The sequence below is a fragment of the Ruegeria sp. ANG-R genome, from assembly GCF_000813985.1.
Lineage (GTDB): Bacteria > Pseudomonadota > Alphaproteobacteria > Rhodobacterales > Rhodobacteraceae > Ruegeria.
In genome coordinates, this window is record NZ_JWLJ01000006.1 from 111964 (window position 1) to 168381 (window position 56418).

Consider the following 56418-nt stretch of genomic DNA (forward strand, 5'->3'; position numbering starts at 1 on the left):
CGCACTCGCTTGTGTGCAAGGTGGCCAGCAGTGCAGGCAGACCCAGAACCAGAAGTATGTTGGCCGTGTTCGACCCGACCACGTTGCCCAGCGCAATACCGGGCGCGTTTTCCTTGATGGCGCTGATCGCGATCAGCAACTCGGGCGCCGAGGTGCCGAATGCCACGATGGTCAGACTTACGATCAGAGCGGGAACACCCAGTCGCAGACTGAGATTGACCGCCCCGCGGACCAACGCGTCCCCGGCAAGCAGCAGGATCAGCAACCCTAGGCCGGAAAACAGCCACGCCGTCATCCACGGCCTCCTTTTTCACACGGACACGAGCCTTTGCCGATCCGGAAACGCCCACATCGAGGACACTTGGCGGAACTCAACCGTTTCTGGCCCGGAAAGCGCAACTTGCCGAACATCGCCAGAACGCCCATGGCGATCAGGAACAGGGTGACAGCCTTGATGATCACGTTACAACCCGAAACGCGCGTAGGCGGCGCGCTCCTCAAGCCCGGCGATGGCATCCTGCGCCATCGTTGCCCCGAAGCGTGACCAGATCGGCTTGCGCAGCCCGTAGCGGCGGAACCTGACCTTGTCGCCGAACTTTTCCTGCATCTTGGGTTTCAGATGCGCGATGCCGTCGATCAGGCCCAGCTCTTGCGCGCGGCGCGCCAGCCAGACCTCGCCATTGAACAGGTCAGCATCGGTATTCAGCTTGCCGTCCCGGCGGGTTTTGACATGGGTGACGAAATTCTCATGGATATCGCCCAGCAGCACTTTGAGCCGCGCGACGTCCTCTTTCTTTTCCGGGGCAAACGGATCGAGCATCGATTTCGACTGACCCGCTGTGTGCACGCGCCTCTCAAAGCCTTGCCGCGCCAGAAAGACATGCGCGCCGAACCCCGACGAGATTACGCCGATCGATCCCAGAACCGAACTGTCGTCAGCCCAGATTTCATCTGCCGACGCCGCCAGCCAGTATCCGCCCGAGGCGGCCACATCTTCGACGAAAGCGTAGACCGGAATATCAAGCTCGTCCGCCAGCCGCCGGATACGCGCGCCGATCAACGAGCTTTGGACAGGTGATCCTCCGGGCGAGTTGACCTCAAGCGCTACCGCGGCAGGCTTGCCCTTGCGAAAGGCTTTTTCCAGAACCGGCGCCAGAGCGGTGGCATTCATCGACCCGCGCCCGGCCATTCCGATGGCACCGGACAAGCGGACAACGGCCACCAGGGGCTGCTTTTTCACGAAGGACAGGCTGAGTTTCATGGAAGCCGATGTAGAGCGCGCCGAGGCCGTAAACAAGAGACCCGAAGCGCCATAAACGCGACGTGAACCAATTTCACACACCTGATGGGCAAAAATGCAACGCCCTAGCTACGGATGCGCCAACCAGTTTTGAAGATCCAGCCGATGATCGCAAGGCAGATTCCGGTAAATGCCAGTATCGCAAGAAGGCTCCAGAATATCGGGACATCGGCGATACCGTAGAATGACCAGCGGAACCCGGAAATCAGATAAACCACGGGGTTGAACAAGGTGATTGTTTGCCAGAGAGGTGGTAGCATCGAGATTGAATAGAACGTCCCGCCCAGAAAAATCAGTGGTGTCACAACAAGCTGGGGAACAAGCGACATCTGTTCAAAGTTACCCGCCCAGATGCCCACGATGAAACCCAGCAAAGAAAAGCTGAGGCAGGACAGGATCAGGAATGCGGCCATCGCGAACGGATGTTCTATTCGTATGTCCACAAAGAAGGTGGCGGTAACCAGAATGACCAGACCCACGAACAACGCCTTGGTTGCCGCGGCGCCGACATAGCCAATGACAATTTCGATGAAATTGATCGGGGCCGACAACAGCTCGTAAATCGTGCCCAGAAACTTGGGGAAGTAGATACCGAAGGATGCGTTTGAGATCGACAGCATCACCACGGAAAGCATGATAAGGCCCGGCACGATGAACGCGCCGTAGGATACGCCCTCGATTTCCTGGATACGGCTGCCGATGGCGGTGCCGAACACCACGAAATAGAGTGAGGTCGACAGGACCGGTGAGAGAAAACTCTGCGCAAGGGTGCGGAAGAACCGGGCCATTTCAAACCGGTAGATGGCGGCAATGGCGGACCAGTTCATGCGGGCTCTCCGGACACGAGGTTAACGAATATCTCTTCAAGGCTCGACTGGCGGGTCTGGACGTCGCGTAACACCAGACCGGCCTGCGCCACGTCATTGAGAAGGGTGGTGATCCCGGTGCGCTCCGCATGGGTATCGTAGGTATAGATCAGCGCGTCCCCTGCCCCATTCAAAGCCAGATTATGCTCGGACAGGCTTTCGGGTATGGTCGACACAGGCTCCGTCAGCATCACCTCGATCTGTTTCTTGCCCATCTGCGCCATCAATGTGTCTTTATCCTGCACCAGCAGAAGCTCGCCCTTGTCGATGACACCGACGCGATCGGCAATCGCCTCGGCCTCTTCGATGTAGTGAGTGGTCAGGATGATGGTGACGCCCGCTTGCTTCAGCTCGGCGACGATCTCCCACATGTCCTTGCGCAGTTCGACGTCCACACCGGCGGTCGGCTCATCCAGAAACAGCACGCGCGGCTCGTGGGCCAGCGCCTTGGCAATCAGCACCCGGCGTTTCATGCCGCCGGACAGTTCCTTGATCGCATTGCGGCGCTTATCCCAAAGAGACAGCTTTCGAAGGATTTCCTCGATCCGTGCATTGTCGCTGCCATGACCGAACAGACCGCGTGAGAACCGAACGGTGTTCCAGACCTTCTCGAACGGCTCAAGCGCGATCTCCTGCGGCACCAGTCCGATCATCTTGCGCGCTGCACGAAACTCGGTCTGGATGTCATACCCGCCAACGGTGACCGAACCCGATGTCGGCGTCGTAATACCGCAAACGGTCGAAATCAATGTTGTTTTGCCCGCACCATTGGGGCCCAACAGCGCCAGAATCTCACCTTCTTCAATGTCCAGAGACACGCCTTTCAGCGCCTCAAAACCATTGGCATAGGACTTTCGCAAATCCAGGATGGACAAAATGGTCGTCATGCGTTCCCTCGTTTGACCGCAACCTATCGCGCCGAACCATCTTGCGACAGTCCTGTTACGCACATTGTCCTGCGCGTATGCGCAGGGCCTAGTCCCGTCCGGTCAGGCGGCCAAGCCAACCCGATTTGGATTCTTCCTCGGTGTCGTCGTCCTGCGGCGGCGGCCCTTCGAAATGCTCTTGCAGATTGGCAAAGAACTGATCCGCCATCTTCTTGGCGAATCCGTCGATCAGACGGCTGCCCAACTGCGCCAGCTTGCCCCCCACCTTGGCCTCCACCTCGTAGCTCAGAGCGGTGCCGCCAGCCTCGCCGGGCTCCAACGTCACGTTTGCGCTGCCCTTGGCAAAGCCTGCCGCGCCGCCCTTACCCTCTCCTGCGATGGTCAAACGCTCAGGTTCAATCATGTCAGACATGGTAACCGTGCCTTTGAACGTCGCCTTCACAGGCCCGACCTTTTGCACCACGGTCGCGTGATACCCCTCAGCCGGATTGCCCGTGATCTCCTGCGCGCCGCCGATGCAGGCTTTCAACACTTCGGGGTCCAACAGGGCAGCATAAACGGCGGAGGGAGGTGCCTGAATCTCGCGGGTGTCGCTTAACTGCATCTGAAAACCTCTTTCAATCCTGTTGCAGACCAACAAAGACCTAGCCTCGAAATATCGATGCAGGCAACCCAATTGCGCCGACCACAGTGCCAGGGCCACAATTCTTCGCTTGCATTCGCAACCCCATGTAGAATCCCTGCGCCGTAGGACCTTGGCATTGCCGAAAGCCTGATCACGACCGCCGACGCCTTGATTGAGGGATTTCGCCCCGGCGTGATGGAAAGCTGGGTCTCGGTCCAGAGAACTGCTGGCGCATCAACCCCAAACTGGTCTATGGCCGGATGACAGGTTGAGGACAACACAGCCCGCTGTCTGATACAGCGGACAACGACCTCAACTATATCGCGCTTTACCGGCAGCTTGTTTAGCTTGGTTTTTTAAGTTCGTTGATGAGCAACCGGGGCTCAAAAACGTGGAGCCACTCAATCTCTGGGCTGACAGGCGCTCACCGTCCGGCAACTTCGACGAAGGGTGTCAGGTTGCCGATTAATTGATCTTCAAGGCGATGTGCGTTGGAGGTACAGCAACCTTGGCTAGTATTTTGCAATCTGGCTTAAGTCGCATACACATAAGTACCGTTAGCTTCTGCTGGAGCTAGGGCTGAAGCTTCCAAAAACCGACGTATAACCCCCCATTCGGCAATGCACCAGTACGGGGCGTCCCAAATGTATCCCAGACAAACCGGACTTTCTGGCCCAAGCTTCCGGAAACCCGATGCTCACCATCACTGTAAATCACCATTCTATCGGAGACGTTATTGCCATCTATGACGACGGGTTTATCCGTTTCGACTCGGTACCGCCCTGGGAACGGTAGAGTAATATCTTCGGGCTCACTTCCAAGGATGGTCTCTTGGCCAGCGAGCCATATCGTACCCGAATAGTGAATATAGCTTTGCCGAAGGGCTTCGGCATCTTCGGGGAAAAGAAGATGCGGACCATCAGGGACTGTCTCGTCATTCATCGCGACATGCAGCGCCCAACGATTGGCTAAAAGCAAAGGTGGCCGTTTTGTTTCTATAAGATGTGCCATTACAGGTTGCCCTGCGGCGCGATAGTGTTTGAGACCCATGCTTGACATGAAAAACAGGTTCCTCGGAAACGTTGCAACCATGGCGTTGTGGTCGATGTAAGGTACTGGCTCTGGAAACAACCGATGTACCTCCGCCAGTGTAGCACGCTGAAGCGCCGCGTTTTCCGAAAGCGCTTTCACCGCCTGCCCGGCACCCGTACACAGCATAAGTACTATCAAGGTTCCAAGTACTGGGCCGCGCCCGAGCCGTGCGGCGCCCATCGCTGTAATGATCATGAGGGGTGGAGTGATGAACGGGAAGAAATACGGGAAGGCATTCCGATAGAATAGGATGGAAAGCAAGCACGGAAGGGCAAAAGCCAACGCTGCGCAGATCTTTCTGTTATTCTGACCTGCACCTATACCGACGGCGACAAGCGTTATCGCGCCCAAACTTAACAACGCCCACAGAAGTGCCTCGCGCGCGCGCGGAAAAAGCCCAGAGTCCAAGAGCGTGGTTTCAAAAGCGCGTTGTGCGTTGTTTGCGGTTTCGTTACTCAAAGAGCTTGCAATGCCAGACGCGTGCCAGATGTAGATAATCGAGGCGAGACCTACGCCGATCAGGCCCGAAACAAAAATACGCAGAACTTGCCCGCGCTCCGGCCATCGCCAAAGTAGCACACCCAAAAAAGCGGGCAGGTAGAGAACAGCCTTGACAGTTACCAAGAGTGACGCAGCGATGAGCAGTGCTGTGACCGCGGTCTGTACTGAACCCATTCGCTTGGTCATCATAATGGCCATGGCTGCCATAAGCCCCGCCGCAGCAATCGGGTCGGCCCGAAAACTCGCGCCATAGACAATAACGAAGCCTGAGGTCAAAAACGCAAGGACTGCAAGACCCGCAACGTCGCGCCCAGCTACTGTCTTGGAAATACGGTAGATCGATAGACAAGTGATCCCAAGGAACAAAGTCATAGTCAGTCGGGCGACAAAAACCTGAGCCATTTCCTTACCGGGTATCCAAGCTAACCAGCCAAACGCGTGGACGTAAGCTGTTTGCATCGGTCGGTCCAGGCGCCCTTCCAGATTCGCATGGATATGGCTCAGGAAAAAGAACTCGTCCCAGTTTACATTGCGAATCCAAGCTGCTGCGACGAGCACAGCAAAAGCTAGGTAGGCGATATGGCGCTGCACATCTCTATCGCATAACCGCTCTAGAAGACTTTCTCTTCGGTGCATTGGAGCAGCCAAAGATTGCTCAGGCTGCATTGGATAGTTTTACCGTATCAGCCTTAGTGTTTCCGCTTCTCGATGTTGGCGCGCGCAGAAGTTCCCTGGCGCGGATGTCTTCGAGTAAACTGCGGTTCGCGGCAATCATGTCGGCCAATACGCCGACAGCGACGAGTACGGTTGCCATGGCCATGAGCGTTGCCGCCAGAACCAAGGATTGAATATGACCTGAACCGCCGTCCATAGCGTAAAATGTCAGAAACCGGCCAATCACCAATAATGCCGGCAGAGCGAAGATTGCGGCTAGCGTAAAGAAAAACCGGATCGGCGCATAAAGGACAAAGACGCGTATGATGGTTGTCGCAGAGCGGATGACATATTCTCGGATGCCCTTGAACAGCCGAGAGGGTCGCGTCACCGTGTTCACGCCAACGGGCACGGATGTCATTGGAATGCGTTTTCGTCCCGCCTGGATAACAGTCTCAAGTGTATAAGTATATGTATTGATAACACAAAGCCGCGCGGCGGCGTCACGAGCATAGGCCCGAAAGCCCGAAGGTGCATCGGGGATATCTGTTCCGCTGGCTTGCCTCACCACCCAACTTCCCAAATGCTGCAGCGCCTTCTTAATGCGCGAGAAGGATTCGATCCCGCTGATTGGGCGGGCCCCCACGACGATTTGCGCACGACGTTCAAGGATGGGCGCGATGAGGGCCGGAATGGCTTTTGCGTCATACTGATTGTCTGCGTCAGTATTGACGATGATATCCGCGCCAAGCGCAAGCGCTTCTTCGATCCCGGCAGAGAACGCACGCGCGAGTCCCACATTTGAAGGCATAACCAAAATATGGTCGGCACCAGCTTCACGCGCCACTTCAATTGTGCGGTCCGTTGACCCATCATCAATTACGAGAATTTCAACAGAAGAAATCCCGGCGATTTCTCGCGGGATTTCCGCAATGGCCGAGGAGAGGGTTTCCTCCTCGTTCAGTGCAGGAATCTGCACAATCAGTTTCATTGCCCCACTCCGCTTCCACCATTTCAACAATGCGACTTTGCCAGTAGTTTCGGGCAAAAGTGTGACTGAGGACGAAAGGTTCTTCGCTTGATCTGATTGTGCTTGGACCAACGCCCTTAGCTGTTGCTGTCTCCTCGGTCACTTATGGCGGTCGTTTTGGCGCGGTTGAATAGCCAGTTAGCCAATGCAGCGCTAAGATCCAAGTTCCGCCTCGAACAGTTCCGGAACGTCCATCCAGTATTCTTCTTTATAACTGCGACCTCTCAGGAAGCGTGGAATTTGCAACGCATTCCTACCAGTTAGCAATTGCCGGTAAGTTTCGTTGGAGATGTTAAATGTCGTAGCGGATGTCCTATCATTACTTCTAACCAGTGTTGGCATCGTATCTGATTGCATAACTTCAAGCACGCTACGGGAATCGTTTCTACATTGGTAGAAACGCTGCCGGAGATAGCGTCGGCGCCTTGGGTATACGATCAAACCAGAGACGCCACCTTGCTTGACCCATTAAGTGGACGGGGTAAGAAAAACGTGGTGATCCCGTATACGAAGCCCGCACCACCGGACTTACCGGAGAGATTGGACCTTCATGGCCGGGGCTTCCGGGAAAGTTTGAACAACTTGCAGTCGCGTGATCGCTAAAGTTAAGAAAAAATATTTTAAGGTCCCTCGCCCCTTGGCAGATGGTTGCCGTCAAACACGCGACCACGTCTCTGTTGGCCGGTACGCCGTTGCCTGTCATCCAGGTATCAATCCGGCTTTCCGCATAAAAAATATTCTTCTGAAAGACCGATGAGTAAAACCAACGGAACGCAACAGCCGGGCATTAGAAAAGAGTGTTTCGATCTGTCCGGAACACAGGCAATTATTCGAAAGCTTGCCAAATCCACCTGTTTTGACGCATATTTGGTTAGTTTTAATGGCTTGTATAACTAATCATATTTAGCTTTTTGAGGCGACAGATATCGGGCGAGGGGTATTTTGACACTCCGATAGGTACCTTTTTGGGGAAGGGGACTTGGGTTTGGCCTGGTTGAGATTGCTTATTGTTTTCGTGGTTCTGTCTGCGCTGCCCGTATCGGCCGTCGCATCAATCGGAAAGGTGCTGAGCGTCAAACCGGGCGCGGATGTTATCCGGGCTGGCAAAAAGATACGGCTGCGGCAAGGGATGGAGGTGGCCTCGGGCGACACCATTTCAACCGACAGGTCAGGTGTGGTTCAATTGCTTTTTGTTGACGAGACCAAGATTGCAGTTGGCCCGAACGCGCGGATGATACTGGATGTATCGATGTTGCGCGGAAACCGTAAGGCAAAGAGTTTCACCGTGCAGGCACTGGGTGGCAGTTTCCGCTTTATTTCTGGCAAAAGCAGAAAGCGGGCCTATTCGATCAAAACACCGAATGCCACGATGGCCGTTCGGGGCACGATATTTGACATGTGGATCACATCCGAGAATCAAAGCGCGATGCTGGTGATCGAGGGCACCGTTCAGATGTGCGGGCTAAGAGGGTCGTGCCGATCTGCAAGCCGCAGATGCAGTCTGTTTGCCACCAGTTCAAATGGTCGGGTGGGACGACCCGCGGATCAGGATCAATATGACAAAGCCCTACAGGGCGGTTTCCCCTTCATACGATCGCAAAACAATCTGCTACCTCCGTTCCGGGTGACTGCCGAAGGCTGTTCGGGTGCGCAGGCGAAGGCGCCTAAGGTGGAATCCGAACAGCCTGAGCGGCGCGCAGCCCAACGTCAGGCAGAACAGAGACAGGCTGAGTCGCCAGCCCGTGAAAGAGGGCGATCTGAATCACCTGGACGGGCCTCGGCCAGCGCCGAGGGGCGTTCAGGGACCTCAGCGAGTGCCGGAGTCAGTTCCTCCGGTGAAGCCAGCACATCGGTGAGCGCATCCAGTGGAAATCGTGGCGGTTCGGGCCCCAGGGCGACCGCAACCGCCGGCAATGCCTCAGCGACGGCTGGTTGGTAGCTACGGACAGCACGCATTTTCATTTTCCCCTTCGCGTGGGAGGCAGATGTGGTGGGTAAGATCAAAGACAGATTTGGGCGTCGATTGATATTTCGGCTTGTGGGGTTGGGGTTGATCCTGATGGGCTGCTTTATTCGGGTTGTGGACCCATACCCCCTGCAGATGTCCAGATTGATCTATTTTGATATTCTGCAACGCGTATCTCCACGCGCCTATGATCCCGGGCTGCCGGTCCGTGTGGTGGACATCGATGAGAGGTCCCTGTCGGAATGGGGGCAATGGCCCTGGCCGCGCACATTGCTGGGACAGATGGTCGAGCGGTTGGGCAATTACGGCGCCGCCGCAATCGCTTTCGACATGCTGTTTGCCGAACCGGACCGGTATTCTCCGGTTCGATTGTTGCAAGACCCTTCCTTGTCGGGGCTGTTGCAGGTGGATCAGACCGCGTCCGGCTTGGACAATGATGTCAGATTCGGAGCTGAGATTGCGAATTGGCCGGTCGTGCTGGGCGTCGCGGCCCGGCAATCAGACAGTGGATCGGCAATACTTCCAAAAGCGGGGCTTGTTGAAATTGGTGAAAATCCGGCAGCGGGCCTTGTCAGTGTCGCCCATTGGACGTCTCTGGCCCCACCCTTGGGCGACGATGCCGCTGGGATTGGCGGCGTCAACGTTTCCCCTCTGGGCGGGCTGGGCGTGGTGCGGCGGGTCCCGGTGCTGTGGTCCGGTCCAAACGGTGTCTTGCCGGGCCTCGGGGTCGAAGCTCTGCGGGTTGCAATGGGCGAACCGGTTTATTTCGCCGAAGGGTCGCAGGACGAAGCCGGGATTATGCTCGAGGTCGGTATTGGCGAATTTCTTCTGCCAACCACCGAGAATGGCGAGATCTGGGTACGATACCGGCGGGACAATCCCGGTCTCTACCTGTCGGCCGATGACGTCATGCGCAGCGGTGATGATCCTGCGCTTCGGGCAGAAATCGAAGGGCGGATTATCTTGGTCGGCACCTCCGCAGCAGGTCTTTTCGACATGCGTGAAACCGCGTTGGGTGAATCCGTACCCGGTGTGTCGATCCATGCCCAGATTATCGAACAGATCATTCTGGGTGATGTGCTCAGCAGATCGGATGTGACCGCGGCGCTTGAGTTGCTGGCGTTTGTGATCCTTGGTGTCGTTGTCACCGTGGTGATGTCCAACTATGGGGCGGTCGCGTCGTTTATTGCAGGTGGCGTGGCGGCAATGGTCGTCATCGTCATCAGCTGGCTGGCGTTTCAGAACCATTCGGTTCTGTTTGACGCGACCTTCCCTCTGGCTGGGGGGATGGCCAATTTCGGGTTGCTGGCGGGATACCTTTTTGTCTCGACCGAGCGGGAAAAACGGGTGATCCGTCAGACATTCTCACATTATGTGGCGCCCGAGATTCTCGATGAGATGGAGGCGAACGGGCATCAACTGAAACTGGGCGGGGAATCTCAGGAGATCACGGTGATGTTTTCTGATATTCGCGGCTTCACACCGTTGTCGGAGGCGGTGTCGGCCACCGATCTGGTGGCTTTGCTGAACGCGTTGTTTTCCGAGATTGGGGATCAGATTCTGATCGAGCGGGGAACGATCGACAAGTTTATCGGCGATGCGGTCATGGCATTCTGGAATGCGCCGCTGCCGGTCGAGGATCATCCATGCCGCGCTGCGTTGGCAGCGTTGAAGATGCGCGTTGCGTTGGACGCGTTCAATGCCTCACCCATCATGCGCGGCCGCCCTCCGATCGCCCTGGCGACCGGATGCGCCACCGGAGCCGCCTGCGTCGGCAATATCGGCTCGCGGCGACGGTTCAATTACACGGTAATTGGTGATGTTGTGAATGTGGCAGCCAGGATCGAGCAGAATTGCCGACATGTGGATTATGACATTCTGGTTTCGCAATCGGTGCAGCAGGCCACCAGTTCCGATCTTGCGCTGCTTGAAGCAGGGTTTGTTGACCTGAAGGGTAAAAGCGAGCCTGAACCGGTTTACGTGCTGGTTGGTGATCGAGATCTGGCGGACGGGGCAGTGTTCCAGGCGTTGGAGGGTGCCCACATGCGCTTGCTAACCGCCATCCGCGCACGCGCCTCACACTCTGTGGTGTCTGGGCTGTGCAGCGAATGCGCTACGCTGGCAGAGGCGGTCGAGCCGGGTCTTACACCGTTCTACCGCGCGTTGCCGGGGCGCACGGCCGATTTCCGATCCGAGGCAGGCATAGGACGCGCGGTATTCAGTCATCACAATGGCCAGCGCAAAGCTGCTGAATAGAAACACGGCGCCATGACTTTGGACAGAGAACGGGGCGCGGTTGAAAATCAACTGCGCCCCGCCAGAAGGATCAATCTCGCCCCCTCGAATACTATCTAAAATAAAACGGGATAAAACTTTCGATATATTCGAGACTGACCTTCTATCCTCATCGGAATACAGACATATTGCACCTTCGCCGTTGCGGCGACAGTGAAGCAGTTCACATTAACTTGAATTATTTAAAATTAGTGGTTTAGCGCCAATCGAAGAAACCCGGGCCTGCTTGTTTCAGCAGGGATTCCGCCATGGATTGGCCCAGTTCGGCCCCATCGCCGAGCGGTCCGGCAGCATCTTCGCTGATCGCCTCGGACCCGTCCGGGCGCAGGACTTCTCCGCGCAAATGCAACTGGCCGTCGCGAACCTGCGCCAATCCTGCAATCGGTGTTTCGCATGAACCGTCCAGCCCGGCCAACAAGCTGCGTTCGGCCGCGAGGCGCTGGCCGGTTTCGACATGGTGAATGGCCGTGAGCATTTCGGCGGCACGGCTATCGTCACTGCGCCGCTCAATGCCAATTGTGCCCTGGGCAATAGCGGGGAGCATGTCTTCGGGCGAAATTGCGGTCGCGGGGACATCCTTCATGTCCAGTCGGCGCAAACCGGCCATGGCGAGAAAGGTACAGTCGGCCACGCCGTCGGCCAGCTTCTTTAGGCGGGTTTGAACGTTGCCGCGAAATTCAACCACTTTCAAGTCGGGCCGGCGGTTCAGCAATTGCGCCCGGCGACGCAACGATGAAGTCCCAACAACTGCGCCCTCTGGCAATTCGTGGATCGAACTCAGGGTCGGCGAGATGAATGCATCGCGGACATCTTCGCGCGGCAGAAAAGTATCCAGCACCAGCCCTTCGGGCTGTTCCACCGGCATGTCCTTGGTCGAATGCACGGCGATATCGATCCCGCCTTTCAGCATCGCCTCTTCGATTTCCTTGGTGAACAGGCCCTTATTGCCGATCTCTTTCAGCGGGCGATCCGCATCGATCATGGCGCGGTTGTCGCCTGTGGTCTTGATCACCACGATTTCGAACGCATCCTCGGGCAGGTCGAATGCGGCGCCCAGTCTCTGACGGGTTTCATAGGCTTGTGCCAGCGCCAGCGGTGATCCACGGGTGCCGATTTTCAGAGGCGATGCGGGGGTGGGCAGTGTAAGACTCATGTGCACAGCTTTAGTCGCGTCACATTGCCCTGACAATGGGGGCAGAGCTTGACAAATTGCCACTGAGGCCCGACCCGTTGCGCAGACCGGAAGATTGGGGGCATGTATGGCCGAGACAAAGAAATTGCTGCGAGCGCTGGCGGGAGAGACACAGGACGTCCCGCCGATCTGGATGATGCGTCAGGCCGGACGGTATCTGCCAGAGTATCGGGCGACGCGGGCGCAGGCCGGGGATTTCCTGTCGTTGTGCTACAACCCCGAGCTTGCCGCCGAGGTCACCCTGCAACCGATCCGCCGCTACGGTTTTGATGCCGCGATCCTGTTTGCCGACATCTTGCTGGTGCCGCAGGCGCTGGGTGCGGAGCTGTGGTTCGTTACCGGCGAGGGGCCGCGCCTGTCCACGATCACGCAGCAATCGGATTTTGATGCGCTGAAGCCGGTTGAGGATATCCACGAGACGCTGTCGCCCGTCTATGAGACCGTGCGTATCCTGTCGCGGGAGCTTCCGTCCGAGACGACTCTGATCGGCTTCGCAGGCGCCCCCTGGACCGTGGCGACCTATATGATCGCCGGGCGGGGAACCCCCGATCAGGGACCAGCCCACGCGCTGCGCGAGGAAAACACCGCGCTGTTCGAGGCGCTGCTGGACCGGATCACTGCTGCGACGATCGAATATCTGTCGGCGCAGATCGAGGCTGGCGCCGAGGTCGTCAAAATCTTCGACAGCTGGGCAGGATCGTTGAAGGGCGAGGCGTTTCAGAAATACGCCGTCGAACCCTGCCGTGTGATCACCAAGGCCATCAAAGCCCGCCATCCGGGCATTCCCGTCATCGGTTTCCCCCGAGAAGCAGGTAACGGATATGTCGGGTTCGCCAAGGCCACCAGTGTGGATTGTGTCGCGCTGGACAATTCGGTGTCGCCGGAATGGGCGGCAGAAAACGTGCAAACGGATGGGTGTGTGCAGGGCAATCTGGCCTCATCCCACATGGTCACGGGTGGGCAGGCACTGGTGGATGAGACACGACGGATTGTCGATGCGTTTTCGAAAGGGCCGCATATCTTCAATCTGGGGCACGGCATCACGCCAGATGCGGACCCGGAGAATGTTCAACTCATGATCGATACCGTGCGCGGGCGGTAGGCTGGATGAGGGGGCCAGCCCCCTCTTGGCCTGCGGCCAATTCACCCCCGGAGTATTTTTAGCCAGATGAAGCGGGCGGGAGACCTTTTCCGAAACCTGTCGATTAAGGGGCAACCGTTGGTTTTGGACAGCTTCATTTGCGCCAATCGGGATCAACTTTGGGTTTTTAGCGCTACTTAACCGATTAGACACGGGAGACCCGGTTGGGATAGGCTACGACACCATTTTCAGTTCAAGGATCAGGGCCTGCTTGTTTCCATCAGTCCGGTTTTGACATGATCAATAACCCACGAATCGCAGGGGGCTCCACATAATTGAACCCCGGGTACTTCTTCATCAGAAAGCGCTTGATTGATTGTTCGCCTTCACGCTTGGCATCGTCAAATAGGATTGAGCCACCGGGATTGAGGCGTTCGGCCATCAGGTCGCCTGCTGGCAATCTTATCTCTTTTCCAATGGCATCGGAGGCCCGTCCACGACAACGAGATCAGCATTCTTCGGCAATTCGTCCAGATCGACATCATACCAACGATGGTCGTATTCGAGGAACTTGGTCGGTGTGATACCTCTGACACGAAGATCGACGAACCCAGCTAGCCCCCTTTCGGTCAGGCCATGACGTACATTCTCTGCATATTCTGCATCATGTTCGTAGGAAATGAGCTTTCCGCCCACATCCCGAAGCTTAGAAGCAATTACAATGGTCGAGATACCTGAGCCAAACTCGACGATCAGTTTCGGCTTACGAGTTTCAATTATCTCTAGGATCTGAACTAGTGTGTCTGGTGGCATGCTCCAGACATTCCAATTGGGCAGACTGCGGCCGATTTCCAGCCGCTGGTTCAGCGACGCAGTTGCCCAGACAAAGGGGGCCAGTTCGCTGACAGTCTCATTTAGGGAGGATATCCTTCGGTTGATCCAGCGGGCTGAGCGAAAAGTTAAAGCAACACCCGCTAGCAATACGAGCAGGAGGACTACGATGACAATTTGCAATATCTCATACATATCGTGAGCTTTCTGAAGTGATCATCTGCACAGTGCGTAAAAGCTATTTGATCTTGACGGTAAAGGAATTGATCCAAAAGCGATTTGAAGTCCTAACAGCTGTCAAAAGAGTATAAGTAAATGTCGCGCCAAGGCTACAGTATCTGCGGAAGCGTACATGAAAAGACGCGAAACTTAGGGGCATCCCTACCTGCCTTTACCTTCTTTAGTACTTCCGTGAAGTGCTCATGCACCTTTTTTGCGTAGTTCGCCGTAGTTCATGCCCGAATGTTCTATGTGCACTGTTACGGTGTCGCCACACATTGCAAGACGCCGCGCCAGAGTACCAGTCTGTTTAGGGCACCTCGTACGCAAAGACATCCGAAGGGTCCTACGTGTGATGCTTGGTCTAGTGTGGGGTTTTGGTCTTGTGTCGGGCAGGGGCCAACGGAAGTAGTAGATGCCATGTCGGGACAGTGAAAGATATGCATGCAGCTTCATTTTGTGTCACACCTGTGTGTCACACCGCTCAAATGCTTGCTATCTAGTTGTATTGTTAGGTTTTGGTGGAGCCTAGGTCCACATAAAGCGTGTCCCAACTTGTCCCATGCTATATCTTGTTGTATCGCGGGAAGTAGTTTGGGTAGTTTGTGCCTATGAATTCATTGGTTTTTTAAGCGCGATCTGAAAGGTGGAACAAAGGGTGGACAATCAATAATGGGAAAGCTCACCCACAAGGGCGTCAAGGGAATGTCCCAGCCAGGCATGTACGGCGATGGGGAAGGACTTTGGCTGCGCGTCGCTGACAGTGGTTCGAAGTCTTGGGTGTTGCGCGTTGCGGTGCACGGGAAAAGACGAGAATTCGGACTGGGTTCTGTCAAGTGGGTTACTCTCGCAGAAGCCCGAGAAATGGCCCGCGACATGCGCAAAGAGGCGAGAATGGGAGGGGTGCCTGAATCTGTTCGCACACGCCAAACTCTGACCCTCGAAGAAGCCACGCGAAAAGTATACGAGGCACAAAGACCGACTTGGAAGAACGCAAAACATGCCGAAACGTGGATTCGATCACTTGAAATTCACGTTCTGCCAAGAATTGGGTCCAGAGCGATCGAGACGATTGGATCGTCAGAAGTACTGGAGGTGTTGGGCCCGATCTGGACAAAGAAACCGGAAACAGCGCGGCGTATCCTGCAGCGACTGACTGTGATATTCGATTGGGCAAAGACAGCCGGCCACTATGGCGCCGAAAACCCTGCCAATGGGGTGACACGTGCATTGCCAAAGGTGGATCGAAGACCGGAACACATGGCCGCTTTGCCATGGCAAGAAGTTCCAAAGCTGATTGGCGAGCTGAAAGAAAGGGAAGGTACCGCAGCGAGGCTGGTCGAGTGGGTAATATATACCGCAGCTAGATCCGCAGAGGCTCGACTTGCCACATGGGATGAGATTGAGGGCAATGTGTGGACTGTCCCGGCTGACCGCATGAAACGGGGCAAGGAACATCGTGTGCCGCTCTGTAAGCCAGCGCTGGGCGTACTCGAACGTGTCAAGCTGCTAAATCCCGATCTAGTGTTTCCTTCACGACAGAGGCGCGCTGGCGCTACAGAAGATCAGCCGCTTTCGATTAACGCGGGAACTTCACTTTTGAAAAGGATGGGTTACGGCCATATCACGCTGCACGGGTTCAGAAGTAGTTTCCGCGATTGGTGCAACGAGGCTGCTCGCGCCAATCGAGAAGTCGCAGAAGCGGCTTTGTCTCATGCGATCGGGAACTCGGTCGAACAGGCATACAGTCGATCCGATCTTTTTGAGCGACGTCGTTCACTTATGGATGCGTGGGGGCGTTTTTGTAGTGGCGATTCCGGTGAAGTTGTGGAACTCGTTCGCGGGGCTTAGTGTTTGCCATGTCAGATGGTTTTCGTAGGTTCGCTTAGCCGTACACCAGGCCCACCACCATTCTCTGAAATAAATTCTACGCCAGCATTCTCAAGGGTATTGCGGATGCTCTCAATTGTGCTTTGTTTTAGTTCCTCGCCACGCTCAAGGCGCGAGATTGTGCCCTGCGATACCCCTGAAAGCTTGGCTAGGTCTCGGACTCCCAGTCCCAAAGCTACGCGGGCCATCCTGCATTGAACATCTTTCATTTATAACCCTGTTATCATTTCTGTTGACGATTGAGCGCGGCAGTTTTATAACACCGTTACCATTATATCAATTTGGAGAATACGACAATGCAAATCGAACGCGTCAGCGCGAATGAGACCGGCTTGGCTCAAGAAAATCCGTTTGAGCAAGTTAATTGTGCCAGAAGAAGCGAAGAAAAAATCCTCGATTTCTACGACAAGCTCGGCATAGAGGAACAGGCATGTTTTTTTCTGTTCCTCACCGCGCTGGCGGATCGACACGGTAAGCTGGCCGCTGCATTGGAAGTGTACTTCAGAAGTATCGGCAAAGAGAAACCAGAGTGTGCAGAGCCACCCAACGCTGACGTCCGATTGCTCCAACGGATCAAAACTTGTGTGACAGATCCAGAGGAATTCAAGGCGTGGGGAAGGTTATTTGCACATTCAATTATACGCAATGATCACTTCTGTTTTGAGGCTGCAGAGACTGCCGCTCGAATTAGGGTTTCACACTAGAAGCGATAAAAAAGAATAAATATAATTATACAAATCAGGCACTTATACCTCCGCTTTTTCGAAAGTGGGGGAACCGCCAGAGGAAAGCATGGGACGATTTGGGAATCATTGGGACACTCTGAGAACAGGAGAGACCAAATGATTAAACAAAAAAAACCACAACTCCACTTTCGCGATCGCCCTGATAGACTCCTGAGAGATACGGAAGCCGCAACGATGCTGCGAATATCTCGATCTACCTTTCATCGATGGGTAGCTCGGGGCATCGTTCCAAAGCCGCTTAGAATGGGCGGTAGTACGCGCTGGTGGCAGTCCGAACTGGAAGCCCATTTGGCGACGCTCTCCGAGGTCCGTGACGCAATATGCTCATAAAATAAAAGCGCCCCGGTCGGCACAACCGAGGCGCTAAAACAAACTTCATCGAGGCAATCGACGAATGGCGAATGCATACCAAATTCAATGTGATGAGCCAAGCCGCAGTACGCGATCTTTCGACGATCGTAGCAGCGGGGCGAGACAGTCCGGAATAAAGTGGTTGAACTGGGCGTGGACCAGGCCTCTTAACAACGGCCCCGAGCGTTTGGTTCTGGTGGCGCTGGCCAATCATGCGAATGCTCGTGGTGAATGCTGGCCTTCTGTAAACCGGTTGGTCGCAATGACCTGTCTTGGAGAGCGCACGGTTCGGTCCAAGCTGAAATCTTTGAAAGCTAAGGGTGAAATCTCCATTTTTCAGAGGGACGGGACGTCGAGTTTGTACACGTTGACCCCTGCAGGAGATGCACCCCTGCAGGAGATGCATACTGCAGGAGATGCAGCACCCCCTATCTGTACGCGCACCCCTCCCCTGCAAGAGGCGCACCCGACCCCTGCAGGAGCTGCACCTAAACTACCAATAACTCCAAATGAACATTCTAAAGAACCATGTGTGAGGCCGGAGGCCACACACACAGAGGATTCTGATTTCGATGAATTGCTAAGTCAGTTTGAAGCGGTATACCCACGTTTAGGTGATCGGTCTGCGACAGCGAAGGCTCTGAGAATCGCTGTCGTTGATGGCGCAGATCCAGCCACCATACTTGCTGGCGCCCTTGGCTATGCAGCCGAGCAGAAAGGAAACGGACGTCAGTTCGTCAAACTATCGGAGAACTGGCTAAGAGAAAAGCGATGGGATCGGCATACGGAGACCGGCACACAACAACCAGATCGCCAAAAACTGTTGGAAGCTCACGCAAAGACGATCAAAGAGGGGAAGGCCCATCTTTGCACACCGATTTCCAACGAGACTGCCTGGGAGTGTGTACGAGCTGAGTTAGTTTCGATCAGTCAATGCCACGCAGTAGGAAAGCTGTTGTGAGCCTGTATGGCAGGGTCAGCATTCCGCGAATACCTGCAATTTTAAAACCAATCCAAATCTGCGTTCTCAAAAGGATTTGGGTGAATGGTTCGAGCTACAAAGATACCCGTGATGCGGGCATTTGGAAAGCGAGCAGACAAAAGATTGTGCATTGCTCGATAATGCCGACCAATCGTGAGAACATCGTCAAATATCCCGATGCTGACAGGCTCGGGTTGCGTCAAGTTTTCATCGATCGCATAAACATTCATCAATTGCTCAACGGTCAAGCGTTCACCTGAGTCCGCATTGTGTGAATACTCTGTGGATTCTGTTTGGTAGATCAATGGCCGAACATCCAAGCCTTCACGGATGCCGCGACAAATTTGTTCCATTCGATTGTCGTAGTCGGGATGATCCTTAGACTTCGAACCCGGTATGGGTATCAGCGTAGAAATGTTTAACCAGTCTGGATTTAGGTGGCTGGCAAACTCGCGCGACACCTGAGCGATGGCACGTGCCTTGTGATGGTATCCACCTTTGGTCAAACGTTCACTGGGCTTCTTTTTTAGATTCCAAATAAGACTGTTGGTCTCACCCTTAAACCCATCGCCAGCTCGATACTCGCGGAGGAAAATACATCTATCGTCTTCGGTTAATTCGCTGTGATCTAGTCGAGTAAGATCATCAATTAGTGTGAAACTCATTCGATATTCAGTGCTTTCCAAATGTCATTAGATGTTTTCACACGAATTGCACCTTCCCGCTCGAACCGGGCGGGCCAAGTGATATTTGGGTTTTGAAAACAGCTATCCAGTATGAATAGCTTTCTCCCCTGATACAACGCTGCTCTCGCCTGTGTTAATGTGCCTGACGTTTCGCCAGCTTCGACAATAATTGTTCCTTCTGTTAACGCGCTCATTGTTGCGTTCCGCTCTGGAAAATAGTGCCTTTTGTACTGAAAGGGTTGAACTTCGTATCTAAGAACTGGGACCTGAGAAATAAGCAGGTGGTCACTAGCGATGTGCTCTTGAAGAGTGCGGTTCTCTTTCGGGTAGCATTCGCCTATGGGTGTGCCGATTACAGCAATTGTTCTTCCTTTAGCCTCAAGAGCCGCGCGATGCGCTGTTGCATCGATTCCTGAGGCAAGCCCGGACACCACAGCAAAACCGCGCTCCACTAATTCTCTGGATAGGCGAGCAGCTCTTTTCTTCCCGTCCTCGCTAGGTTTACGACTGCCAACCACGGCCAGGCCGCGCATTTCGGAAAGCTCCCAAGTTCCCTGATAATACAATAGTTCAACGGGGTGCTTCGCGTCTCGCAGCTTCTTTGGATAATCCCCCGCTTTGTTGATGCGAACACCAAATTGGCGAATACCAGATGTGAACAGCTTTTTTATCACCTTAGTTGCAGCGGCATCGGCAATCTGAGGCTCGATAAAATCTGACGGCAGAGCAGAAGGATCGGACGCGAACCTTTCGGCAAGACGTTTGAAGGTGGCACCTTGCTCCAAAAACAAAGCCTCGTATGCACCCATTTCACGTCGCGGAGATATTACGCCCAGCGCGGCATCGTCACGATTTGAGAACGCAAATTTATTCACTGCAGTACACGCAGATACACCACTCCATGTGCGTCTCCCTGACACGCCATTTTCAGCGTTTGTTAGTCGTCATCATGCCTTAAAATTCACCCGAAAGGCAACACTACTTAGCTTAAGCGTTTATTAACTTCTGAGATTTTTCTGTTGTTCGGACCGATCCAGTAACGAGATTTCATCCAAATTTCAGTGGTTCACGGCGCTTATTCCGGCGAACGGGGAACCGCCAGAGGAAATCCTAGTTTCGGGGCGTATCCTAGGCGTATCCAAACGGAGCGCTGATATGCACAAACACAGATTTCCGAAAGCTGGTGATACCCGAGTATCTGGCCCGATTGAAGCTGCCAACAGTGCATCTAGCAAGACAGTACAAGGAGCTTCCGACCAAATGACTAAAACCCGAACGTCGTCCGGAAATGATCGAAGAAACCGTCGCCCCGCGCCGAATACAGCCAATGCGCGAATGTTGACCATGTTGGGCAATGCAAAAAATGCCCAACCCGCGAACATGATCATCAGACCAGGCGGCCCGGGTGGCGAAGACAGGGTCATTTTCTCCAAGACGATTTCCGCTCTGGCTAAAATGCAAGATTTTCTGTCGTTCGGAGATGATCTCGCCGGCATGGTCGACGAGGATGGCCACATTACGCTTGACCCGCCGTACAAAGAGGCTGGGGCGTCGATCACGGTTGAAGCTGCTATGTCCCAGAGTTCTCGCGTTCTGTCTGCTGGAGCGACACTCATCCAAGGTGCTGAGTTGTGGCAAACTTTTTCTAGCAGACAGGGGCCCGTCACTGGCCGATCCGCAATCAACTTTTCGACCTTTGAGCCGATGAGGTTCAATTATGTAGACTTTGAAGCTGACCCAAACGCGGAATTGCCTATCTCGCCTGCACCCTACAAGACGGCTGAAGTCGACCTAGACGCGTTCGATCAATACGGGGTTTCTTTGCGCTTGAGCCGTCGCGAGTTTAGAGACGTGACTCCGGAGCGCCTTGCCGTTCAGTTACTTTGGCCGCTGGTTCAAGGTCTCGGTCGCGCGGTTGATGCGGCTTTCTTTAAAGCGCTGGGCGCCGCTGGGGTGGTGCCGTGGGCGCTGGGCGGTGCCGCAGCGCAAGGGGTGCCATTTGAAAGCCTGCAAGCTGTTGTTGGGACAAATGGTTCCGGTGCTGTCGCAGATCGGGGGGAACTCTATGTCGACGGTATTCCTGCGACACTCACGCCAGATACCGCAGGTTCCTTCATAGGCGCGTTTAGCCGCGCAGCTATGGTGACCAACGAGGAAATCCAGATTATCGCGTCGCGTACAGATGTGAGTGGTGGACTTGAGGTTACCTGTTGGTTGGGTTTGCAAGCGCTGATCCCAGATCCAGCAAAGTTCTGGAGTGTCGCCTAATGGCGAGGTTCGCAAGATCGGTTTTGAGTCTGTTCACAAACCCGGGCGATTTCCTTGCCTCCAGAAATAGCGGTCAACGGGACGATCGAGTTCCGAAACAATTATTGGCCGCTGTCTCGTATAACGAGTTGCTTATAGCGATCGATGCGTGTCGCGTGATATGGCGCCCGTCACGCGCTGGAGATGAGACCGCTGGACCTATTGTCCGCGTCCCGACAATAGGTAGTTGGACGTGGAGCACCCGTAAAGACGCGAAAGCCCGAGTGGCAGCTAAGTATCCTGATCTCGATGAAAAGGCATGTGCACGGGCTGCGAAATTAATCGAATGGCAGATCGGAAAGCACAACTTGCGCGAGTTCAGGCGTGGTGCTGCTGAGGATCAGGATTATCGCGAACACGAAAGGTTTTGGAGGGGGCACAATGTCTGATTTGAGGATTTATGACCGAAATGGCAGCGCTCGAAAGTGCCTGCTAGCCGCACAAAAACGGATCAAGATTGAGGAAGGGGCAGAGCTTTCTCTGTCGCAGGTTGCGCATCGTTTGATCCACCTCGGCAGACGGGCGCTAGATCACCCGGTTTGTTTGGATGGGGTGAGTAAATGAAGGCGCGTCGATGGAGGCATCTAAAACGGCCTCGCAAGCGAAAGCCGCGTGGCACAATTCGACTTAGTTGGAACGCGCGTTGGTTCGGGTTCTAACAATGCATTGCCGGGTGGTTTGGTGCCTGTTTGGCCACGTGGCATATGTTGGCTGAAAGGCCAAGCAGCGCTCTCGGGGTATCCGATCCTTCCCCCCGAGAGCGCTTTTTGTTCTCAATGTAATCGAATCAGAAGCGCGGGTCCTTCCCACGGGGGTAGGGCCTGAGGGTGGGAAACTGCGCAGAAAACTATTTGTGCGAGCGCTCTGGAAACGTGGCCTACTACTATTACCGAGCCAGTGCCGAAAGGGTGAAAAAAGGGTGGATCATCAAGGGATGCCCCTTGAAATACACTTTAATATCAGCATGTTGTGAGAGTTGTTTGGTGGAGCCTAGGGGAGTCGAACCCCTGACCTCTTGCATGCCATGCAAGCGCTCTCCCAACTGAGCTAAGGCCCCATGCAGGTGCCGCCGTAGCGGTGGACGGACGTTTATGAGACGTCGCCGCTGAGTGCAAGTCCAAAAAACGGAATCAGCGAAAAACTTCAGGCTGACCCGGCGGATGGACGAGGCGGAACAAGCCGCCTCGGGTCCGATCAGTTTTCGTCTTCTGACGACATGTCCTTGATATCGTCCAGCGAAACGTTGTCGCCGTCGTCATCGTCGTCCAGCAGATCGTCGTCCAGTTCGACATCGACGTTATCGTCGTCGTCCAGCACGATATCTTCGTCGGACGAAGCTTCGCGTGCCTTCACCGATGCTGCGTCTTCGGCATCGGCAGCAATCATCCGGCTTTTGCCGGTATCCAGTTCCACGATCTCGCCGGTATAGGGGCTGACGATCGGGTCCTTGTTCAGGTCATAAAAGCGCTTGCCGGTTGTCGGGCAAACACGCTTTACGCCCCATTCTTCCTTGGGCATATCAAATCCCCTTGATATCAGGTGAATCTCATCGATGATTCAGGTCACCTGCCACATGCGGCAGGCACTGTCAAAGCCTTTGCGCGAAGGAGATCGGCCCATGGGGCGACATGCATTGCCTGGAACGCCTCCGGTGCCTCTGACTTTGCGCAAATCGGCACGCGCGCGACGGATCAGCTTGCGGATTTCCCAATTAGATGGGCGGGTTACGCTGACATACCCGACTGGCGTAGCCGAGAACGAAGCTTTGAATTTCGCACAACAGAAAGAAGACTGGATACGCGGGCACCTGCAGGACCGCCCTATCGTCGAAGCAGTGGGGGTTGGGCAGTCCATACCGATTGAGGGAACCGTGCGGCGAATCGTTTCTGCGACGGGTCGACGGGTTCTGCTGCGCAGTGATGAAATCGGTGTCCCGCCTGGTGCTGAAGCACGGCGGCTTGCCCGGTTTCTTAAAGAGCTTGCCCGCGATCGGTTGACCGGCGCGTGTGATGACTATGCTGCCATTCTGGGCCGTCCGTACAGTAGCCTCACGTTGCGCGATACGCGCTCGCGTTGGGGGTCGTGCAGTTCCACAGGTGGGCTTATGTTCTCGTGGCGGCTGATCCTCGCGCCATCAGATGTGTTGCATTATGTTGCCGCGCATGAAGTGGCGCATCTGGCCGAGATGAACCACTCGCCGGCGTTCTGGGCTCAGGTTGAGCGCATATATGGCCCATACAAGGAATCGCGCCGCTGGTTGCGCGAAAACGGGGCTGATCTGCATCGATATCGCTTTGATGCTCCCGGTTGACCTCATGAGAATTTGTGATCACATAAACCCATGCTGACCACACGTCCTGCCGAGTCTCACACCGCCACCCATGACCGCGTCTACCGTGCTCTCCGGTCCCGCATCATGCATGGCGAAATAGCCCCCGGGCAGGCGCTGACCTTACGTGGCATCGGTAAAGAATTTGGCGTATCAATGACCCCGGCGCGCGAAGCGGTTCGGCGGCTGGCGGCTGAAGGGGCGCTGTTCCTGTCCACCTCGGGGCGCGTTTCCACACCCGAACTGAGCCGGGACCGGATCGAGGAATTGGCCGCACTGCGCGCCTTGCTTGAGGTTGAATTGTCCAGCCGGGCCCTGCCTCGGGCACATATGGCGCTGATCGATCGACTGCAGAGCATCAACATGGCCGTGGCCGAGATGGTAACGAAACGGGATGCTGTCGGGTATATCCGCGCAAATCTCGAATTTCACCGCACGCTCTATCTGCGCGCACAGGCCCCTGCGATGCTTGCCATGGCCGAAACTGTCTGGTTGCAGTTGGGCCCTACGATGCGTGCGCTTTATGGGCGGTTGCGGCGCACAGAGCCGCCGCATTACCACCGCCTGATCATCGCGGCCCTCAAGGCGGGGGATGAGCCAGGGCTGCGGCTTGCGGTGCGCTCGGACGTAACGCAAGGGCTGCGCTTGCTGGTCACATAAGCAGCATCTCGCCCACATTGATTCAACCTTTTGGGTTTCGGCAGGTTCAGCGCCACGGCGTTCTGGTCTGATCGGTTGGGCTGGGCTATCCTGACCGCAAATCACAACAAGAGCAGATTTCAACATGATCAATCGAAGAACATTTTCTGCCGGGCTTGGGGCAACCCTGCTCGCGGCCTGTTCCACCGGCAGTGCACCCACCAGCGCTCCGGCCTCGCGGATGCGTGCCGTTCCGAACGCCGGATGGGATGCTTGGGTGGCCGGTTTCAAGGGCCGGGCTGCGTCTCAGGGCATTTCACAAACCACCTTGAACCGCGCCTTTCAAGGGGCGGGATACCTGCCCGAGGTGATCGAACGCGACCGCAATCAGGTCGAATTCAAACGCTCGCTCGAGGATTATCTGGCCATTGCCGCGTCGGATGAACGGATCAGTACGGGCAAGCAGATGCTTGCGCGGTACGCGGGCACCCTGTCACAGATTGAGGCTAAATACGGGGTCGATAAAGAGGTCGTCGTGGCCGTCTGGGGGCTGGAAAGCCGGTACGGCGCGCGGCGGGGCGACGTGCCGGTGATCTCGGCGACTTCGACGCTGGCTTATGACGGACGGCGCGGGGCGTTCTTTGAAAAGCAATTGGTGGCGGCGTTGAAGATCATTCAGGAGGGTGACACGACCCCTGGCAATATGACCGGCAGTTGGGCCGGGGCCATGGGGCATACGCAGTTCATTCCAACGTCGTATTTGGCCTATGCGGTTGATTTTACCGGTGACGGGCGGCGCGATATATGGTCTGACGATCCGACGGATTCACTGGCTTCCACGGCCGCCTATCTGGCACGCGCCGGTTGGGTGCGCGGCCAGCCGTGGGGTGGAGAGGTCGGCACCGTGTCGGGTACGCCGGTCGCGGTGCTGCAACCGCAGACACCGGGGCCCCGGATCGCGGTGTTTCGGAACTTTGAGGTGATCAAACGCTATAACAACTCAGACAGCTATGCGATCGGAGTCGGCCACCTTGCCGACCGGATTGCCGGTGGCCCGCCGTTTCAAGCCTCGTTCGGGCCGGACGCGACCGGGTTGACGCTGGAGGGCCGCAAGGATCTGCAGCGCCGTCTGACCGCCGCTGGCTATGATACACAGGGCGCGGACGGCGTGATCGGAAAGAACACCGAGGCCGCGATCAGCGCTTATCAGCGCGCGAACGGATTGCCCGTGACCGGGCAGCCCTCGCTGGCATTGTTGCAACGGTTGGGTGGCTGACGGGTTAAGCCGCCAGCCCTTTCGAGCCGATATCCAGGAATTTCTGACGGCGGTCCTTGATCAGGGCCGCCGCGTCTTTTCCATCAAGCTCGTCAAGCATCGCGGCAATCGCAGACCGCACGGCTTCAACCGCCGCCGAGCGATCCCGATGCGCGCCGCCTTTGGGTTCAGAAATGATGTGGTCGCAGACGCCCAGCTTTTGCAGGTCTTGAGCCGTCAAGCGCAGCGCTTCGGCAGCTTCGCGCATCTTCTCGGAATCTTTCCACAGGATCGAGGCGCAGCCTTCGGGCGAAATCACTGAATAGACCGAGTGTTCCAGCATGGCGACGCGGTTTGCCGTTGCAAATGCCACAGCACCGCCCGAGCCACCTTCACCAATGATGACCGAGACCAAAGGCACGCCGATCTTAAGGCACATTTCCGTGGATCGCGCGATCGCCTCGGACTGGCCGCGCTCTTCGGCGCCCTTGCCGGGATAAGCGCCCGCCGTATCAATCAGAGTGATTACCGGCAGGCCAAAGCGCCCCGCCATCTCCATCAGCCGAACGGCCTTGCGATACCCTTCGGGGCGGGCCATTCCGAAATTGCGTTCGATCCGCGATTTGGTATCACTGCCCTTTTCGTGACCGATCACCATAACCGGCTGATCGTTGAACCGTGCCAGCCCCCCGATTACCGCCAGATCGTCGGCAAAGTTCCGGTCGCCCGCCAGAGGCGTGAACTCGGTAAACAGCGCGTCCACATAATCATTGCAATGAGGTCGTTCAGGATGGCGCGCAACCTGACACTTCCGCCAGGGGGTGAGATCAGCATAGAGCTCATCCAGCAGCTTGGCGGCCTTGGCATCCAGCGCAGCGGCTTCTTCGGCAATGTCCATCTCTTCATTGGCACGGGCCAGAGCTCGTAGCTCCTCGGCCTTGCCTTCGATCTCTGCCAGCGGTTTTTCGAAATCCAGATACTGGGTCATGACGCCTCTCAACGCGGAAGTTCCCTGCTATATGACCAAAGGTCGTCCCGGATGCAACTCAGCAAGATTTGTGGTCGTCGAATATGCGATCACCGATGGGCAAGGAGAAGGAAGGATACCAATGGCTGCCAGCTATGAAGATCGCGTGCTGCGCGTGTTGGCTTATATGCACGATCACCCTGCCGGGGATTTGTCGCTGGATGCCTTGGCCGAGGTCGCCGCCATGTCGCGGTTTCATTGGCATCGCGTGTTTCGCGCCATCACCGGTGAGACCTGCGCACAGGCAGCCCGCCGGATACGCCTGCATCGCGCCGCCTGCTGGCTGGTGCAATCGGACAGGCCGGTTGCGCAGATCGCGACCGATATCGGCTATCCGAACCTGAAATCCTTTGCGCGGGCCTTTTCCGAGGCCTACGGCAGCAGCCCCACTGCGTTTCGCAAAGCGGGGCAGATTCTGCCAGCCCATCCCAAATTCAAAACCGGAGAATACCCCATGCATCCCGTTACAACCCGAACCGAACCGTCCCGCCGTGTCGTAGCACTTCCGCACACAGGAGCTTACGCCGAGATTGGTCGCAGCTTTGAGGCTTTTGGTGCCTTGTGCGAATCCCGCACGCTATGGCCAAAGGTCGGTCCGATGATTGCTCTGTATTTCGACAGTCCCGAGGATGTGCCTGAAGACGAACTGCGCAGCTTTGCCGGAGCTCAATATTGCGGCGATGACACCCCCAAGGGGATGGAGGACCTCAGTATCCCGGGCGGCAAAACAGCGGTTCTGACGTATCAGGGTCCCTATTCCGGTATTCACGCCGCCTATCAGACACTGTTCGGGAACTGGTTACCGGACTCCGGCGAAGAACCCGCCGATCAACCTTGTTATGAGATCTATCTCAACGATCCGCGCGACACCGCACCCGAGAACCTGCTGACAGAAATCTGCCTGCCGCTCAAATGACGGTGGTTTTTTCAGAGAGCACGCAGTTGCCGCTGAAGGTTGAGAATGTCCCGGGATGGAACATTCTCGCCTGGCGGTACGTCGGACCCTACGCCGGTAAGATGGCTGGATTTACCGAGATGCTATCTCGGTTGCCTCGCGATTTCGTGCAGCGCGGGTGGGGGCCTGTTATCGGCGTCTACCAATCTGATCCGGCCATCACGCCAGCTCGGCAGCAGGTCTACCTTGCGGGATGCGCGGTGCCCGAGAAGATTGGTGTCAGCGGGTTGCAACCGGTGCGTATTCTGCCGCAGCGATGCGCGATTCACCGGCATGTGGGGCCTTACGAAGCTATCCCAGAGAAATTCGAGCGGCTCTTCAAAACCGAACTCCGCAGCAAGAAACTGTGGCCTGCAGCGGCCCCGCCCTTCGAGATTTATCATGACGATCCAGGCGAGGTAGCGCCCAATGACCTGCGTACCGACCTATGTGTTCCCCTGAAAGCTTAGAGTCGTACCGTCAGGTCGGCCAAAGCACAGGGTAGAGAGAGGCCACCAGCAACAAAGCCATGGTCCAGTTGAACACGACCAGTCTGCGCGGATTCGTCAGAACACGCGCCATCTGTTGCCCAAGAACCGTCCAGGTGCTGACCGAGGGCAGGTTGATTGCTCCGAACACCAGCGCGACGAAAAATATGGCGTCCAAAGTTTGTCCGGGCGCGTAGGCCGCTATTGCAGTCAACGCCATCGCCCAGGCCTTGGGGTTTACCCATTGGAAAGCCGCCGCCTGCAAGAAGGTCATAGGTGTGCCTGTCGTCTGTTGCCCCTGCACAGGTGCGGCATGGGCGATCTTCCACGCCAGATACATCAGGTAGATCACCGACGCGATTTTCAGCACCGTATAGCTGACCGGATACCGGTCAAATACCTGAACGAGGCCGGCCCCCACCAACAGTACCATAAAGGTAAAACCCAGCCCGATTCCAAGCATATGCGGGATCGTCCGCCGAAAGCCGAAGTTGGCTCCTGACGCCATGAGCATAAGGTTGTTCGGCCCCGGAGTGATCGAGGAGACAAAGGCAAAAACGATCAGGGCCATCAGTATGTCGTAGGTCATGGCCGTATATTCTCGCCGAAGCCGGCAAATGAAATTGCGTTTTCGTGCGCATTTCGGGTAGTTTCACAATAAATGGCGAAGATTGATCAGATAAATCGGCATATATTGCGCGAACTTTCGCGTGACGGACGCATCAGCAACCTTGATCTTGCGGATCGGGTGGGCCTGTCACCTTCCGCCTGCCTGCGCCGGGTGCAGGAGCTTGAGCGTGCGGGCGTCATTGCCGGTTATCGCGCGGTCCTGAACCCGGCGGCGCTGGGCGTCGGCTTTGTGGCCTATATCGGTGTTGGTCTGGGCGAGCATACCAAGGCCGCTCAGGAGGGGTTCGAACGGGCGCTGCAGCAAGTGCCCGAGGTGGTCGAATGCCACAATATCACCGGTACTATCGAGTACCTGTTGCGGGTCGAATGCGCCGATCTGCCATCCTACAAGACCTTCCATACCGAGGTGCTGGGAACGTTGCCGCATGTGACTTCGATTACCTCATATGTTGTTATGGGGTCGCCCAAGGATATGCGGGCGTGACAGTTGAAATGTGAACCTTAACCACCTTGCGGGTCAAAAATTCACGGCCTAGTGTCATCTCAACAATATCGTCGGCAGGGATCAGTCCCGAAGCGGGCGCAAACTCAGGGAGAAGACCTATGACATTTTTCCGGACCGGAGCGCTTGTGGCTGCCCTAGCGATAATTGCGGGCGCGACCACAGCTGCGCCTTTGAAACTACAGCCGGCCAGCCCTCAGCCCAGCCCAACAGCCGGGTTGAATGTGAAATACAGTAGTACAGGCACCCAGATAAAGAAGATCCGGGATCTGAGCCAGGCAAAGAGTATGCTTTCAAAAGCGCAGCCCGGGCAACCGTTGCGGGGATTGGATTACCGGGACACCAACAAGGGTGAGAATGTGCTGACATTTACCGAGGCGTATAACGTTGCCGCCGAGGTCACAGGGTATATGCGTTTTGATTCACCCGGAACCTATGAGCTCGAAACCTGGTCCAATGACGGGATTGAGGCTTGGGTCGGCGGCCAACAGATCGGCCGCGTTACGGGTATCCAAGGATGTGAAGCCAATCAACGTACCGAAGTAGAGGTGCCCAAGGCAGGCTGGTACCCGTTGAAGATTGTCTATTTCCAGAAACTGGGAACCTCGTGCCTGATGATGAAGTCAGGAAAGCAGGGCGAACGGTTTACATGGACACCCAACGAGGTTTTTGGTCGTTGATGAAAGCTGAAAAAAGGCGCTCCTCCGAGCGCCTTTCTTCCGAGTCTTAGCCACCCGCCGCGATCAGTTCGGCTTGCGCGACAATGACTTCGGCCTGTTTGATCGAGGCTATGTCGACCAAGCGACCTTTGTACACAGTAGCGCCTTCGCCGTTGGCCTTTGCCTGCTCCATCGCAGCCAAAATCTCACGCGCCTCGGCCACCGCCTCATCCGACGGGGTGAAAACCTGATTGGCCAATGCGATTTGCTTGGGGTGGATGGCCCATTTTCCCACCATCCCCAGCGTGGCCGAGCGTCTGGCTTGCGCGATATAGCCTTCGTCGTCCGAGAAGTCCCCGAATGGCCCGTCCACCGGCAGCACGCCATGGGTGCGGCAGGCGGCAACGATGGCGGCCTGCGCCCAGTGCCACGGGTCGGACCAATGCTTCTCACCTTCACGAAGCATATAATAGTTTTCCTGCGTGCCTCCGATGCCGGTTGTCTGCATCCCCATCGACGCGGCGAAATCCGCAGCGCCAAGGCTCATGGCCTGCATACGCGGGGATGAGGCCGCGATCTCTTCAACATGTGCCAGACCGGCGGCGGATTCGATGATGACTTCGAAAGAGATGGGTTTGGCCCGGTCTTTGGCGCGCTCAATGGCGGTCACCAGCGCGTCTACCGCGTAGACATCAGCCGCGCAGCCCACCTTGGGAATCATGATCTGATCCAGCCGATCGCCCGCCTGTTCCAGCACATCGACCACGTCGCGATACCAATAGGGGGTATCCAGCCCGTTGATCCGAACCGACATGTATTTGTTGCCCCAATCGACCGTGTTCAGCGCCTCGATCACGTTGGCGCGGGCGGTATCCTTGTCGGACGGGGCTACCGAATCTTCCAGGTCCAGATTTATGACATCCGCGGCTGACGCCGCCATCTTGGGAAACAGCTTGGTGTTCGAGCCCGGGCCAAACAATTGGCAACGATTGGGGCGCGCCGGAGCGGCGGGTTGGATGCGGAAACTCATCTGAACCTCGTCTGAGTAATGAAATTGCGTTCTTTCCTGATGTTGGGATATTAAATTGCGCGACACTGTGCAAGCGCGATTGTGCAGATGCGGCAATGCGTGTGCAGAATGACCTGTTCTAACTGCAAGGTGGGGGTGCTTAAAGTTTGATCAGTTTAAAAACTTCGAATAATTTCGCGCAAGAAAGTCCTTATGTGCAATTTCATCCCGCCAAAGGGCGAGGGACACGGACAATTCGAGAAACCCTCGTCAAATCGGTTCTCTAGCTTAAGCCGGAATCAAAGGAGTGCACCGCAATGATCGAGACACCGTATCTGTTGTTTTTGGGTGATGCGCCCGACCTGTTGGCGGCCAAAGTTGCTATTGGCATCCGGGACTGGCGCCCTGAAAATGCCGTAGGTCAAATCAGGCTGGAAGGTTGCAAGGCCGATCTGGGCCTGACGGAAATGACACTGGCCGAAGGTAAAGCCGCTGGTGCCAAGACACTGGTCATTGGTGTTGCAAACCGGGGTGGGATCATCAGCGAAGCCTGGAAAGAAGTTTTGATCGAAGCGCTGGAGATGGGCTATGACTTGGCGTCGGGCCTGCACAATCTGCTGCGCGACGAAGGTGATCTGGTGGCGGCAGCGCAAACCCATGGCTGCACCCTGCATGACGTCCGTGTACCGACCGTTGGCTACCCGATTGCCAATGGCAAGAAGCGCACCGGCAAACGGTGCCTCGCGGTTGGCACCGATTGTTCTGCCGGTAAAATGTATACCGCAATGTCGATGGACGCCGAAATGCGCAAGCGCGGGATGAAATCGTCCTTCCGGGCCACCGGTCAGACAGGCATTCTGGTCACGGGTCAGGGCGTGCCGCTGGACGCGGTTATCGCGGATTTCATGGCAGGATCGGTCGAGTATCTGACCCCGGACAATGATCCCGATCACTGGGACCACATCGAAGGACAGGGCTCTTTGTTCCACGTATCCTATTCCGGGGTGACCATGGCGTTGATCCATGGCGGCCAGCCCGACGCGCTGGTCCTGTGCCATGAGCCGACGCGGACCCATATGCGCGGCCTGCCCGAATACTCGCTGCCGACGCTGGAACAGCTGCGTGACACCGCGCTTCCGCTGGCGCGCGTGGCGAACCCCGAGTGTCAGGTTGCAGGTGTGTCGATCAACACCCAGCACCTGAGCGAAGACGAGGCGCGCGAATACATCGCCAAGGTCGAGGCCGAAATGGGTATCCCGGCGACCGACCCCTACCGGTTTGGCGCCGGTAAACTGGTGGATGCGCTGGCCGCACTATGATTTAAGCACTTTGCCGGCGGCGGGGCGATCCGCCCCCGGCAGAAGTAATTGTCAAAAGATGAAGGAGCGGGCGCGTGCAGATTGAAGTTTCTCGCGATGTGTTTCGGCTTGCGCAGGTGTTCACCATCTCACGCGGCTCACGAACCGAGGCCAATGTGTTGACGGCTCGGATTTCGGACGGGGCACATCACGGTTGGGGCGAATGCGTACCATATGCCCGCTACGATGAGACACTGGCATCTGTCGAGGCCGAGATTGCCGGACTGCCCGACGTGTTATCGCGCTATTCCCTTATGGATCTCCTGCCCGCTGGCGCGGCGCGGAATGCGGTGGATTGTGCACTGTGGGATCTGGAAGCGAAACGCGCAGGCAAACGGGCGTGGGAGTTGGCCGAACTCGCCGCGCCTGGGCCCGAAATTACCGCTTATACCCTGTCGCTGGATACGCCCGAAGCGATGCGGGCTCAGGCGGCCGAGAACGCATTTCGCCCCCTGTTGAAGATCAAACTGGGAACGCCGGACGATATGCCCCGGCTTGAGGCTGTGCGGGCTGGTGCGCCAAAGTCAAAAATCATCATCGATGCCAATGAGGGCTGGTCGGCCGAGGTTTATGCCGAACTTGCCCCGCACCTTGTGCGTCTGGGCGTCGCTCTGGTCGAGCAACCTTTGCCCGCGGGCGAGGATGACGCGTTGATCGGACTGGAGCGCCCGGTGCCCGTTTGCGCTGATGAAAGCTGTCACGACCGGGCCAGCCTGCCTGCGCTCAAAGGTAAATATGATGTGGTGAACATCAAACTGGACAAGACCGGAGGTCTGACCGAGGCGCTGGAGCTGCGCAAGGCCGCGCTGGCCGAGGGCTATGGCATCATGGTCGGCTGCATGGTCGGAAGTTCGCTGGCGATGGCGCCCGCGACGCTGGTGGCGCAGGGGGCGATGGTCACGGACCTTGACGGGCCGCTTCTGTTGGCAGAAGACCGCGATACACCCCTGATTTTTGATGAAACCGGAGTACATCCGCCCAAAGCGGCACTCTGGGGCTGAGGAGAAGAACATGACCCGCACCGTCTATGTGAATGGCGAATACCTGCCCGAAACCGAAGCACGCGTTTCAATTTTTGACCGGGGTTTCCTGTTTGCGGATGCCGTATACGAGGTGACCAGCGTTCTGGATGGCAAGCTGATCGACTTTGACGGCCATGCAGTGCGTCTGAAGCGTTCGCTGGACGAACTCGATATCGTCCAGCCTTGCAGCATGGACGAATTGCTGGAGATCCACCGAAAACTGGTAGAGTTGAACGACATCGACGAAGGTCTGGTCTATCTGCAGGTCACGCGCGGCTCGGACGGGGATCGGGATTTTGTTTTCCCGTCCGCGGATACCAAGCCCAGCCTCGTGCTCTTTACCCAGAATAAACCGGGCCTTGCCGACAGTCCGGCATCGAAGAAGGGTGCCAAGATCATCTCGATTGATGATATCCGCTGGGGCCGTCGTGACATCAAGACGGTTCAGCTGCTTTATCCGTCAATGGGTAAGATGATGGCCAAGAAGGTAGGCTGTGATGACGCGTGGCTGGTTGAAGACGGCTATGTGACCGAAGGCACCAGCAACAACGCCTATTTTGTCAAGAACGGCAAGATCGTCACCCGTCCGTTGTCCAACGACATTCTGCACGGAATCACCCGCAAGGCGGTTCTGCGCATGGCGGCCGAGGCTCAGATGGAGATCGAGGAACGCCTGTTCACCATCGACGAGGCGAAAGAGGCGGACGAGGCCTTCACGACCTCGGCCAGCGCTTTCGTCATGCCTGTGGTCGAGATCGACGGCGTCGCGCTGGGTGATGGCACGCCGGGCCCGATCGCCAAGCGACTGCGCGAGATCTATCTGGACGAAAGCCGCAAGGCTGCAATCTGAAAAGGGCTACCGCATCCGGGTGCATCGCCCGAAGGATGTGAACTCAAATGCAACGCACGGGACAACTTGTCGATATTCGTGGCACCCTCGCTAAATATGGTGAGGGTGTTGTCGTTTCACAGCGCGGCTAGCATCAGAGAACTCCCCCTATCCGACCGAACCGGCCAAGATCAGGGCGTCAGGCGTCAACAAAGCATCGGCGGTATCCAGGTTTCCATCAGCGGGGACCCATCTGGCTTAACAAATATCACCCGGAAGCTTGTTACATTTTGTTGGTATGCCAACAGAGCCGCGCCATATTCTGACTTACACAGTGGCTGCCTTAGCCAGTTTGCGGCTTTCAGAACTGCGGAGTTGCCTGTCCAAGTTCTGTATTCCTCGGGGTGTCGAACCTCTATCGTCAGTATGATCAATTGATCTGAGAGGGTGCCTTTGACAAAGCGAAAATCGCGCGAGGGGCGAAGTTCTGAAGCTGCATCTATAATGCCGGGACCCGATACTTTCAGTGCTTGTGCGCGACCATTATCGTTTTTGACCCAATCCTGAATTTGGCGGTAGGTTTGCAGGTTTTTGGATTCGCGTTGCTTTGTTGGCTTTAGCCGCCAACGCTGAGACGCGCCCGAACCATTCGTCGATAGGGCAGAAATGTAGTCGGATGACAGTTCGTACGCATAGATATCAACAACACCCTCGGCAGAATCAACGACCATAACGCAGAGCACGAACCTGTCATCTGGCCGCGCAATCGTGGCTGCCCATATGCGTGCCTCTGCCGCGCAACGGTCCTCGGACATAGAAACTGGCTGATGATTTGGCGTGCCCCAAAGCAACCCGATCACAGCCTTAGGATAAGCATCTTCGTTGTAGGTGCCCTCGAATCCATCGGGTTTGTCGGCGACGACACGGCAGACCACATACTCTGAATAACTCAGCGCAAACTTCCGGTTTCCCGTCAGCGCTTCGCCGTTATGCGGTTCCAGGCACGAATTTCCTATGATGGGTGAAATGTCAGGGTGTTGGGGCCAGTCAGGCCGCATCGTCGCGAGCCAGAGATTCCAAGGACGCCCACCTGCAAATTTGAAATCCTCAAGAAGACGCAAGTGATACGAATATTCCTGACCAGCTTCACCATCCTCCTGAAATTGAACAGACACGTCGAGATATGGGTCGATTTTTCCGGCGACCGGTCGCGGACCGACTTCGGCAATAGTTCGCACTGAAATCGCGGGACCAGGGCCCACTCGGACCAAACGAATTGGATCGAAGAACAGACCAAAGCCAATAATAAGCGCCGCACCGCAAATCAAAGTTATGGTCCAAGCCCGATATCGAACAAACATACATGTCACCAAAAGTATAAGTTTTCATGCATGAGTAAGCTAGTATCGCAGGGCAATCACCTCCTGTTTGCCTCACTTGACTCATTTCATTTCGGAACGGTCATTGCGCCTCGAACAAACCGTCAAGCTGGGTTTTTGCGGATCACTGAAATGTCACTAATTGTAAATCCATATTCGAAAGATCAGCAACGTCCCAAGCAGTAGGTTCATACGAAATAGGCGTCTTTTCTGGCGTCGCGCGTCAGCTCTTCTTCGTCACATTCTCTTCGAATGCAACCTTGAAGGCCGCCTGTTTCTCGGCACTGGCTTCGGTCTGGTAGTTGGCTTTCCACGCGTCCATCGTCATGCCATAGAAAATCTCGCGCGCCTCGTCCTTGCTCATTTCTATGCCTTTGGCATTGGCCGCTTCCTGATACCAGCGCGACAGGCAGTTGCGGCAGAACCCGGCCAGATTCATCATGTCGATGTTCTGCACGTCGGTGCGATCCTGCATCAAATGCTGCTGCAAACGGCGAAACGCTGCGGCCTGAAGTTCGATTTCGGTTTGCTTGTCCATTGTCGGGCTCCGAGTGATTGTCTTGCGTTCTGAACTTGACCTAGCAATCCGTGGGCCATGTTACAACGAACAGGAGGGGCCCTAAGGCCCCTCGGAACGTCAGGTCTGGATGCTCTATGCCAGTTTGAGGGCCAGCCAAGGCATCAGGCAGAATATGGTGGTCAGGAGCTTGTAGTTTGCAAGATACCTGAAATAGGCCCTCTTTGCGTCGGCTCGCTCCATTTGGAACAGTCTGCCATGTAGGCCTGCAATCCAGTCCTGCATGATGATGATCATCAGCGTGCTGAACAGCAATACAGCTACGTTCAAGACCGTCATCCAGCCGAAGACGGTCGTCAGGAATTCCTGAGTCATGGTCGTCTCCTTTCCTTATATATATGGGTGCCTGCGCGGTGATCCACAATATTGGGCGATCTGAATTGACCTTACATCAAAGGCCGCTGTCGGCCAGCGCGTCCTGCAGAATAGCGGCCAGACGTTCCGCCCATGCACGCTGCCCTTCATTGTCGGCGATCAGATCATTGCGCAGCTCGATCAGTGCGTTTGGACGACCAAAGGCGGTGCAATGCTTGTCAATCGCATCACCGGGCAGCACGCCTGTGTAGGGTTCGTTTACACCAACGCACAGATCACCCTCGGCGTTCAGCCGGTTGATCAATGGGCGTGAGAACCGCTCATCCGCTGTGTGCAAGACGCCGATGTGCCATGGCCGGGGCTCGCGACCGCGCAGCTGGCGCGTAAAGGAGTGCATCGAGACGATGACCGCATGGGGGCGGGATGCAAGCTGTGCCAGCGCATCGTGATAGGGTCGGTAGCACATGTTCAGACGGCGCGCACGCTCGACCGCATCTGCCTGACGGTTGCCGGGGATGATCGAGCCGTCATAGAGCTTCATCAACAGCGTCGGATCGTCCTCGCCCCGGTTGGGGTCAATCACCAGGCGCGAGAAATTGGCGGCGATCACGGGGGCGTTCAGAACCTCGCCCAGATGTTTCGAGACCTCGTAGGCGCCCACATCATACGCGATGTGACGCTCCATATCCTCACGCGGTAGACCCAGGTCTCCGCCGTTGATATCGGGCGGCACCATGTTGGTTGCATGGTCACAGGTAATCAGCCAGCGCGACGGGCGATCCGCGCCGTGAACAAAAAACGGAGAGTATGTCATGAGCCTGTCATCTTGTTTGTCGCAGGTGTAGGACAGTTGCGTTGGAAAGGGAATTGCGCAATAAGCGGCCCAAGCAATGTTTGCGGTAACATTCGTGCGTGGAAGGAGAGCCTGATCAATGCGACGCCTGAGAAATGTAAAAATCGTGGCGACGCTGGGACCGGCGTCCAATGACTATGACACCATCCGCGCGCTGCATGAGGCCGGGGCCGATGTGTTCCGGCTGAACATGAGCCATGGCAGTCACGATGAAATTCGCGAGAGGCACCGTATAATCCGGCAGATCGAAAAGGATCTGGAAAGCCCGATCGCAATTCTGGCCGACCTGCAGGGGCCGAAGCTGCGTGTTGGCGTATTTGCCAATGACGCGGAAGAGCTGGAAGAGGGCGCCGCATTTCGTTTGGATCTTGATCCGGCGGCCGGGGATATCACCCGGGTCTGCCTGCCACACCCCGAGATTTTTGCCGCGTTGGAACCCGGCGCGCGTCTGTTGGTCAATGACGGAAAAATTCGTCTGATCGTGCAGGATTGCGGTCAGGACTTTGCGCATTGCACGGTGGAAGTCGGGGGTACGATCTCGAACCGAAAAGGTGTGAATGTTCCGGACGTGGTTCTGCCATTAGCGGCCTTGTCCGCTAAGGATCGAGACGATCTGGAGTTTGTCTGCCAGTTGGGTGTGGACTGGTTGGCGCTCAGCTTTGTTCAGCGGGCCAAGGACGTGTTCGAGGCGCGGGCGTTGGCAGATGGTCGCGCTTCAATCCTGTCCAAGATCGAAAAACCCGCTGCGGTCGAGGCGTTTGACGACATCCTCGATGCATCGGACGGGATCATGGTTGCGCGGGGTGACCTGGGTGTTGAGCTCCCCGTTTCGGCCGTCCCCCCCATTCAGAAGCGTCTGGTGCGTAAATGCCGCACAGCCGCGAAACCCGTGATTGTCGCCACACAGATGCTGGAAAGCATGATCGAAAGCCCGATGCCCACGCGGGCCGAGGTCTCGGACGTGGCCACCGCCATCTATGAAGGCACCGATGCGATCATGCTCAGCGCGGAATCGGCTGCGGGGTCTTATCCCATCGAGGCGGTTCAGACGATGAACAAAGTTGCCATCGAGGTCGAGGCCGACCCGACCTATCATCAGATCATTGCCGCTTCGCGCACGGCCAAGGGGACGACCATCGCAGATGGTATCGTCGCCGCCGCGCGCGAGATTGCGGAAAAGACAGACATCAAGGCCATCTGCTGCTTTACTCAAAGCGGCACCACCGCGTTGCTTACCGCACGCGAACGCCCCGGTGTGCCGATTATCGCAATGACCCCTGCCACCGGAACCGCGCGCAGGCTCTGCCTGAGCTGGGGGTGCCATTGCGTCATGACCCCGGAGCAGGAACGGTTCAAAGGCGCTGTCGTCAGTGCAGCCCGGGCCGCCCGTTCAGGTGGCTTTGCAACCGATACTGACCAGATCGTGGTCACCGCAGGTGTGCCTTTTAACGTCCCTGGCACGACCAATATTCTGCGTATCGCTCCGTGTGACGAAAGGCTGATCTACAACACTGACCCGGGTTGAATTCGGATTATCAAGCTGAGTTTCATACTGAAACTTTGTTCAATGCCTATAATATAGGCATTATTAATCATTTATTTTCAATAGCTTGCTAAATCTTTGGTTGTCTTCGGAAATTAAATCTCTGTTTTTCCGTGTTTTTTCGCGGTTTTTCGGGATACTTGCCCCTAGGGTAGTCTACTCAAACAAGTTCCAGGTTCCGGCTGCCCTGCCGGGGGCACGGGCCCCGGCCAAATCAATTATAACGGAGGAACGAGATGACAAGCAAAATTGTCATAGGACTGGACGGGACAGAGACCGGTGAGCGGGCGATAGCCTTCGCCAAAGACCTGGCCGAGAGGATCGGCACGTGCGAACTGCTGATTGTCTACGTCATCGAATGGTCCCCATTCACTTTCCAGACCCCTGAGGAGAATGCGCTGCGCCACAAGAGGCGCGAGGAGGAGGTCGAACTTGCCACGTCACGTGTTGTGGCGCCGGCAGTCGATGCGCTGAAGGCGGCGGGTTTCAATGCGCAGGGCATTGTTCGCCATGGAGATGTGGCGGAAACGCTGAACACGATCACAGTGGAAAATGAGGCGTCGCAGATTGTTGTGGGTCGATCCTCGGCCGACGGCTTCAAGAAACGCATCTTTGGCAGCTCGACCCAGAATCTGGTCATGCACGCCGATGTTCCGGTCACCGTTGTGAACTGAGGGGAGTGACGAGAATGAATATGTTGAAATATTGGGGGCTGGCCACGGCCGCTGCCCTGATCTCCAGCCCCGCAGCCGCGCAAGAGGCGCCCGGGCTGGACGAAAAGATCAATCAGGCCTTTGCAAATTTCACCGGGCCGTTTGTCAGCTTTATCTTTGCGCCGTTTCCGGGAACAACCTTTCCGTGGATCGTGGGCTGGCTGGTGATCGCCGCAACGGTCTTTTCGCTCTATTTCGCTTTTGTGCAGTTCCGGTTCTTCGGGCACGCGATCAGCCTTGTCAAAGGAGACTACTCCGATCCCAATGATGCGGGCGAAGTCAGCCACTTTCAGGCCCTTGCGACAGCTCTGTCGGGGACAGTGGGTCTTGGCAACATCGCAGGCGTCGCCGTTGCCGTCGGTATTGGAGGGCCGGGCGCGACGTTCTGGATGATTCTGGCCGGATTGCTGGGCATGGCCTCAAAATTCACCGAGTGTACGCTCGGCGTGAAGTACCGCAACGAATACGAGGATGGCACCGTTTCCGGTGGTCCGATGTATTACATGTCGAAAGGGTTTGACGAGCTTGGCCTGCCGGGTGGAAAAATCCTGGCCGTGCTGTTTTCGATCTTCTGTATTCTCGGCGCGCTGGGTGGCGGGAACATGTTCCAGGCCAATCAGGCGCATCAGCAGATCGCCGGTATCGTCGGTGACTATCCCGGATGGATCACCGGGCTGGTTTTTGCGGCCGTCGTATTCATGGTCATCGTCGGCGGCCTGAAATCGATCGCGCGCGTGACCGAGAAGGTCGTTCCGTTCATGGGCGTGCTCTATGTGGCGACCGCTCTGGTCATCATTGGCATGAACGCAGATCAGATCGGCTGGGCCTTTGGTCAGATATTCGCCGGGGCCTTTACCGGTCTGGGTGTGGCCGGCGGCATGGTCGGCGCGCTGATCCAGGGCTTCCGCCGTGCGGCATTCTCGAACGAGGCCGGCGTTGGTTCGGCAGCGATTGCGCACTCGGCGGTCAGGACCAAAGAGCCGATAACAGAGGGCTTTGTCTCGCTGTTGGAGCCGTTCATCGACACGGTCGTGATCTGTACCATGACGGCGCTGGTGATCATCATCACGCAGCAGCTGATCATCGACCCGGATACCGGAAAGTACATGCTGACCGAACCGGGCGGTGTCATTGCGACGGTAGAGGGCAATACCGGTGTCAGCCTGACCTCGGCGGCATTCGGCAGCGCCTTTGGCTGGTTCCCCTACATCCTTGCGATTGCGGTGATCCTGTTTGCCTTCTCGACCATGATCAGCTGGTCTTACTATGGCCTCAAGGCATGGACCTATCTGTTTGGCGAAGGTCACACCAAAGAGCTGGTGTTCAAGATCATCTTCTGTGTCTTCGTTGTCATCGGTGCAGCGGCCAATCTTGGTCCGGTCATCGACTTCTCGGATGCGGCGATCTTTGCCATGGCAGTTGTGAACGTGTTTGCATTGTACTTCCTGATGAAAGTCGTGCGTCAGGAACTGGCATCCTATGCAGCCCGACTGAAGAGCGGTGAAATCCGCAAATTCGACCACTAAACCAAACCACCGGGGCGGCGCGTGTCGCCCCGGTGCCCGGCCAGCCTGCAAAAAGCGCAGATTCTGGCCCAAACCCCCTTGCCAGTATGACCGAACTTGCGTAAACGGCGCTTCTGATCGCGTGACCGGCCGAGATGGCATGCCGAGTCGCGTCTGAAACCGAACCCGGAAAAGGAGACGGAAATGCCTAAGATGAAGACCAAATCGAGCGCCAAAAAGCGCTTTAAGGTGACTGCGACCGGTAAGGTCCTTGCTGGCCAGGCCGGCAAACGGCACGGCATGATCAAGCGGACCAAGAAGTTCATCCGCGACGCCCGTGGCAACACCACCCTGTCCGCCCCCGACGCCAAGATCGTCAAGGGCTACATGCCCTACGACCGCTAAGAGGAGATTAGAAGATGTCCCGCGTTAAAGGTGGAACCGTAACTCACGCCCGTCACAAGAAGGTCATCAAGGCCGCCAAAGGTTACTATGGCCGCCGCAAGAGCACCTTCAAGGTTGCCCGTCAGGCCGTCGACAAGGCCAACCAGTATGCAACCCGCGACCGTAAGAACCGCAAGCGCAACTTCCGCGCGCTGTGGATTCAGCGTATCAACGCTGCTGTTCGTTCGCATGACGAGGCTCTGACATATTCCCGCTTCATCAACGGCCTGAACCTGGCCGGCATTGAAGTGGACCGCAAAGTTCTGGCCGACCTGGCCGTGCACGAACCGGAAGCGTTCGGCGCGATCGTCGCCAAAGCTCAGGCTGCTCTGGCCGCCTGATCCTCTGCATAGAGAGACAGTGAACAAGAGGCCGCTCCATAAGGAGCGGCCTTTTTGATTCCCGCACTCGGCGAAATGCCAGCGCGTTCAAGAGACAGTGCTTGATTCGGCGTGCCAGAAACCGATTTCGCCTATCTGAAGGTCATCGGCTGCTCAATAGGCCAAGGCCGATGGTGTATTGTTCGACTACAAGGTCTGGGCAGAGCGGCCTTAGAGATAACGAAAAGCTTGGCCGAAAACACATATGTTTCTCTCTCGCCAACCTCTGCAAACCGGCGAAGATCTGTCCAGCAACACTGAGAACCAGAAAAGCCTGATCACAAAAAAGCACTCGCGCTTGCTTCAGAACATTGCTTTCTGCGTTATGCAGCGCATCGGCTTCAACAGAACCGCGTCATATCTTACGTTCGCTGCACATTTCCGCTACGAATACAAATGCGGCACCCACGGCCAAGCCCAGAACCCGATTGAGAGCCACCGCCAGGAAAGCAGGTGCCGGGGCAGAGGCGATAAGCTTGGCAAGACCCGCGGCAACAGCCTCATTCAATCCAAGCCCGGCCGGGAAAATCCCTACCGTCGCGCCCAATGAGGGTGCAACGGTGTATAGCGCTGCCTCGAGCCACGTGGCCGTATGCCCCAACGCTGCAAAGGCCAAAACAAGTCTCGCGGCACTGAGCGTGAACGACACCAGTCGAATAACCACCATTCCTGCGAGAAGTCGCGCTTCGGCCTGACGAGAGAGCAAAAACAAGGTTATTGCGACCCCGGTTAAGGATATCATTGTCAGCCAGACCCAGGCGCGGTGGTCCAGAGCTACCAATGCTGCTGAGGAGAGAGCAATGGTCAGACCGAGCGTCAGCAACGCTGTCAGCAAGACGAGTCGCGTGGCTACGCCAGCACTTGCACCCGCATCCACGAGCGCTGCGCCGCGCACAAGTGCCCCACCTGGAAGGGGCAGGAGCTCAGCGACGTTGGCGTGCGCCACAATACGAAGGGCCTGAATCGTCGACACACCTTCACTTGCGGACGCTGCTGTAAAGCGGAAGGTTATGGCGGCCACGAAGAGGAGAGCGGGCGTCAGTATGCAGACGTTGAGTGCTACATAATAGAGCGACAGATCGCTCCAAGTTAGGTCCAACGCGGATACGGACCAGCCAACCCCGATCAAAAGCAGAAGCAAACCTGTGATACGCAATCGCCGACGGATCGAGGGTTGCTTCCGCCATGCTTGGAAACGCGCGATCACCGACGCCTCTTCACGCTGGATCGTCTACGTTTTGGTAATGTGCGATCGTATCTTGAGCCACGCGCGTCCAGCTGTAGTGGCGTGCGCAGATGGCAGTCGCCCGGGTCGTAAAGGCCGACCTTTCGCTGGCAGACCATGCCGCTATCTCTTTGATTTTGGAAGCCCATTCGCTCGCCTCTCCGGGCGCTATGATAAAGCCCGTTTCATTATCCTGGACGGCGTCGACGATCCCGCCGTGGCGCGCCGCCACCACCACACCACCAGCAGCAGCTGCTTCGACTGCGACTAGGCCGAAACCTTCGAATTGACTGGCATCTTGCGCCAAATTGGGGATAACGACGCAGAGCGCATCGCGCTGACATCGCCAGAGCTCTTCCTGCTCCAGTCGTCCCAAATACCGAACCCGTGGCGCCGCCAGTGCTGCGCGTTCATCCTCGTCCCAAACTGTGCCCGCCACATCAAGCGAAATGTCTTCGGGCAGAAGCGGTAACACCTGCTCTATGAACCAACGGCAACCTTTACTCGCAATAAGGCGCCCCGAAAACAAAACTGTGCGCGGTGATGTTGAGGACTCGCCCGAAACCTCCACTTCAGCCGCAAGCGGAATTACTACCACATGTTGATAGCCAAAACGCCGCACTTGCGCTGCCGTTGCGGACGAATTGGCTATGATTGTTGCACTCTTCAGAAGGCGCGCACCCAACGCAAGATACATGCCATACAGACGCCCACGCAGGCCACCGCGAAGCGGAAAGGCCACGTCAGTACCATGTGCGGACACCACCATTTTAGTGCTTGGCTTGCGCAACCTTGCCAAGAATGCAAATGGCCAAATTGCCATATCAGCGATGTGGATCACAGGGGCGGGCCTGCGAGAAAACAGGACCGTTAGCCCAGCCCTAAGCCCGAACCACATCAACGCACCAGTTTTGGGCACGCTGCCATCTGGGTTCCCGGGCAGTGTGACGGCTCTGACTTCTGCGTGCGGTGCGAGTGCCTTTACAAGTTCATGGGAATACGTCTCCATGCCGCCCATCGCAGGCGGCCATTTGCGGGAAAAAAAGTCGATTTGAAGCGTCTTACCCATGGCTGCATATTCAACGACAGGCCGAAATATGCAATACGAACGGAGTGCAGTTTTTTGGCGCAGGCCATTGGATGCCTTTCAATCCCAGTCGGTTTTGTTGCACCAATTTGGGTGAGAACGTACCCCCCTCTTTTTCCCGGACGGAGTATTCTACGGGCACTTTGACAGGGCAGCAAAGAACGGTTTGGCGGCTGAAGATCGCGGTCCAGCCCCGGAATCCCGCAGCCTGCCGGTTGAAGTCTTGAGATATGAGACTTTGGTCAAGCCGTTTGACGCCGTTCATCTTCATTTTGCGCGGCTTCTGCGGTGGTAGCTCATCCACCGCCGCCGTAGAGATCTTCCAAGGTTCTGGCCACATTTTAACTTGTTGCCCTAGCAGCGTGGTTCAAGCTCTGGATTTCGGGGGTACATCATGAGCGACCTACCCTCGTTGCCTGACGAGTAAGCGACGCGTCTTTAGCCCTATTCTCCGAACAGCCATGTCAAGCTACGCGTTGAGGGCCAGTGCGCTACAGGCGGGATATTACCGTTCTGCCGCAAATAGTTACGATAGTCGGATGCACCTAGAGAATATGGAGCACCTAACGCACCTTACATAAGTTGGAAGCGGTGGAGCGACGTGGGTCAACGCTTGAGAGGCTAGCGTCGTGGCGCGAGCCTGCTGCCGTTGTCATTCCTTGAACCGTGGAAGGATCTTGATAATTAACGTATCCGCTGCTTCCCGAACCTTGATGACGAACCAACCCCATGGACTAACTGTGTTTTCAAGAACGCGCCGCTCAGGGGGCTCGAAAATCTGTTTCACTACGTGAACAAGGTATTGCATACGAAGCGTTACCACCAGAAGTAGCCATCGCGGCCGACGCGACCCATATCTCCAAAGTAACCGTGACAGATGCAACCCGTTGCGCGAAGCATTGTTGAGGCCGAACAGTTCCAAGTCAAAACACCTTAGCTCATCGCGCGACGCGTCGAAGAAAAAGTTGTTTGGGTGCATATCTATTACCTGAATCAATTCCAGCGAACGCGACGGTCCGTATTGAACGGCGATGTCCTTCTCAGTCGCGTAAGCGTAGATTGCCTTAAGTCGCTCAGACATAGCCGCTTTATCTGCAATTTGGGGCCTCGTATACTTGCCCAAAACCCCTGCATCAACGTAGGGGAACACGAGCCCATGCTCTGAATGAAGGCCGATTGGGGTAACAAACCGCGGGTCGTTCACCTGGCTCCCGACCTCTGCTTCTGCAAGTGCTCTTTCATTTGCCAAGTACTTTTTCAGAAAAACAGGTACTCCGTCCTTGGTAGTGCCTCTCTGGAACGAAACTCCTTCGTGCAAGTTTTCGGGATCGCTTGGCGCTACTTCACTCTGGCTTACCAGTAGTTGGTTGTTTGAACCGACAGTGCGTTGGTAGCAATTTTGAACGACGATTTCGTCAGTCATTGCCTCAGCCTGTCGACTCTCATTTCTTTCCTTTAGGTTGAACTTTAGAAGCCATCGGTTGATACCGTGAATCCGATTTCGCCCGATCACCTCCACGGATTCCAGGCGGTCCCCAGCCGCCCGGCAAAGATCCGACAGGTAAGCTTCGTCGGACGTGTAGTATTTTCTAAGCGCGCGCTGCCAATACCATCGCGACCCTTCACCCAATTGACCGGTTTCAAAGATGATTGCATGTTTTGTGTGTTCGAGAATCTTGAGCCAGAAACGCATTGCGCTCGTATACCCAAATTTACCGACAATATGATGGTGAACCGCGCAGTATAGCACCGTATCGTAGTTGTGTTCGAACGGGAAATCCAAGGCGTTACCGGCAAACAAGGTGAACCTTGGGTCGGCCTTCAATGCGGGATCTACAATACTTTCATCGTACTCAATCGCATCCGCTGCTTCGGTCAGTCCGCTTTCCAACAAGGCTTTGGAGAAATAGCCTTGGTTGCAGCCAATATCTAGGCTCCGCCCTCCCTTGTTGCAGCGTTCGAGTATCGTCTTACGCCGCGTTTGGTTCCTGGCTTCGTGACGGTTATGATACGTCGTATCCCCCAACGGATTTACTTTGTGCAAAGAAAACAGCTTGCCCATGAGTTAGTTTTAAACCTGAGTGGTTATCTGGAACGCCTGAAATTAGCATCAAACACAGATAGCTCTCAAAAAATAGGACTTCGTCAAGTCGCTTGCACTCAATTGTCGCCATACGGACACAGAAATTCACCTATTGGATATGGAGTTAACACCTGTACTCATCCAGTCGCAGATCTGCTCTTCGCGCTTGGGGCCTTGCAATCGCTGCTGATACTGCTCTCTGAAGCTTTGATGCCTAAATTGGGCTTTGAGCATAACTTTCATTTTCCCGGGACGAATCCGTGCTGCCGGTTCTGCAGTGGGTGCTGGTTTCGTTGCACAAATCGGGTTGTGGTCGGACTTCCCCTTTCCCCGGACAGACTTGCCCGATGTCCGTCTGTGATGGGTATGCCAAGCGAAGCGACTGAGCACCGCGATGCGGACCTGGATCTCCGCGACTTGCCGATCGAAGTCCAGCGCCATGAGGCTTTGTCCCACCAACGTCACGTAATGCACCTTGGTCTCGACCCGGCTCCGGCGGTGACGGACCATGGAACTTTCGAAATCGTTCGACCGAAGATCGCCGGCAGCGCTGGCGCTCAGCTCAGCAACGGATGGACAAGATCGGGGAAGGGTTCTGTCTAGTGGCCAATAGCTAAACTGTGCGCAGCATATTAAACTTGTATATCAGCACACTTCACGCCTTTTTCCGTTTGTTTTGACATGCGCTATCTCTACTGCTCACAGGAGAGGGGATTGAACTGCGAAAAGAAAAATTCTTCTCGCGCAGATGATGATCTCACTGTCAACGCGGCGATACCGAACGGGGCTTCGATGTGTTGCGGTGTTTCGAACCTGATGGTTGGGTGGTTCGGCGCCCGGAAATACTTCAGAAAAACGGTTCAAATCTCGCCCATAACCCTCGTAAATCGGTGTGTTTTACCGTGATTTCAACGGGTTCAGTAATTTTGTCAGGGCGAAGCAAAAAAAGGAAATTTTGCCTTGTATTCCCGCTGCTTGCAAGGATATACCCACCGACGGAGACGTGGCCGAGTGGTCGAAGGCGCTCCCCTGCTAAGGGAGTAGGCGGGAAACCGTCTCGAGGGTTCGAATCCCTTCGTCTCCGCCACCCACCATGGCCATCAAGTAATCATTATAAAGCAGAACCTTAGCCGATAGTGGTGAACGTAACCCCCAGACATCTAACGGGTCGCGATTAGCACGTCATGGGCCGCCCAAAGGCGTCCCAATAGAGGCATGAGCTTCCCTGTGAGTTCCGTCGCAAGCTGACTCCGCTGAAGCAAAACTCACTCGACAACACCCATAGGAGACCGTGGGGCGATACTGATTCAATAAGCTTAAACCTACTCAGCGGCCATTTCTGACATTGAGCTTGTTTGCGCTGTTAGCTTTTTGGATAATATTTCAGCCGCTTCAACAAGAGCCGAGCGGTATTCATCATAGTTCTTCTCTGCATCACCTTGAGGAGCGATGATGCAGAGCGTGTAAATACATCGATTATTCAAACCGTAGACAGGAGCAGCAAAACAATGTGTGAAATTGTCGGCTATGCTGTCGAAATCGAAAAACTGGTCTGCGTTAGCCTTTCGGACACTTTCTATGAAACTGCTCGGCTCCAAGTATGACCCGTCCGGCAGGTGAAAATCCTCTTCGGGAATTAGGTCAATAATCTCCTGATCACTCAGATGCGAAATCAGTAAACGGCCCGATGCCGTCCACGGTATCGGCGTCCGCTCCCCGACGTCCGCGCTGATCCGAAACGGCCGGTTTCCCTCATTCATCATCGCGACATAGTATTTGTCACCATCAAGCGTGCAAAACTGCGATGTTTCACGCGTTCGGGCAGTAACGTTTTCAAGTATCGGGCGGACGATACCACCCAGATCAAAGTGCTTGCGGTAGTTGGTGCTCCAAAAATTGAGTTTTGGGCCCAGAAAGACGCGACCATCCGCGTCTATCTTTTCCAGAACATTTGAGGCCAGAAGCAACGCAACAAGATCATAAATCGATGATTTCGGGGCACCCATACCTTCGGCAATTTCAATGGGCCGTTGTGGCAAACCAACCTGGCATAGGTGATCAAGGATCGCGAAAGCACGGTCCAGCCCTCTGGCCTTGGTTTTTGGTTTGCCATCCTTCGACATCGACTGCTGCCCACTGTTTGCTGACGGAATCAGCCTACTTTATGGAAGGCGATACAGTCCACTTCAACCTTGCAGTCGACGACCATGGCGGATTGCACACATGCGCGGGCGGGCGGGTTGTCTCCAAAGTATTCGGCGAACACTTTGTTAAAACTCCAGAAATCGCGCGGGTCGTCCAGCCAGACCCCGATCCGCATGATGTCGGCCGTGCTGTATCCGGCATCTTCGACGATTGCGATCATGTTGCGAATGGCCTGATGCGCCTGAGGCACGATCCCTCCGTCGATGACTTCGCCATCGACCATCGGGGTCTGACCCGAGACATAAAGCCAGCCCTCTGCTTCCGTCGCCTTGGCGAATGGCAGTGCCTGTTGCCCCGATCCCTTGGATTGATTCAGTCCGTGCCTCTTGATTGTCATAGGTGTACCTCGTTTAGAATTTTGAGCTTTTGAGGAACGCAGCAAGCCGTTCCGATTTCGGTTTCTTGAACAGCTCTTTCGGCGGGCCTTCTTCGCCGATCCGCCCGTCCTGCATGAAAATCACGCGGTTGGAGACATCATGTGCGAACTGCATTTCATGTGTGACGAGCAACATGGTCATGCCGTCTTTCGCCAGATCCAGAACCACGGCCAACACTTCGTTGACCAGCTCTGGATCAAGGGCTGATGTCACCTCATCGAACAACATCAATTTGGGGTTCATGGCAATCGCGCGGGCGATTGCGACCCGTTGTTGCTGACCGCCGGACAACTGACCGGGAAAGTGATCCTTTCGCTGCAACATACCGACGCGCTCCAACCACTTCTCGGCGATGGAATGGGCCTCGTCCTTGTCCATCCCGCGCGTTTTGATCAGCCCTAACATGACATTGCGAACGGCTGTCATATGCGGGAACAGGTTGAAGTGCTGGAATGCCATACCCGTCATGGCGCGCTGTCGGGCGATCTCTTTTTCGGAGAGCCGAACCCGCTTCCCACCTTTTTGCTTGTACCCGATCTGCTCACCCTCGACGGCGACAACACCCTCTTCGTATTCTTCCAGCAGATTGACGCAGCGTAGAAGCGTGGTTTTTCCCGATCCACTTGAACCAATCAGGCTAACGACATCGCCTTGCCGCATCGTCAGATCGATACCCTTGAGAACTTCAAGCTGACCAAAGCGTTTATGTAGATTCTGAATTTCCAGAAGATTTTGTGACATGCGGAAACCTCAGGTTGGGATCGCGACCTTACGTTCGACGTAGCGCCCGGCTTTTTCGATCGCAAAGTTGATGATGAAGAAGACGAATCCCGCGAAGAAATACAGCTCCAGGCTGAGATATGTGCGCGAGATGATCTGCTGAACGGCAAGCAACAACTCGACAACGCCAATGATCGAAAGCAGCGTCGAGGCTTTTACAATTTCCGTTGCCGTATTCACCCAGGTCGGAAGTATCTGACGCAGGGCCTGGGGAAGAAGCACCGAAAAGAAGGTCTTGGAGAACGTCAGACCGATCGACTTTGCGGCCTCGGTCTGGCCCTTTGGGATCGCCTGCAGAGCACCCCGGACGATCTCGCCGACATGCGAGCTGCAGAACAGGGTCAGAGCAAACACACCTGCCTGAAACGCCGTCAGATCAAGCCCGACAACCGACAGGATGTAAAAGCAAGCCAGAATAAGAACAAAAACGGGCGTTCCACGCAGAAAATCCGAATAGATTCTGATTGCGAACCGGGCCGCTCGGTTTCCATAGGTCAGAATAAGCCCGACGATTATTCCAAGGATGGTCCCAAGGAGAATTGACAGAAATGAGATCTGAATTGTGTTCCAAAGGCCGTCAAGTATCGCTGTACGGGCTAACCAGATCGCTTCCAATGTCTGTAGAATTTCCATTGTGAATTACCTCGGAATGGCCAGGCGCGTTTCGACCTGCCTCAGAACAGCGGCTATGACGTAGCAGGTGACGACATACATCAGGCTGGCGACCAGCCAGGTTTCGATAACCCGGAAGGTTTCGACATTGATCTTTCGCGCATAAAAGGTCAGCTCGGGCACCGCGATGGCAGCAGCCAAAGACGTGTCCTTGAACAGCGAAATGAAATTGTTGCTGAGCGATGGCAGAACATTCCTGAGCATCACCGGGATTGTAATCAGCAGCTTTGTGCGGAATTCGGTCAACCCGATTGTCAGGCCCGCCTCGCGCAGCCCCTTTGGCAAGGCAACGAGACCGGCCCGGAACACTTCCGTAAGATAGGCCCCGGCATAAACGGACAGGGTCACGATGAAAGACTCGATCTTTCCAAGCCGGATGCCAAGCTGCGGCAGGGCAAAAAAGGTGAACAGGATCAGGATCAGAATGGGAGTGTTCCGGATCGCTGATACGTAGGAGAGCGAGATCCACCTGATCGCCCTGCGCTTGGACAGCATCCCGAAAGCAGCCAACAGACCAATCAGGCAACCAATTGCGATTGAGATCAGGGCAAGCAAGATCCCAAGCCCCAGGCCCGACAGCAGCAGATCGAAGTCGCGCCAGACAGCGGCAAAGTTGAAGTCATAGTCCATTGGCTTATCTCTGGTGCTGTTCGTTTACTTGAACTCGACCGGGAAACCGATCTGCGGCGGGCTCAGTTCAGAGCCGAACCACTGTTGATACGAAGCGGCATAGGTGTTGAAATCGACACCTGTCATGGCTTCGTGCAGCACCGAGTTCACAAAGTTCAGCCAGCGTTGATCGCCGGGCTTAACGGCGCAGCTATAACTCTGAGGATTCCAGCCAAAACCGGCATCTTTGTAACGATCCGGGTTTTGCGCCATGAACCAGCTGAGCGACGACTGATCCGTTGCCGCGGCATCCGCACGCCCCGAGTTCAGCGCCTGATACATCAGATCGACACTTTCGTACTGATCGACATTCGCCTCGGGCAGAGCGGCGTGAACCATGTCTTCCGCATAGACATTCTGTAGCACCGACACAGTCACGTCACTGCCGCCGGCCTTCAGCGCTTCGTAGTCGGCATAGTCTCCGCCATCCAACAACATCAGGCCAACGCCTTCGCGATAATACGGGATCGTGAATTCAACCTGCTGCGCGCGGCCCGGGGTCACTGTCATGAACTGGCAGGTTACGTCGACCTTGTCGGTTGCAAGGTTGGGAATACGCGCATCGCCGGATTGGTTCACGAATTCTACTTTTGTCGGATCGTCGAACAGACCCTTCGCGATCAACCGCAGCATGTCGATGTCAAAACCGACCAGCTCGTTGTTCTCGTCCTTGAAGTGCCATGGCGCATTGGTGCTGCCGGACCCGGCAATCAGATACCCGCGATCCAGGACATCCTGCAGCTTGTCCGCATGAGCCGCACCAACAGCGGAACCCACGAACAGCGCGGCAAGACCCGCAGTCTTTAGATTTTTCAGCATTTTGATCCTCCTAGTTGCAACTCTCGCAAATTGTTCCGGTATATCGGAATACATATCGGTATTGCGGAATCAGAAATGCCACGCTACATTGCTTCTGTCAACTGGTATGACAACAAAGCGTCTTGGGAGGCCTTTGAAACCGGCGCGGATTTGGGAGGTTCCTTTGGAAAGTTTGAGAATAGACACGCCATCAGTCGTCGTAGATCTCGACGTGGCAGAAGCGAACATCTCCAGATTCCAGACCTATTGCGACTCGCATGGGATCAAGGTGAGACCGCATATCAAGACGCACAAAATGCCGGCGCTGGCGAACTTTCAGATTGGGCGCGGCGCGATTGGAATTACGTGCCAGAAAATAAGTGAGGCTGAAGCGATGATCGCCGATGGCGGCATCGATGATGTGTTGATAACCTATAATATACTTGGCGAGGCAAAGCTGGCGCGGCTGCGCGCGTTATCCGAGAAAGTCAAACTGTCTGTCGTTGCAGACAACCTGACCGTCGTTCGAGGTCTCAGTGGCGCATTTGCGACTGCAACGTCGCCTCTGCCCGTCCTTGTCGAATGCGACACAGGCGCCGCACGATGCGGCGTCTCTGACCCCGAAGAAGCCGCAACGCTTGCGGCAGAAATCGACGCGCTCCCCGGTCTTACGTTTCGCGGGCTTATGACATACCCACCAGCTGGAGCTGCCTCAAAGGTCACCGCGTGGTTGACGCAAACGAAAAACCTGATCGCGGCGAAAGGACTATCGGTCGAGGTCGTTTCCTCTGGTGGCTCCCCAGATATGTGGCACGCGCATGAAATGCCCCTCGCGACCGAGTACCGTATCGGTACATATGCGTATAACGACCGGTCGTTGGTCGAAAGGGGAACCTGCAGCTGGGAAGACTGTGCCCTCACGGTTCTTGCAACCGTTGTTTCGGTCCCATCTGAGAAGCGCGCGATCATAGACGCCGGCTCCAAGGTTCTCACGTCCGATCTGTTGGGCTTGAATGGTCATGGTCATATCCTGGGACGTGACGACCTCGTCATCGATCAACTCAGCGAAGAGCATGGGCGGATTGTCTCTGAGGGACCAATTGGTCTTGAAGTCGGCGACCAAGTCCAAATCGTTCCCAACCATGCGTGCGTCGTTGCCAACATGCTGAACCGCGTCGAACTTGTCAGAGGGTCCAAGCACCTCGGATCAACGCCAGTTGCCGCCAGAGGACAGGTCTGGTGACAGCTCGGCGCGCACCAACAAACCCTGACAACTGAGGAAACATAATGACTGATCTCCTGTGCCTGGGTGAGCCACTCATCGAGCTCAATCAACAACCGGACACTACCTTTGTCCCGAGCTTCGGCGGTGATGTCTCCAACGTTGCAATAGCAGCGGCCAGGCAGGGAGCGAGCTCAGGCATGTTGACGCGCGTGGGTAAAGATTTCTTCTCGCAAAACCTGAGAGATTTGTGGAGACTCGAATCCGTGTGCGACGACTATGCACTGGACACGTTTGATAAAGACCTGGGCCTCTATTTCGTGACCCATGACGAGGATGGGCATCACTTCACTTATCGCCGAAAGGGTTCAGCGGCTAGCAGCTATGATCGGGGTGATTTACCTATCGAAGCGCTGCAGAATTGCGGGATTCTTTATTCTTCCGGCATCAGTCTTGCCATAAGCGAGTCGTCTCGCGATGCCGTGATCGAGGCGGCTGAGTTAACCAGAGCAGGTCAGGGTCTCTTTGCATTCGATCCGAACCTGCGCACGGCTCTCTGGTCCTTGGAGCAAGCCAGGACGGTAACCCACAAAGTGATGGAGCTTTGCGACATTGCACTGCCCGGGATTGATGATGCTCGGCAGTTGACAGGTTTGGATAGCCCTCAGGATATCGCAGACTTCTACCACGATCTCGGCCCTTCGGTGGTAGCGCTTACGATGGGCAATGCCGGAGTTTTTCTGTCCTCAAAAGATGAACGCTATCTCTGTCCGCCACACAGCGTCTCTGCAGTGGATGCGACCGGAGCGGGAGATTGCTTCAATGGTGCTTTCCTGGCGGCTCATTTGAACGGAATGGACCTAAGGCATTGTGGGGCTATTGCAAACGCAGCTGCAGCTTTGTCAACCTGCAGTTACGGCGCGATATCGGCGATTCCTTCGCTCGCAAAGACCATTGATTTTCTCGAGACCACTCAAATTACAGACCCGAGTTCTTAGCCGCCGCGATGAACTGACTTAAACACTCCTACAAAGAAACAGCAAACTAACAAACCATGATGGGTCCCGTTGTTTTTCTGACGACGCACTCCGACTCGCAGCAGATTCTATATGACTGAGGCTCGTCCAAGGTAATGTAGTCAGCAGACTGTTCCCCGGCCAGCGCTCCGATGATTTCTACAGGAAACGCTCGTTCATGGTGAGTCCAGTGGCCTAATGATATTAGCCCGATGTTTGATGAAGGGGCGGTCTTCCCGCAAAGTGTAGCGTGAGTTCCCGAAGCGCAAAAAAACACTTTTGGGGCGCGGGTATTTTTCGAAGACCAACGGTGCAATCACCGAAGACATCGCACTTCCGTACTTGGAGCGGTATGTCGAAAACCCCACCAGCGCCAGTTGGTAGGTGATTTAGCCGGACGCTCTACACATCTCATGCCGCGCCATGATCCGAAAAGACGCCACCGATGCCGAGTGGCAGGGCTGAAAAGGTCCTGATTTTGCCGTCTGTAGCATCAGCCAAGATTTTCCTTTGCCATTGCTGCTTTGCGGAGCGTCCGGTCCAGCAGCATTTCATAGACGGGTTTGCCCCCCAGAGCTTGCGCCACGATTGCCGATGTTGCACACGCAATCAGTAGGGGCAGTAGCAGGGAGTAAGCAGCTGTCAATTCCATTACAAGGATCACGGCGACAACGGGCGCGCGGACCGATGCGGTAAAAAGGGCACCCATTGCCAGAATGGCGCCGGCATGTTGGACATCGTGCATCGGACTTGCGTGACCGACCAGCGCTTCGATGGCCAGCCCGACGCTGGCGGCGATGGCGAGCATCGGGGCAAAGATGCCTCCGGGCGTCCCCGCCGCATAAGAGAGGATCGAACCGGCGAACCGCAACAATGACATCAGGAACAAGGCCAGAACGCCGAGCTCCACACCCGACAGCTGCAGGACCAAACCTTCTCCGCCACGAACGGCCTCGGGGAAGACAACCAGTAACAATCCGGCTACTGCTCCTAAAATCAGCGCAGGGGACCACCACAGCCGTTCAGGCAGCTGATCCACCGCGTCGAGTGCGCGCAAAAGCAGGTGATTGAACACAACGCCAACCAATGCGAGGACAAACCCCAGAAGCACCGCAAATGGAAAGGCGGCAAAGGGCAACTGATGGACGACAATCTCGATCAAAGGGTGCCTGCCAGCAATTGACTCGGCCGTAATCGCGCTGGCAATCGCCGCAATAATCAGCGAGACATAGGTGCGCCGCGAAAACGGAAAAACACGTTGCATTTCCTCAGTCACAAAGACAATCGCCGCAAGCGGCGCGTTGAACGCAGCGGCCAGTCCGGCCGCGGCCCCTGCCGCCAATAGTCCACGCCGTTCATGCAAAGGAAGTTCTGACCGCTCTGCGACGCCCTGAGCAATAGCCGCCCCCATGTGAATGGTCGGCCCTTCGCGTCCCAGAACCAGCCCCGAGCCCAAGGCAAGCAGACCACCGAAGAACTTGATGATCAATGCGCGCAACCAGAAGACCTCGCGTTGACCATCCATGGCTCCTTCTATTTCCTGAACGCCACTTCCGGCCGTTTCCGGCGCGAATCTGCGGGTCAGCCAGACCGCCGTCACTGCCATCCCGGCCGACAATGGGACAGCAATAAATGCGGCACTCCAGCCATGCCCCATACCCTGAAGGAACGCGTCATAGCGCGCGAAAATATAGTCCAACGAAAGGTGGAACAAAGCGCCGACTGCTCCGGCCATGACCCCGATGATCAGGGCAATAAGATACAGAAGCAGATCATTTTCGGTCTGGCGCGTGTCACGGAACATCTGAATTACAGATCACCGAGCATTATCTGCCCGGGCCTTACATATGCATGTGCATGCGTTCATGAAGATTGCCCAACACCCAGATCGTACCCAGCACGATGATCAGAACAACAAGGCTGGTGAACAGGATCAAATCCAGATCCTCTCGTTGTTGTCGGCTGCGGTCGATGTGCAGGAAATATCGCAAGTGAACGCTGAGCTGGATCAGACCCAAAAAACCGACTACGGACAGGACCGTCCCCGGTGCCCAGCCGCTGCCGAGGGCAGCCCAGAACGCAGCAACCGTCAGAACAACGGCCAGAAGGAACCCGTAAACATAAGTGCGCAGATCGCGCAAATACTGTTCTTTGTTATCCATAAGTCCAGGCTCCGAAGTAAACGATGGAAAAGATACCAATCCAGATCAGATCAAGGAAGTGCCAAAACAGGGCAAAGCGCATGAAGCGGGTCTTGAGCTTGGGAACCATGCCGAAGATCGACAGCTGAATCAGCAAAACAACGAGCCACAGACAGCCCATGGTGACGTGTAGGCCATGCAGGGGAACCAGACCGAAAAAGGCCGATAGATACCCGCTTCGCCATGGTCCGG

57 protein-coding genes, 2 tRNA genes and 2 pseudogenes (2 of these 61 cut by a window edge) are annotated in these 56418 nt (G+C 55.8%); 26 read left to right on the forward strand and 35 right to left on the reverse strand.

Annotation, left to right across the window (positions count from 1 at the left end; genetic code table 11):
* From RA27_RS14995 to RA27_RS15020, 5 genes are all read right to left on the reverse strand, one after another.
* Window positions 1-295: the 5' portion of a calcium/sodium antiporter gene (locus tag RA27_RS14995; RefSeq protein ID WP_039540694.1), read on the reverse strand. Its footprint begins 668 nt before the window's first position; 295 of the gene's 963 nt are visible here — the first part of the coding sequence; it begins with the start codon at window positions 293-295; its stop codon lies off the left edge, out of view.
* Window positions 296-463: 168 nt separating this feature from the next.
* Entirely contained in the window at window positions 464-1261 is a 798-nt protein-coding gene (locus tag RA27_RS15005) for a S49 family peptidase (RefSeq protein WP_039540699.1), read from the reverse strand.
* A 104-nt stretch (window positions 1262-1365) separates the two neighbouring features.
* A complete protein-coding gene (locus RA27_RS15010) occupies window positions 1366-2127 on the reverse strand; it encodes an ABC transporter permease (RefSeq protein ID WP_039540702.1) in 762 nt (253 codons plus the stop codon).
* Entirely contained in the window at window positions 2124-3053 is a 930-nt protein-coding gene (locus tag RA27_RS15015; RefSeq protein ID WP_039540705.1) for an ABC transporter ATP-binding protein, read from the reverse strand. Before RA27_RS15015 ends, RA27_RS15010 begins: the two co-directional genes overlap by 4 nt.
* Before the next feature lie 88 nt (window positions 3054-3141).
* Entirely contained in the window at window positions 3142-3657 is a 516-nt protein-coding gene (locus RA27_RS15020) for a carbon monoxide dehydrogenase subunit G (protein ID WP_039540708.1), read from the reverse strand.
* A 168-nt stretch (window positions 3658-3825) separates the two neighbouring features.
* Between RA27_RS15020 and RA27_RS24725 the strand changes: the two are divergent.
* Window positions 3826-3947 (forward strand): annotated as a pseudogene (locus RA27_RS24725) (CoA transferase); the annotation flags it as partial.
* Window positions 3948-4251: 304 nt separating this feature from the next.
* Here the strand turns inward: RA27_RS24725 and RA27_RS15025 are convergent.
* Entirely contained in the window at window positions 4252-5862 is a 1611-nt protein-coding gene (locus RA27_RS15025) for a hypothetical protein (RefSeq protein ID WP_152610708.1), read from the reverse strand.
* Window positions 5863-5926: 64 nt separating this feature from the next.
* The gene (locus RA27_RS15030; RefSeq protein WP_039540714.1) at window positions 5927-6916 is read right to left on the reverse strand and encodes a glycosyltransferase family 2 protein; all 990 of its coding nucleotides are present in this window, start codon (window positions 6914-6916) and stop codon (window positions 5927-5929) included.
* Window positions 6917-7940: 1024 nt separating this feature from the next.
* Here RA27_RS15030 and RA27_RS15035 point away from each other — a divergent pair.
* The gene (locus RA27_RS15035) at window positions 7941-8894 is read left to right on the forward strand and encodes a FecR domain-containing protein (RefSeq protein WP_241484081.1); all 954 of its coding nucleotides are present in this window, start codon (window positions 7941-7943) and stop codon (window positions 8892-8894) included.
* 51 nt (window positions 8895-8945) lie between these two features.
* Entirely contained in the window at window positions 8946-11177 is a 2232-nt protein-coding gene (locus tag RA27_RS15040) for an adenylate/guanylate cyclase domain-containing protein (protein ID WP_241484082.1), read from the forward strand.
* Window positions 11178-11412: 235 nt separating this feature from the next.
* On the opposite strand, the gene hemC is transcribed toward RA27_RS15040, so the two are convergent.
* Complete coding sequence (hemC, locus tag RA27_RS15045) at window positions 11413-12369, reverse strand: hydroxymethylbilane synthase (RefSeq protein WP_039540721.1); 957 nt, start codon at window positions 12367-12369, stop codon at window positions 11413-11415.
* A 106-nt stretch (window positions 12370-12475) separates the two neighbouring features.
* Between hemC and hemE the strand changes: the two genes are divergently transcribed.
* Window positions 12476-13510, forward strand: a complete 1035-nt coding sequence (hemE, locus tag RA27_RS15050) for a uroporphyrinogen decarboxylase (RefSeq protein ID WP_039540724.1) — start codon at window positions 12476-12478, stop codon at window positions 13508-13510.
* 259 nt (window positions 13511-13769) lie between these two features.
* Here hemE and RA27_RS24430 read toward each other — a convergent pair whose 3' ends face one another.
* Together RA27_RS24430 and RA27_RS15060 are read right to left on the reverse strand one after the other, a co-directional pair.
* A complete protein-coding gene (locus tag RA27_RS24430; protein ID WP_193746524.1) occupies window positions 13770-13931 on the reverse strand; it encodes a hypothetical protein in 162 nt (53 codons plus the stop codon).
* A gap of 20 nt (window positions 13932-13951) precedes the next feature.
* Window positions 13952-14515, reverse strand: coding sequence for a class I SAM-dependent methyltransferase (locus RA27_RS15060; RefSeq protein WP_039540730.1), 564 nt, complete (start codon window positions 14513-14515; stop codon window positions 13952-13954).
* A 696-nt stretch (window positions 14516-15211) separates the two neighbouring features.
* On the opposite strand from RA27_RS15060, the gene RA27_RS15065 reads away from it, so the two are divergent.
* Window positions 15212-16390 (forward strand): integrase arm-type DNA-binding domain-containing protein, encoded by a 1179-nt coding sequence (locus tag RA27_RS15065; protein ID WP_039540733.1) that lies wholly within the window; start codon window positions 15212-15214, stop codon window positions 16388-16390.
* Window positions 16391-16401: 11 nt separating this feature from the next.
* Here the strand turns inward: RA27_RS15065 and RA27_RS23725 are convergent, their stop codons facing one another.
* Window positions 16402-16638, reverse strand: a complete 237-nt coding sequence (locus RA27_RS23725; RefSeq protein ID WP_206539994.1) for a helix-turn-helix transcriptional regulator — start codon at window positions 16636-16638, stop codon at window positions 16402-16404.
* Window positions 16639-16725: 87 nt separating this feature from the next.
* Between RA27_RS23725 and RA27_RS15070 the strand changes: the two genes are divergently transcribed.
* Window positions 16726-17133, forward strand: a complete 408-nt coding sequence (locus tag RA27_RS15070; RefSeq protein WP_039540734.1) for a hypothetical protein — start codon at window positions 16726-16728, stop codon at window positions 17131-17133.
* Window positions 17134-17271: 138 nt separating this feature from the next.
* On the forward strand, window positions 17272-17505 hold the full coding sequence (locus RA27_RS23730; protein WP_039540737.1) for a helix-turn-helix domain-containing protein: 234 nt from the start codon (window positions 17272-17274) through the stop codon (window positions 17503-17505).
* Between the two features lie 1023 nt (window positions 17506-18528).
* On the opposite strand, the gene RA27_RS15085 is transcribed toward RA27_RS23730, so the two are convergent.
* The gene (locus RA27_RS15085) at window positions 18529-19173 is read right to left on the reverse strand and encodes a hypothetical protein (protein WP_039540739.1); all 645 of its coding nucleotides are present in this window, start codon (window positions 19171-19173) and stop codon (window positions 18529-18531) included.
* On the reverse strand, window positions 19170-20069 hold the full coding sequence (locus RA27_RS15090) for a DNA-processing protein DprA (protein WP_039540742.1): 900 nt from the start codon (window positions 20067-20069) through the stop codon (window positions 19170-19172). The genes RA27_RS15085 and RA27_RS15090 overlap by 4 nt, the downstream gene beginning before the upstream one ends.
* Window positions 20070-20349: 280 nt before the next feature.
* Between RA27_RS15090 and RA27_RS23190 the strand changes: the two genes are divergently transcribed.
* Window positions 20350-21462 (forward strand): hypothetical protein, encoded by a 1113-nt coding sequence (locus RA27_RS23190; protein WP_152610709.1) that lies wholly within the window; start codon window positions 20350-20352, stop codon window positions 21460-21462.
* 1020 nt (window positions 21463-22482) lie between these two features.
* Here the strand turns inward: RA27_RS23190 and RA27_RS15105 are convergent.
* Both RA27_RS15105 and RA27_RS15110 read right to left on the reverse strand, forming a co-directional pair.
* Window positions 22483-22558 (reverse strand) — tRNA-Ala (locus tag RA27_RS15105).
* Between the two features lie 137 nt (window positions 22559-22695).
* The gene (locus RA27_RS15110) at window positions 22696-23019 is read right to left on the reverse strand and encodes a TIGR02300 family protein (RefSeq protein ID WP_039540746.1); all 324 of its coding nucleotides are present in this window, start codon (window positions 23017-23019) and stop codon (window positions 22696-22698) included.
* Between the two features lie 100 nt (window positions 23020-23119).
* Here RA27_RS15110 and RA27_RS15115 point away from each other — a divergent pair, with 100 nt between their 5' ends.
* The 3 genes from RA27_RS15115 to RA27_RS15125 all read left to right on the forward strand — a co-directional run bounded on the left by RA27_RS15115 (window position 23120) and on the right by RA27_RS15125 (window position 25745).
* On the forward strand, window positions 23120-23812 hold the full coding sequence (locus RA27_RS15115) for a SprT family zinc-dependent metalloprotease (protein WP_039541273.1): 693 nt from the start codon (window positions 23120-23122) through the stop codon (window positions 23810-23812).
* A gap of 30 nt (window positions 23813-23842) precedes the next feature.
* Window positions 23843-24490, forward strand: a complete 648-nt coding sequence (locus RA27_RS15120; protein WP_039540749.1) for a GntR family transcriptional regulator — start codon at window positions 23843-23845, stop codon at window positions 24488-24490.
* A gap of 124 nt (window positions 24491-24614) precedes the next feature.
* Entirely contained in the window at window positions 24615-25745 is a 1131-nt protein-coding gene (locus RA27_RS15125; RefSeq protein ID WP_039540752.1) for a lytic murein transglycosylase, read from the forward strand.
* A 4-nt stretch (window positions 25746-25749) separates the two neighbouring features.
* On the opposite strand, the gene RA27_RS15130 is transcribed toward RA27_RS15125, so the two are convergent.
* Window positions 25750-26712 (reverse strand): acetyl-CoA carboxylase carboxyltransferase subunit alpha, encoded by a 963-nt coding sequence (locus tag RA27_RS15130; protein WP_039540755.1) that lies wholly within the window; start codon window positions 26710-26712, stop codon window positions 25750-25752.
* A gap of 121 nt (window positions 26713-26833) precedes the next feature.
* Between RA27_RS15130 and RA27_RS15135 the strand changes: the two genes are divergently transcribed.
* Window positions 26834-27667, forward strand: coding sequence for an AraC family transcriptional regulator (locus tag RA27_RS15135; protein ID WP_039541275.1), 834 nt, complete (start codon window positions 26834-26836; stop codon window positions 27665-27667).
* A 26-nt stretch (window positions 27668-27693) separates the two neighbouring features.
* Entirely contained in the window at window positions 27694-28155 is a 462-nt protein-coding gene (locus tag RA27_RS15140; RefSeq protein WP_193746525.1) for a GyrI-like domain-containing protein, read from the forward strand.
* Between the two features lie 10 nt (window positions 28156-28165).
* Here the strand turns inward: RA27_RS15140 and RA27_RS15145 are convergent, their stop codons facing one another.
* Window positions 28166-28762, reverse strand: a complete 597-nt coding sequence (locus RA27_RS15145) for a LysE family translocator (protein WP_039540760.1) — start codon at window positions 28760-28762, stop codon at window positions 28166-28168.
* Between the two features lie 72 nt (window positions 28763-28834).
* On the opposite strand from RA27_RS15145, the gene RA27_RS15150 reads away from it, so the two are divergent.
* Complete coding sequence (locus tag RA27_RS15150) at window positions 28835-29287, forward strand: Lrp/AsnC family transcriptional regulator (protein ID WP_039540763.1); 453 nt, start codon at window positions 28835-28837, stop codon at window positions 29285-29287.
* A gap of 119 nt (window positions 29288-29406) precedes the next feature.
* Complete coding sequence (locus RA27_RS15155) at window positions 29407-29985, forward strand: PA14 domain-containing protein (protein ID WP_039540765.1); 579 nt, start codon at window positions 29407-29409, stop codon at window positions 29983-29985.
* A 46-nt stretch (window positions 29986-30031) separates the two neighbouring features.
* Here RA27_RS15155 and RA27_RS15160 read toward each other — a convergent pair whose 3' ends face one another.
* The gene (locus tag RA27_RS15160) at window positions 30032-30994 is read right to left on the reverse strand and encodes an L-malyl-CoA/beta-methylmalyl-CoA lyase (RefSeq protein WP_039540768.1); all 963 of its coding nucleotides are present in this window, start codon (window positions 30992-30994) and stop codon (window positions 30032-30034) included.
* A 296-nt stretch (window positions 30995-31290) separates the two neighbouring features.
* Here RA27_RS15160 and dgcN point away from each other — a divergent pair, with 296 nt between their 5' ends.
* From dgcN to RA27_RS15175, 3 genes are all read left to right on the forward strand, one after another.
* Complete coding sequence (dgcN, locus tag RA27_RS15165) at window positions 31291-32292, forward strand: N-acetyltransferase DgcN (RefSeq protein WP_039540771.1); 1002 nt, start codon at window positions 31291-31293, stop codon at window positions 32290-32292.
* A 74-nt stretch (window positions 32293-32366) separates the two neighbouring features.
* Complete coding sequence (gene dgcA / locus RA27_RS15170; protein WP_039540774.1) at window positions 32367-33332, forward strand: N-acetyl-D-Glu racemase DgcA; 966 nt, start codon at window positions 32367-32369, stop codon at window positions 33330-33332.
* A 10-nt stretch (window positions 33333-33342) separates the two neighbouring features.
* Window positions 33343-34203, forward strand: coding sequence for a D-amino-acid transaminase (locus RA27_RS15175; protein WP_039540777.1), 861 nt, complete (start codon window positions 33343-33345; stop codon window positions 34201-34203).
* 185 nt (window positions 34204-34388) lie between these two features.
* Here RA27_RS15175 and RA27_RS15180 read toward each other — a convergent pair whose 3' ends face one another.
* From RA27_RS15180 to RA27_RS15195, 4 genes are all read right to left on the reverse strand, one after another.
* Window positions 34389-35543, reverse strand: coding sequence for a hypothetical protein (locus tag RA27_RS15180; RefSeq protein ID WP_039540779.1), 1155 nt, complete (start codon window positions 35541-35543; stop codon window positions 34389-34391).
* A 241-nt stretch (window positions 35544-35784) separates the two neighbouring features.
* Complete coding sequence (locus RA27_RS15185) at window positions 35785-36099, reverse strand: DUF1244 domain-containing protein (RefSeq protein ID WP_039540782.1); 315 nt, start codon at window positions 36097-36099, stop codon at window positions 35785-35787.
* A gap of 114 nt (window positions 36100-36213) precedes the next feature.
* Window positions 36214-36453, reverse strand: coding sequence for a DUF6868 family protein (locus RA27_RS15190; RefSeq protein WP_039540785.1), 240 nt, complete (start codon window positions 36451-36453; stop codon window positions 36214-36216).
* A gap of 76 nt (window positions 36454-36529) precedes the next feature.
* Window positions 36530-37267 carry an N-formylglutamate amidohydrolase gene (locus RA27_RS15195; protein ID WP_039540789.1) on the reverse strand — a complete coding sequence of 246 codons (738 nt, stop codon included), beginning with the start codon at window positions 37265-37267 and terminating at the stop codon, window positions 36530-36532.
* A 118-nt stretch (window positions 37268-37385) separates the two neighbouring features.
* On the opposite strand from RA27_RS15195, the gene pyk reads away from it, so the two are divergent.
* The 5 genes from pyk to rplT all read left to right on the forward strand — a co-directional run bounded on the left by pyk (window position 37386) and on the right by rplT (window position 41852).
* Window positions 37386-38831: a pyruvate kinase gene (pyk, locus tag RA27_RS15200; protein WP_039540792.1), complete on the forward strand. Its 1446-nt coding sequence runs from the start codon at window positions 37386-37388 to the stop codon at window positions 38829-38831.
* Between the two features lie 254 nt (window positions 38832-39085).
* Window positions 39086-39523, forward strand: coding sequence for a universal stress protein (locus tag RA27_RS15205; protein WP_039540795.1), 438 nt, complete (start codon window positions 39086-39088; stop codon window positions 39521-39523).
* Window positions 39524-39537: 14 nt separating this feature from the next.
* Complete coding sequence (locus tag RA27_RS15210) at window positions 39538-41088, forward strand: alanine/glycine:cation symporter family protein (RefSeq protein ID WP_039540798.1); 1551 nt, start codon at window positions 39538-39540, stop codon at window positions 41086-41088.
* A gap of 183 nt (window positions 41089-41271) precedes the next feature.
* Window positions 41272-41472 (forward strand): 50S ribosomal protein L35, encoded by a 201-nt coding sequence (gene rpmI / locus RA27_RS15215; protein WP_010443552.1) that lies wholly within the window; start codon window positions 41272-41274, stop codon window positions 41470-41472.
* A gap of 14 nt (window positions 41473-41486) precedes the next feature.
* Window positions 41487-41852: a 50S ribosomal protein L20 gene (rplT, locus tag RA27_RS15220; protein ID WP_008756009.1), complete on the forward strand. Its 366-nt coding sequence runs from the start codon at window positions 41487-41489 to the stop codon at window positions 41850-41852.
* Between the two features lie 394 nt (window positions 41853-42246).
* Here rplT and RA27_RS15225 read toward each other — a convergent pair whose 3' ends face one another.
* The 4 genes and pseudogenes from RA27_RS15225 to RA27_RS24730 all read right to left on the reverse strand — a co-directional run.
* The gene (locus RA27_RS15225) at window positions 42247-43098 is read right to left on the reverse strand and encodes a hypothetical protein (protein WP_039540805.1); all 852 of its coding nucleotides are present in this window, start codon (window positions 43096-43098) and stop codon (window positions 42247-42249) included.
* A 10-nt stretch (window positions 43099-43108) separates the two neighbouring features.
* Window positions 43109-44185, reverse strand: a complete 1077-nt coding sequence (locus RA27_RS15230) for a glycosyltransferase family 4 protein (RefSeq protein WP_039540807.1) — start codon at window positions 44183-44185, stop codon at window positions 43109-43111.
* A 670-nt stretch (window positions 44186-44855) separates the two neighbouring features.
* A complete protein-coding gene (locus RA27_RS15240; RefSeq protein ID WP_039540813.1) occupies window positions 44856-46265 on the reverse strand; it encodes a class I SAM-dependent methyltransferase in 1410 nt (469 codons plus the stop codon).
* 260 nt (window positions 46266-46525) lie between these two features.
* Window positions 46526-46787: pseudogene (locus tag RA27_RS24730) on the reverse strand (hypothetical protein); the annotation flags it as partial.
* 496 nt (window positions 46788-47283) lie between these two features.
* Between RA27_RS24730 and RA27_RS15250 the strand changes: the two are divergent.
* Window positions 47284-47373: transfer RNA gene (locus RA27_RS15250), tRNA-Ser, on the forward strand.
* Between the two features lie 235 nt (window positions 47374-47608).
* On the opposite strand, the gene RA27_RS15255 is transcribed toward RA27_RS15250, so the two are convergent.
* Genes RA27_RS15255 through RA27_RS15280 form a run of 6 tightly spaced genes read right to left on the reverse strand, consistent with a single transcriptional unit; the run spans window position 47609 to window position 51808 of the window.
* A complete protein-coding gene (locus RA27_RS15255; RefSeq protein ID WP_039540819.1) occupies window positions 47609-48409 on the reverse strand; it encodes an IclR family transcriptional regulator in 801 nt (266 codons plus the stop codon).
* A 29-nt stretch (window positions 48410-48438) separates the two neighbouring features.
* The gene (locus tag RA27_RS15260; protein WP_039540822.1) at window positions 48439-48828 is read right to left on the reverse strand and encodes a RidA family protein; all 390 of its coding nucleotides are present in this window, start codon (window positions 48826-48828) and stop codon (window positions 48439-48441) included.
* Between the two features lie 13 nt (window positions 48829-48841).
* On the reverse strand, window positions 48842-49609 hold the full coding sequence (locus RA27_RS15265; protein ID WP_039540825.1) for an amino acid ABC transporter ATP-binding protein: 768 nt from the start codon (window positions 49607-49609) through the stop codon (window positions 48842-48844).
* A gap of 9 nt (window positions 49610-49618) precedes the next feature.
* Window positions 49619-50281: an amino acid ABC transporter permease gene (locus RA27_RS15270; RefSeq protein WP_039540828.1), complete on the reverse strand. Its 663-nt coding sequence runs from the start codon at window positions 50279-50281 to the stop codon at window positions 49619-49621.
* Between the two features lie 6 nt (window positions 50282-50287).
* A complete protein-coding gene (locus tag RA27_RS15275) occupies window positions 50288-50950 on the reverse strand; it encodes an amino acid ABC transporter permease (protein WP_039540831.1) in 663 nt (220 codons plus the stop codon).
* A 24-nt stretch (window positions 50951-50974) separates the two neighbouring features.
* The gene (locus RA27_RS15280) at window positions 50975-51808 is read right to left on the reverse strand and encodes a transporter substrate-binding domain-containing protein (protein ID WP_039540834.1); all 834 of its coding nucleotides are present in this window, start codon (window positions 51806-51808) and stop codon (window positions 50975-50977) included.
* A 211-nt stretch (window positions 51809-52019) separates the two neighbouring features.
* Here RA27_RS15280 and RA27_RS15285 point away from each other — a divergent pair, with 211 nt between their 5' ends.
* Both RA27_RS15285 and RA27_RS15290 read left to right on the forward strand, forming a co-directional pair.
* Window positions 52020-53030 (forward strand): D-TA family PLP-dependent enzyme, encoded by a 1011-nt coding sequence (locus tag RA27_RS15285; protein WP_241484090.1) that lies wholly within the window; start codon window positions 52020-52022, stop codon window positions 53028-53030.
* Between the two features lie 44 nt (window positions 53031-53074).
* A complete protein-coding gene (locus RA27_RS15290; protein ID WP_039540837.1) occupies window positions 53075-54007 on the forward strand; it encodes a sugar kinase in 933 nt (310 codons plus the stop codon).
* Window positions 54008-54518: 511 nt separating this feature from the next.
* Here the strand turns inward: RA27_RS15290 and clcA are convergent.
* The 3 genes in view from clcA to RA27_RS15305 are tightly spaced (at most 37 nt apart) and all read right to left on the reverse strand, a layout consistent with a single transcriptional unit that may run on beyond the window.
* Entirely contained in the window at window positions 54519-55829 is a 1311-nt protein-coding gene (clcA, locus tag RA27_RS15295) for a H(+)/Cl(-) exchange transporter ClcA (protein WP_039540840.1), read from the reverse strand.
* 37 nt (window positions 55830-55866) lie between these two features.
* Entirely contained in the window at window positions 55867-56187 is a 321-nt protein-coding gene (gene cyoD, locus RA27_RS15300) for a cytochrome o ubiquinol oxidase subunit IV (RefSeq protein WP_039540843.1), read from the reverse strand.
* A protein-coding gene (locus RA27_RS15305) for a cytochrome c oxidase subunit 3 (RefSeq protein ID WP_039540847.1) crosses the window boundary here: on the reverse strand, window positions 56180-56418 show its final stretch. Its footprint extends 394 nt past the window's final position; the window shows 239 of its 633 coding nt (coding positions 395-633); its start codon lies beyond the right edge, outside the window; the stop codon is at window positions 56180-56182. The genes cyoD and RA27_RS15305 overlap by 8 nt, the downstream gene beginning before the upstream one ends.

Bases quoted from the DNA above. Each gene is read 5' to 3' on its own strand.
- RA27_RS15005 (WP_039540699.1), bottom strand. From the start codon at position 1,261: ATGAAACTCAGCCTGTCCTTCGTGAAAAAGCAGCCCCTGGTGGCCGTT.
- RA27_RS15010 (WP_039540702.1), bottom strand. From the start codon at position 2,127: ATGAACTGGTCCGCCATTGCCGCCATCTACCGGTTTGAAATGGCCCGG.
- RA27_RS15015 (WP_039540705.1), bottom strand. From the start codon at position 3,053: ATGACGACCATTTTGTCCATCCTGGATTTGCGAAAGTCCTATGCCAAT.
- RA27_RS15020 (WP_039540708.1), bottom strand. From the start codon at position 3,657: ATGCAGTTAAGCGACACCCGCGAGATTCAGGCACCTCCCTCCGCCGTT.
- RA27_RS15030 (WP_039540714.1), bottom strand. From the start codon at position 6,916: ATGAAACTGATTGTGCAGATTCCTGCACTGAACGAGGAGGAAACCCTC.
- hemC (WP_039540721.1), bottom strand. From the start codon at position 12,369: ATGAGTCTTACACTGCCCACCCCCGCATCGCCTCTGAAAATCGGCACC.
- hemE (WP_039540724.1), top strand. From the start codon at position 12,476: ATGGCCGAGACAAAGAAATTGCTGCGAGCGCTGGCGGGAGAGACACAG.
- RA27_RS24430 (WP_193746524.1), bottom strand. From the start codon at position 13,931: ATGGCCGAACGCCTCAATCCCGGTGGCTCAATCCTATTTGACGATGCC.
- RA27_RS15060 (WP_039540730.1), bottom strand. From the start codon at position 14,515: ATGTATGAGATATTGCAAATTGTCATCGTAGTCCTCCTGCTCGTATTG.
- RA27_RS15065 (WP_039540733.1), top strand. From the start codon at position 15,212: ATGGGAAAGCTCACCCACAAGGGCGTCAAGGGAATGTCCCAGCCAGGC.
- RA27_RS23725 (WP_206539994.1), bottom strand. From the start codon at position 16,638: ATGAAAGATGTTCAATGCAGGATGGCCCGCGTAGCTTTGGGACTGGGA.
- RA27_RS15070 (WP_039540734.1), top strand. From the start codon at position 16,726: ATGCAAATCGAACGCGTCAGCGCGAATGAGACCGGCTTGGCTCAAGAA.
- RA27_RS23730 (WP_039540737.1), top strand. From the start codon at position 17,272: ATGATTAAACAAAAAAAACCACAACTCCACTTTCGCGATCGCCCTGAT.
- RA27_RS15085 (WP_039540739.1), bottom strand. From the start codon at position 19,173: ATGAGTTTCACACTAATTGATGATCTTACTCGACTAGATCACAGCGAA.
- RA27_RS23190 (WP_152610709.1), top strand. From the start codon at position 20,350: ATGCACAAACACAGATTTCCGAAAGCTGGTGATACCCGAGTATCTGGC.
- RA27_RS15110 (WP_039540746.1), bottom strand. From the start codon at position 23,019: ATGCCCAAGGAAGAATGGGGCGTAAAGCGTGTTTGCCCGACAACCGGC.
- RA27_RS15115 (WP_039541273.1), top strand. From the start codon at position 23,120: ATGGGGCGACATGCATTGCCTGGAACGCCTCCGGTGCCTCTGACTTTG.
- RA27_RS15120 (WP_039540749.1), top strand. From the start codon at position 23,843: ATGCTGACCACACGTCCTGCCGAGTCTCACACCGCCACCCATGACCGC.
- RA27_RS15125 (WP_039540752.1), top strand. From the start codon at position 24,615: ATGATCAATCGAAGAACATTTTCTGCCGGGCTTGGGGCAACCCTGCTC.
- RA27_RS15130 (WP_039540755.1), bottom strand. From the start codon at position 26,712: ATGACCCAGTATCTGGATTTCGAAAAACCGCTGGCAGAGATCGAAGGC.
- RA27_RS15135 (WP_039541275.1), top strand. From the start codon at position 26,834: ATGGCTGCCAGCTATGAAGATCGCGTGCTGCGCGTGTTGGCTTATATG.
- RA27_RS15145 (WP_039540760.1), bottom strand. From the start codon at position 28,762: ATGACCTACGACATACTGATGGCCCTGATCGTTTTTGCCTTTGTCTCC.
- RA27_RS15150 (WP_039540763.1), top strand. From the start codon at position 28,835: ATGGCGAAGATTGATCAGATAAATCGGCATATATTGCGCGAACTTTCG.
- RA27_RS15155 (WP_039540765.1), top strand. From the start codon at position 29,407: ATGACATTTTTCCGGACCGGAGCGCTTGTGGCTGCCCTAGCGATAATT.
- RA27_RS15160 (WP_039540768.1), bottom strand. From the start codon at position 30,994: ATGAGTTTCCGCATCCAACCCGCCGCTCCGGCGCGCCCCAATCGTTGC.
- dgcN (WP_039540771.1), top strand. From the start codon at position 31,291: ATGATCGAGACACCGTATCTGTTGTTTTTGGGTGATGCGCCCGACCTG.
- RA27_RS15175 (WP_039540777.1), top strand. From the start codon at position 33,343: ATGACCCGCACCGTCTATGTGAATGGCGAATACCTGCCCGAAACCGAA.
- RA27_RS15180 (WP_039540779.1), bottom strand. From the start codon at position 35,543: ATGTTTGTTCGATATCGGGCTTGGACCATAACTTTGATTTGCGGTGCG.
- RA27_RS15185 (WP_039540782.1), bottom strand. From the start codon at position 36,099: ATGGACAAGCAAACCGAAATCGAACTTCAGGCCGCAGCGTTTCGCCGT.
- RA27_RS15190 (WP_039540785.1), bottom strand. From the start codon at position 36,453: ATGACTCAGGAATTCCTGACGACCGTCTTCGGCTGGATGACGGTCTTG.
- RA27_RS15195 (WP_039540789.1), bottom strand. From the start codon at position 37,267: ATGACATACTCTCCGTTTTTTGTTCACGGCGCGGATCGCCCGTCGCGC.
- pyk (WP_039540792.1), top strand. From the start codon at position 37,386: ATGCGACGCCTGAGAAATGTAAAAATCGTGGCGACGCTGGGACCGGCG.
- RA27_RS15205 (WP_039540795.1), top strand. From the start codon at position 39,086: ATGACAAGCAAAATTGTCATAGGACTGGACGGGACAGAGACCGGTGAG.
- RA27_RS15210 (WP_039540798.1), top strand. From the start codon at position 39,538: ATGAATATGTTGAAATATTGGGGGCTGGCCACGGCCGCTGCCCTGATC.
- rpmI (WP_010443552.1), top strand. From the start codon at position 41,272: ATGCCTAAGATGAAGACCAAATCGAGCGCCAAAAAGCGCTTTAAGGTG.
- rplT (WP_008756009.1), top strand. From the start codon at position 41,487: ATGTCCCGCGTTAAAGGTGGAACCGTAACTCACGCCCGTCACAAGAAG.
- RA27_RS15230 (WP_039540807.1), bottom strand. From the start codon at position 44,185: ATGGGTAAGACGCTTCAAATCGACTTTTTTTCCCGCAAATGGCCGCCT.
- RA27_RS15240 (WP_039540813.1), bottom strand. From the start codon at position 46,265: ATGGGCAAGCTGTTTTCTTTGCACAAAGTAAATCCGTTGGGGGATACG.
- RA27_RS15255 (WP_039540819.1), bottom strand. From the start codon at position 48,409: ATGTCGAAGGATGGCAAACCAAAAACCAAGGCCAGAGGGCTGGACCGT.
- RA27_RS15260 (WP_039540822.1), bottom strand. From the start codon at position 48,828: ATGACAATCAAGAGGCACGGACTGAATCAATCCAAGGGATCGGGGCAA.
- RA27_RS15265 (WP_039540825.1), bottom strand. From the start codon at position 49,609: ATGTCACAAAATCTTCTGGAAATTCAGAATCTACATAAACGCTTTGGT.
- RA27_RS15270 (WP_039540828.1), bottom strand. From the start codon at position 50,281: ATGGAAATTCTACAGACATTGGAAGCGATCTGGTTAGCCCGTACAGCG.
- RA27_RS15275 (WP_039540831.1), bottom strand. From the start codon at position 50,950: ATGGACTATGACTTCAACTTTGCCGCTGTCTGGCGCGACTTCGATCTG.
- RA27_RS15280 (WP_039540834.1), bottom strand. From the start codon at position 51,808: ATGCTGAAAAATCTAAAGACTGCGGGTCTTGCCGCGCTGTTCGTGGGT.
- RA27_RS15290 (WP_039540837.1), top strand. From the start codon at position 53,075: ATGACTGATCTCCTGTGCCTGGGTGAGCCACTCATCGAGCTCAATCAA.
- clcA (WP_039540840.1), bottom strand. From the start codon at position 55,829: ATGTTCCGTGACACGCGCCAGACCGAAAATGATCTGCTTCTGTATCTT.
- cyoD (WP_039540843.1), bottom strand. From the start codon at position 56,187: ATGGATAACAAAGAACAGTATTTGCGCGATCTGCGCACTTATGTTTAC.